Raw genomic sequence first — 54904 nt, 5'->3', positions numbered from 1 at the left:
GGCGTACCCCGGCGGAGAAGACGACGAGATCGGTGTCGACGGTGGAGCCGTCGGAGAGCCGCATCCCGCTGACGCGGCCGTCCTCCCCGGTGACGACCTCCTGGGTGCCGACGCCGGTGTGGACCGTCAGACCCATCGACTCGATGGTGCGCAGCAGGGCCGCGCCGCCGCCCTCGTCGACCTGTACGGGCATCAGGCGCGGGGCGAACTCCACGATGCGGGTGGCGAGGCCGAGGCCCTGGAGGGCGCCGGCGGCTTCGAGCCCGAGGAGGCCGCCGCCGACGACGGCGCCGCTGGTCCGGGTCTTCGCGTACTTCTCGATCGCGAGCAGGTCCTCGATGGTGCGGTAGACGAAGCAGCCCGGGGCGTCCTTGCCGGGCACGGGCGGCACGAAGGGGTAGCTGCCGGTCGCCAGGACGAGCACGTCGTACGGGAACACCCGCCCGGAGCGGGAGGTGACGGTGCGGGCCTCGCGGTCGACGGACTCGGCCGGGTCGCCGAGGTGCAGCTCGATCCCGTGCTGCACCATGAAGCCGGCGGGGGTGAGGGAGAGGTCCTCGGGGGTGCTTCCGGAGAAGTACGAGGTGAGGTGCACGCGGTCGTAGGCGGGCCGGGGCTCCTCGCAGAGCACGGTGATCCGGTGCGTGGCGGTGGCCCCGCGCTCGGCGAGTGCCTCGAGGTAGCGCTGGCCGACCATGCCGTGGCCGATGAGCACGATGGCGGGGGTGGGCGTGGATGCGGCCATGATCAGGAGCCTCCGTCGTCGGTGAGCAGGTGGAACAGGTCGGTCAGGGTCTCGGCGTCCTCCCAGCTGCGGGCGAGGGCGCCCACGCTGGAGAGTTCGCCCAGCAGGACCCCGCCGACGAGGCGGTCGCCGCGGACGACGACCTTCCGGTAGGTCCGGCGGGTGGCGTCGGCGAGGCGGACCACGTCGTCGCCGGGCAGCGGGGTGGTCTCGCCGAACGCGGCGAGGTCGAGCGGGCCGGCCCCGCCGGGGGTGGTGAGGGTGAGGCGGGTGAGGGCGCGGGTCCCGTTGTATTCGGGAGCGCCGCCGCCGGCGGTCGTGGCGGTGCCGGTCAGCTGGGCGGCGAGGGCGTCGGCCTGCTCCAGCGCGGGGCCCGCGAGGCCGTACACCCGGCCGTCGTGCTCGGCGCAGTCGCCGACGGCGTGGATGCGGGGGGCGCTGGTCCGGAGCCGGTCGTCCACGACGATCCCGGTGCGCACGTCGAGCCCGGCGGCGAGCGCGAGCCCGGTACGGGGCCGCACGCCGCAGGCGAGCACGACGACATCGGCATCGAGCCGGTACCCGTCGGCGAGCTCGACCCCGCTGACCCGCCGCCCCGGGGACGGCGTCGTCGTCAGGCCGCGGACCCGGCATTCCGTGTGGATCTCGATGCCGAGGGCGGTCAGGTGGGCGTGCAGCAGCGCCGAGGCGTCCGCGTCCAGCTGGCGTTCCATCAGCCGTTCGCCCTGCTGGGCCAGGACCACCTGGGCGCCGCGTTCGGCCAGGGCGCGGGCCGCGGACACGCCGAGGAGACCGCCGCCGATCACCACCGCGCGCACGCCCGCCCCTGCGCCCACCGCGGCCGACAGGGCCAGGCAGTCGTCCATGGTGCGGAACGCGTGGACCCCGTCGGGCAGTTCCCGCCCCTCCGGTTCGAACAGTCCGCGCAGGGGCGGGAGGACCGCGTTGGAGCCGGTGGCCAGGACGAGCGTGTCGTACGGCTCCGTGCTGCCGTCGTCGCAGTGGACCGTCCTGTCGGCGCGGTCGATGCGGACCGCCCGGACACCCCGGCGCAGGGCCGGCCCGGGGGCCGGGAGGGCGGTCACTTCCGGGGCGTACCGGCCCGCCAGGACATCCGCGAGCAGGACCCGGTTGTACGGGACGTGCGACTCCTCGCCGAGGACCGTCACTTGAGTACCTGTATGCGTACCCGTACCCGTACCCGTACCCGTACCCGCGCCCGCGCCTGCTCCCGCTTCCGCGCCCGTGACGAGCCGCGCAGCGAGCCGCAGGCCCGCCAGGCCGCCGCCGATCACCACCACACGCTGCTGCTGCTCCGAGGTCATGGCACGAGCCTGCGCGTCCGCTGTTTCCCCTCGGCATCGCCGCTGTTACCCGGACGGAACGCGCACCTCAGCACTCGGGTTAAGGGTCGGTGAGGCGTCCCTCAAGGCCGGCTTAAGGATCGGTTCGGGCAGCTCAGCGGCCCTCGGACCGCCCTTAGCGTGATCCGTATGCGAGATGCGGCGGTGCGGGTCAGGGGCGGGATGCCCGGCGGGGCGGGGGCGGTGGCGCTGCTGTGGGCGGCCCAGGTGCGCCCCTCCGCCCGGCTCGATGCGCTGTTCGCGACCGCCGCCCACCTGACCGGCCTGCTCGCCGGGTACGGGGTGCTGGTGCTGCTCTTCCTGATGGCCCGGGTGCCCGCCGTCGAGCACGGGGTCGGCGCCGACCGGCTCGCCCGCTGGCATGCCGCGGGCGGCCGGCACGTGCTGCTGCTCTGCTTCGGGCACGCGCTCTTCGCGCTGTGCGGATACGCCGTCCACGAGGGAGTCGACGTGGTCTCCGCGGTCCGGGAGCTGTTCGGCTACCCCGCGGTGGCCGCCGCCTTTGCCGCGACGGCCCTGTTCGCCGCCGTCGGGGCGACCTCCGTCCGGGCCGTACGCCGCCGGGTCGGCCACGAAACCTGGCGCGGGGTCCACCTCCTCGTCTATCTCGCCGCCTCCCTGGCCTTCGGCCACCAGCTGGCCGGGCCCGATCTCGCTCTGGCCGGCTGGTTCTGGGCACTCGCCCACACCACCGTCGCCGTCCTGCTGGTCTGGTACCGGGCCGTGGTCCCGGTACGGCAGGCCCTGCGGCATGCGCTGCGGGTGGCCGAGGTGCGGGTCGAGGGGCCCGGGGTGGTCTCCGTCGTCGTGTACGGGGAGCACTTGGCGGAACTGCGCGCGGAGCCGGGCCAGTTCCTGCGCTGGCGGTTTCTGCAACGCCGCCTGTGGCACACCGCCCTGCCGTTCTCGCTGTCCGCGCCGGTCCGCGGCCACGCCCTGCGGATCACCGTGAAGGCGCTCGGCGGCCACTCCCGCCGGATCCGCCGGCTGCGCCCCGGGACCAGGGTGATCGCCACCGGGCCGTTCGGGGCGCTGACCGCCGCCCGGCGGACCCGGCCCAAGGTGCTGCTGATCGCGGGCGGGGTCGGGATCACCCCGATGCGGGCGCTGTTCGAGACGCTGCCCGGCGGGCCCGGGGACCTCACCCTGCTCTACCGGGCCGGGGCCGAGGAGCACCTGGTGCTGCGGTCCGAGCTGGAGGCCATCGCCGCCGAGCGGCAGGCCGGGCTGCACTACCTGCTCGGGTCCTCCGACGCCGCGTACCAGCCGCTGGCCCCGCAGGCGCTGCTCGCGCTGGTGCCGGACCTGACCGAGCACGACGTGTACCTGTGCGGGCCGCCGGGGATGGCCGAGGCGACGCAGAGCGCGCTGCTGCGGGCCGGGGTGCCGGCCGGACGCATCCATTCCGAGTGCTTCAGCTTCTGACCCCGACCTGTTTCCGAGAGGCCGCCGCGCCATGCGTCATCCGCTGCACGTTCCCCTGTCCGTACCGGTCGGGGCCGCCACACCCGCCGCACCCGCCGCCCCGGCCGACCCGGTCCCGGCCCGGCACCGCAAGCCCCGCCGAGCCCCGGCACTGCGGGCGGGGGTGGCCGCGCTGGCCGCCGTACCGCCCGCGCGGCGGCTCGCGGCCGGGCTCGGGCTGGCCAGTGTGCTGGCCGCGACCGCGCTCACGGCGACGGTGAACCCGGCGGCTCCGGTGGCCCCGGACCGGGTGCCGGCCCGGCAAAGCTCAACCTTTGCGCAAGTTTCCGGGGATTGATGGGTCCTGCACCCATCGGCTCCATAGGGTCGTGACCGTGCCTGACATATCAACGACCATGATCATTGTGCTGTGCCTGGCCGCCGCCGCGGCCGGCTGGATCGACGCGGTGGTGGGCGGCGGCGGGCTGCTGCTCCTGCCCGCCCTGCTCCTCGGCCTGCCGAACGCCCACCCCGCCGCCGTGCTCGGCACCAACAAAGCCGTGGCCATCGTCGGCACCACGGGCGCGGCGGTGACGTACGTACGCAGGGCGCCGGTGGACGTGAAGCTCGCGGTCCGGATCGGCCTGGCCGCGCTCGTCGGATCCATGGGCGGCGCCGCGCTGGCGGGCGGGATCAGCAAGGACGCCCTCCGCCCGCTGATCATGGGCGTGCTCGTGATCGTCGGGGCCGTCGTGATCTTCAAGCCCGGCTTCGGCACCGCCGCCTCGACCGCGCCCGTCAGCCGGCAGCGCGTGCTGCTCGCCATCGGGCTCGCCGGCCTCGGCATCGGCTTCTACGACGGGCTCATCGGGCCCGGAACCGGCACCTTCCTGGTGCTCGCCCTCACGGCGCTGCTCCACCTCGACCTGGTCACCGCCTCCGCCACTGCCAAGATCGTCAACTGCTGCACGAACGCCGGGGCGCTCGCGATGTTCGCGTACCAGGGCATGGTGCTGTGGCAGCTGGCCGCTCTGATGGCGGCGTTCAACCTGGCCGGGGGCATGCTCGGGGCCCGCATGGCGCTGAAGAAGGGCAGCGGGTTCGTGCGCGGCGTGCTGCTGACGGTGGTCGGCGCACTGGTGATCAAGCTCGGTCTGGAGCAGTGGGGCTGACCGGTCCCGCCGGGCGGGTGGCGGTGAGGTGGGCGAAGACGACCACGTTGCCCTGGTAGCCGGTACGGGGCGAGAAGCGCCCGCCGCAGGTGATCACCCGGAGCTCGGCGCGCGGCGAGGGCCCGTACACGCGGGAGTCGGGGAAGTGGTCGGCGTCGTGGACCTCGACCGCGTGGACGGTGAACACGGCCGTACGTCCGTCCGCGCGCGGCACCTCGATCACGGCCCCGCGGTGCAGCGCGCCCAGGTGGTAGAAGACCGCCGGGCCGGTGGCGTGGTCGACGTGGCCGACGACGACGGCGGTGCCGACGGCGCCGGGGGTGGTGCCGTCGCGGTACCAGCCCGCCAGGTCGCGGCGGGCGGGCGGCGGGACTTCGATGCCGCCGTCGGGCCCCAGGCCCAGCCCGGTCAGCGGGGCGTCCACCCGGATGGACGGGATCCGGATCCGGGTCGGCGGGGATCCGGGCAGCGGTTCGATGCTGCCGGGGTAGCGCGCCCGCCCGCTCAGCGCCTCGGCGGGGGAGGGCAGCGGCGGCCCGACGGACCGGCCGTCGGATCCGCTGGCGACGAGCCAGATGCCGACGCAGGCGGTCAGCGCCACGAGCCCGCCGCGGCCGGCCCGGCCTCTGCCCATGGGTGCCCCCTGGCGGTGTGCTCGACGTGCTCGACGTGCTCTCCGTGTTTCGTGTGGCTGGCCGTCGCCCGACCCGTGAACGGGGGGACCTCGCGGGTCGGGCGACGGGGGACGGTACCGGTCGGACCGCGGCCGCAGCCGCGGTGGGCGCCCGTCAGCTCCGCGTGCCGCTCGCCCGGCGACGCAGGAGCCAGGTACCGCCGACGGCGGCCGCGGCCAGCAAGACCGCTCCCGCCGTGATCTTGGTGGGGTCTACGGTGGCGGTCGTTCCGCCGCCCGCCCCGGTGCGGACGTGGCCCTGCGGGCCGCGTTCGGTGACGATCAGGGCGCCGGTGGCGAACTTGCCGTCGGCGCAGGTGGCCCCGATGTCGTACGTGCCGGGGCGGATGTTGCGGGCGATCCGGAACTGCCCGACGACCACTTCCTCATGGGTGCCCGGCACCAGCTTGAAGCGGCCGCCGCCGACCGTGGTGGCATCGCCGTCGGCGTGGCTGCCCGCGCCGCAGGCGGTGGTGTTCACGGTGATCCCGGTGCCGGGGGCGGCGGTTTTCGGCCACACCTCCAGCTGCGCGAAGTCGCCGGGCTCGAAGCCCGCCATGCCGAGGTCCGCGGCGGCGACCGCCCCGGCGACCGGGCCGGTGAACGCGGCGGCGGTCAGCGCGGTGGCAATGAGCACGTGGGCGGTGCGTCGGCGCATGGGGGCTCCTGGAGACACGGGTTCGTGCTCCCGAGGTAACCCGGCCTGTCCGCGGCCCGCCTGCTGATGTTCCGTCAGATCTGTCCGCCCGGTGGCCGTTGCCGCAGGTCACGGTCCCGGCTTCGGCCATCCGGGCTCCCGGCCCGTCCGGGTGAGGCCGGGGCGGACCGGGCCGGGCCGGGATCACGCGGGATCGCGCCGGGACCGGGTACGGCGGTGCGTACGGTGGAGGGGCGCAGGCAGAATCGGGACCTTGAGCCCCGGGCCGTGTGCCGTCCGCCGCAACCGAGAGAGGGCCCCGTGACATCAGCCGACCGGCCGCAGCCGCAGCCACAGCCACCACAGGATCCGGCGCCCGGGGCATCCGCCGTGCTCGCCGTGCTGACCACCGTCGACTCGGCGGAGGCGGCCGCCGCCCTCGCCCGCGGGGCCGTGGAGGCACGGCTGGCCGCCTGTGCGCAGATCTCCGGGCCGGTGACCTCCGTCTACCGCTGGAAGGACGCGCTGGAGACCTCCCCGGAATGGCAGGTGCTGTTCAAGACCACCACGGCCGCCTACCCGGCCCTGGAGGCCCGGCTGACCGCCGGGCACCCGTACGACACACCGGAGGTCATCGCCATGCCGGTGGTGCGGGGCAGCGCGGACTACCTGGCGTGGGTCGCGGCGGAGGTGACGGCCGGATGACCGCCGAGTTCCCCTTCTTCGTGTACGGGACCCTGCGCCCGGGGGAGGTCAACCACACCCTGTTCCTGCGGGGCCGCACGGCCGCCGAGGAGCCCGCCCGGCTCCCGGACGCCCTCCTGTACGACGGTCCCGGCTACCCGTACGCCGTACAGCACCCGGGATCGGAGATCGTCGGCGAGCTGGTCACCCCGGCGCCCGGCGCGTACGGGAGGCTGCTGGCCGAACTGGACCGGCTGGAGGAGTACCACGGCCCCCACCGGCCGCTGAACGTCTACGACCGGGTCCGCCGGGACGCGGTCCGCGCCGACGGCACCCGGACCCCCGCCTGGGTCTACCTGGCGGCCCCGCTCCTGGCCCGCCGGCTGCGCGAGTCCGGCACCGAGATACCGGGCGGCGACTGGCTCGGCCGACGCCGGCGCACGTAGTCGGCCGGCTACAGGCCCTCGGCGCCGCGGTTGCGCAGGCGCTGGCCGTACTGCTGGAGGACCCAGAGCTCCTCCTGGACCGCCGCCAGCTGCTCCGGCGGGGCCTGGTGGCCCAGGCGCGACATCGTGCCCTGGACCTCGTGGACCCGGCGGTCGACCGCGCGCAGCCGGACCTGGACCAGCTGGACCCCCGCGTAGACCTCGTCCACCGTCTTGGCGTGGATGGCCTCGACCGCGAGCTCGGTGACGAGCGCGCGGACCGTGTCGTTCGGCGCGGCGTCGCGGACCCGGGCCAGGTAGTCGTCGGTGCCCAGGGAGGCGCCGCCCGCGGCCTGGATGGCCTCGCGCACCGCCGCGTACGGCGGGGCCGTGAACTCGTCCGCCCCGTACGCGTCGAAGGCGGGGGAGACCAAGGCCGGCCGTTGGAGCGCCAGCTTGAGCAGCTCCCGCTCGGTACGGTGCGCCGGGCTGCGCAGGTTCAGCGCCGGACCACCCGCGGGCGCGGCCGGCGCCGGCGCAGCCTCGTACGCGGGCCGGCCGCGGCCCTGCTGCTGCCCGCCGGGCTGGTTGCCCCGCTCCCGGGCCCAGCGCGCCAGCTGCGCGACCCGCTTGACCACGAACTGCTCGTCCCGGATGCCCAGCATCCCCGCCAGCTGGACCGCCGACTCGTGCTGGATCGCGATGTTCTTGATGTTGGCGACGACCGGGGCCGCCTCGTCCAGCGCGGCCGCCCGGCCCGCCGGGTTCTCCAGGTTGTGCCGGGCCACGATGTGCCGCAGCGCGAACTCGAACAGCGGGGTCCGGGCCTCCACCAGTCCGGCCACCGCCGCGTCCCCCTGCGCCAGGCGCAGGTCGCACGGGTCCATGCCGCCGGGGGCGATGGTGATGGAGGTTTCTGCGGCGAACTTCTGGTCGTCCTCGAAGGCGCGCAGCGCCGCCTTCTGGCCGGCCGCGTCACCGTCGAAAGTGAAGATCACCTCGGCCGTCGCGTTGTCCATCAGCAGGCGGCGCAGGATCTTGATGTGGTCGCCGCCGAAGGCGGTGCCGCACGTCGCGATGGCGGTCGTGACCCCGGCCATGTGGCAGGCCATCACGTCCGTGTAGCCCTCGACCACCACGGCCCGCGAGGTCTTCGCGATCTCCTTCTTGGCCAGGTCGATGCCGTACAGCACCTGGGACTTCTTGTAGATCGCCGTCTCGGGCGTGTTCAGGTACTTCGGCCCGTTGTCGTCGTCGCGCAGCTTGCGCGCGCCGAAGCCGACCACCTCGCCGCTGATGTCGCGGATCGGCCACATCAGCCGGCCGCGGAAGCGGTCGATGGGCTTGCCGCTGCGGCTGTCCTGGGCCAGGCCGGAGGTGATCAGTTCCTTGTCGCTGAAGCCCTTGCCGCGCAGGAACCGGGTCAGGTGGTCCCAGCCGGCCGGGCTGTACCCGACGCCGAAGTGCTCGGCCGCGGCCTGGTCGAAGCCGCGCTCGGCCAGGAACCTGCGGCCGATCTCCGCCTCGGCTCCGCCCAGCTGCTCGACGTAGAACTGGGCGGCCGCCTTGTGCGCTTCGACGAGCCGGATGCGCTCGCCGCGGCCGCTGGTGCCGGCGGTGTAGCCGCCCTCCTCGTACCGGAGGGTGATGCCGGCCTGCCCGGCGAGGCGCTCGACGGCCTCCGAGAACGACAGGTGGTCGATCTTCATGATGAAGTCGAGGGTGTCCCCGCCCGCCTGGCAGCCGAAGCAGTGGTAGAGACCCTTGCTGGGGCTGACCTGGAAGGACGGGGACTTCTCGTCGTGGAAGGGGCACAGGCCCTTGAGGTTGCCGCCGCCCGCGTTGCGCAGCTGGAGGTAGTCGGAGACCACGGCGTCGATCGGGACCGCGTCCCGTACCGCCTTCACGTCGTCGTCGTTGATCCGTCCTGCCACCAGAGAAGTCTACGGCCGGGCGCCGGCAAACCGGTCAGGCCCCCTCGGCCCGCACCAGGGAGTCCAGCGGAACCGCCGGGTCCGCCAGTGCCTCGCGGTTGACCTGCGCTTTCGACCGGATCAGGGCCTGGATGTGCTCGTTGACGTCCCACACGTTCACGTTCATCCCGGCCAGCACCCGCCCGTCCGACAGCCAGAACGCGATGAACTCCCGCTTGGCCACGTCGCCTCGGATCAGCACCTGGTCGTAGCCGCCCGCCGGGGCGTACCCCGAGTACTCCAGACCCACGTCGTACTGGTCGGAGAAGAAGTACGGCACCCGGTCGTACGAGACCTCCTGCCCCAGCATCGCCCGCGCCGCGGCCGGGCCGCCGTTGAGCGCGTTCGCCCAGTGCTCGACCCGCAGCCGGGTCCCGAGCAGCGGGTGGTGCGCGGCGGCCACGTCCCCGACCGCGAACACGTGCGGGTCGCTGGTCCGCAGGGAGGCGTCCACGGCGATGCCGCCGCCGTGCTGCCGGTCGACCAGGGCCAGCCCCGAGGTCTCGGCGAGCGCGGTCCGCGGCGCGGCCCCGATCGCCGCGAGCACGGCGTGCACGGGATGCTCCTCCCCGTCGTCCGTCCGGGCCGCGAGCACCATGCCGTCCTGGCCGACGATCTCGGTGAGCCGCGCACCGAAGTGGAAGCGGACCCCGTGATCGGCGTGCAGGTCCCCGAACAGCCTGCCGATCTCCGGGCCGAGCACCGCGTGCAGCGGGGTGGCCAGCGGCTCGACCACGGTGACCTCGGCCCCGTACCCGCGGGCCGCGGCGGCGACCTCCAGGCCGATCCACCCGGCGCCCGCGATCAGCAGGTGGCCGTTGTCCCGGCCGAGGGTGGCCAGGACGCCCTTCAGCCGCTCGGCGTGGGCGAGCCGGCGCAGGTGGTGCACCCCGGCCAGGCCCGTGCCCGGGATGTCGAGGCGGCGCGGCTCGGCCCCGGTGGCCAGCAGCAGCTTGTCGTAGTGCAACACCGTGCCGTCCCCGAGGAGCACCTTCCTGGCGTCCCGGTCCAGGTGGACCGCGGGCTGGCCGAGGTGCAGCTCGATGTCGGCCCGGGCGTACCAGGACGGCTCGTGGACGAAGACGCTGTCGCGCTCCTCCTTGCCCTGGAGGTATCCCTTGGACAGCGGGGGCCGCTCGTACGGATGGTCGCGCTCGTCGCCGATGAGGATCACCCGCCCCGTGAACCCCTCGGACCTCAGCGTCTCGGCCGCCTTAGCCCCGGCAAGCCCTGCGCCGACGATGACGAATGTCCGGTGTGCGTCGACCACCTGATGCCTCCTCATAACCTCTCCGCCACATGCGACCACATGCGAGCGTCCCGCACTGAGCCTGCCGCGTGAAGGGGGAGTGGCCCGATCGGCTCACCCTTCGAACCGGCGCGTGCGCCGTGTGAGCCGGGCGTGCAGGGAGCGCGCGGAGGCGTCCGTGAGCGCCGCGATCTGGTCGATGACCGCGCGTTTGCGGGCCTTGTCGTCGGGCGCGGCGTCGAAGATCGCCCGGAACTGCGGGTCCAGGCCCTCGGGTGCGCGGGCGCTGAGCGCCTCGGCGAGTTCGGCCAGGACGATGCGCTGGTCGGCGCGGAGCCGCTCCTGCTCGTCGCGCTGCATCACGTACAGGTCGGCGACCGCCTTGAGGACCGCGCACTCGTTGCGCGCCTCGCGCGGGACGACCAGCTCGGCGGCGTACCGGGTCAGGCGGCCGGAGCCGTACGCCTCGCGCGTGGCGCCCTCGGCGGCCAGGCAGAAGCGGCCGATCAGCTGGCTGGTGGCGTCCTTGAGGCGGGCCTGGGCCACGGCCGATCCGTCGTACCCGTGCGGCCACCACTCCTGCTCCAGCAGCCGGTCGAGAGCCTCGCGGAGCTCCTCCGGCTCGGTGCCGGCCGGCACGTACCGCCCGATCGCGACCCGCCAGATCGCGGTCCGCTCGGGCTCGGAGAAGAGGAGGTTGGGGTCGATGTGCCCGGCGTGCAGGCCGTCCTCGAAGTCGTGGACGGAGTACGCCACGTCGTCCGACCAGTCCATCACCTGGGCCTCGAAGCACTTGCGGTCCGCGGGCGCGCCGCGCCGCAGCCACTCGAAGACCGGCAGGTCGTCGTCGTACGCGCCGAACTTGACCGAGTCGGGGTCGGTGGGGTGGCCGCCGCGGGCCCAGGGGTACTTGGTGGCGGCGTCCAGGCAGGCCCGGGTGAGGTTGAGCCCGACGCTGACGAGCGAACCGCTCGCCGGGTCGGGTACGAAACGCTTCGGCTCCAGGCGCGTCAGCAGGCGCAGCGACTGGGCGTTGCCCTCGAATCCGCCGCAGTCCTTGGCGAACTCGTTAAGCGCCTCCTCGCCGTTGTGCCCGAAGGGCGGGTGGCCCATGTCGTGCGAGAGGCACGCGGCCTCGACGAGGTCGGGGTCGCAGCCGAGGGCCGCGCCGAGCTCGCGGCCGACCTGGGCGCACTCCAGGGAGTGCGTCAGGCGGGTGCGGGGGCTGGCGTCCCAGTCGTACGAGCGGCTGCCGGGGGTGACGACCTGGGTCTTCCCGGCGAGGCGGCGCAGCGCGGCGGAGTGCAGCACGCGCGCCCGGTCGCGCTGGAAGGCGGTCCGGCCGGGCCGTTTGTCGGGTTCGACGGCCCAGCGTTCGGTGTCGGACGGTTCGTAGGGGGCGTCCGGGTCGGAGTGACGGACGGGTGCGGTGGCGGTGCCTTCCATGCCTTCCATGCTCAGAAGGTAACCGGAAGCACCGACAAGAGGACCAATCTGAGCAATCCGAACCAACGGGGTCTTTATGCGGTGGCCAGTTCCAGGGGGGTCCGCTGCCGGGTGACGGCCTCGTCGTAGCGCTGGAGCACGAGGCGGGCCAGGGCCGGGTGGTCGCCGAGCGGGGCGGCCGCCGGGCCGGGCGCGGCGGCGGCGCTCTGCGTGGCGAAGCGGCCGGGGGCGGTGAAGTACGAGGCCACCGCGATCCGGTGGTGGCCGCGGGCGGCGAGGGCGTGGACGGCGTCGGGGACGGTCGGGGCGGCGGCGGAGGCATAGGCCGGTACGACGGGCACGCCGTCGAGGCGGTCGGAGAGCAGGGCGGCCGTGCGGCGGGTGTCGGCCGCCGAGTCGGGGTCGCGGGAGCCGGCGGCGGCGAGGACGACGGCCGTACCCGCCCCGGGGGCCCAGCCGGTCTCCAGGAGGCGCTCGTACAGGGCCTCGACCAGGAGCGGGTGCGGGCCGAGCGGGGCGGCGACACGGGTGTCGAGGTGGGCGGCGCGGGCGGCGGCCGCCGGGAGGTCCCGCTTGACGTGGTGGCCGCGGCCGAGGAGCAGCGGGACGAGCACGGCCGCGCCGGTGGTGCTCCCGAGGGTCTCGCCGAGCAGCGGCCGGTTCAGCTCGACGTGTCCGAGCCGGACGTCGAGGCGGGGGCGCAGTTCGTGGATCCGGTCGAGGAGGGCCAGGACGGCGGGGAGGGCGCGGGGGTCGCGGCTGCCGTGGGCGACGGCGACGAGGGTGGGCTGCATGCGGGGGCTCCGTCGGACCGGCCCCCCGCCGCCTGCCACGGACGCAGTCCGCTGAGCTGCATGCCGAGTTGGGCGGTGATCCGGGTCAGCAGCTCCGTGGCCGTGGCGGGGGGAAAGGGGAGGGACAGGGACTCGGGAGGGTGCACCAGCTCCGTCATGAACCGATCCTGCAGGCCGGAGGTTGCGTGGGCGTTGCGCGGGGGTGACGGGTGTTTTCCGGGAGCTCACCCGGTCATTCGTCCGAGTGAAAGGCGGGGAGGGGGGAACTGGGGGCCGGGCGCTGATCGTCAATGTGTGCGAACGGCGTGTGGGGCAAGGGGGGGATCGACCATGAAGCTGACACCGGGCTGGGCGAGGACGGTGGCGGGGCGGCGCCGGGCCGTCCAGGCGGTGGTGGCCGCGTGCGTGCTGGCGCTGCTCCCGTCGGCGTGGACGCACGCGGCGGCCGCGGACCGGCTGCGGAGCACGGCCGACGCACCGGCCTCCGAGGTGGCGGTGGTGTTCGGGGCGGGACTGTGGAACGGGCGGCCGACCCCTTATCTGGCCAGACGGCTCGACGCGGCGGCCGAGCTGTACCGCACGGGCAAGGCCAAGGTCGTTCTCGTCACCGGGGACAACAGCCGCACCGAGTACGACGAGCCCGACGCGATGCGGACGTACCTGACCGCCCACGGTGTGCCGGGCGACCGCATCGTCAGCGACTACGCGGGCTTCGACACGTGGGACTCCTGCGTGCGGGCCAAGGAGATCTTCGGGGTGAAGCGGGCGGTGCTGATCAGCCAGGGCTTCCACATACGCCGGGCCGTCGCCCTGTGCGGTGCGGCGGGCGTGGACGCGTACGGGGTCGGGGTGGACGACGCGCACGACGCGACCTGGTACTACGGCGGCACGCGCGAGGTGTTCGCGGCCGGCAAGGCGGCGCTGGACGCGACGTTCAAGCCGGAGCCGCGGTTCATGGGGCCGAAGGAGCAGGGGGTGTCGCGGGCGCTGGGGGCACCGGCAGACTGACGCGCCGTCGGCCTGTGCCGATTGGCGGACGGCCGCCGCGGTCGCCTTCCTCCTGTCCGGCGCCGCCGGTTACATGACGGGCGCCGAACCCGCGGTGGACGGCGGCTGGACCGCCGGGCCGACGGTGAAGCACCTGACGGGAGGGCGACCCCGGCCGCCGACCGGTCCCGCCGGGCGGGAAGGCCGGCGCCGATGTGTGCCGCTGCCGGCCGACGACGGGTACCTCGTCCTCGACGTCGTACGAGGCCGGATCGTGTACGTGGAGATCCTCTGCCGGCCCGAGTACCGCCGGGCCTCACCGGGCGTCGACGGGCGTGCTGAGGTGACCGTACGGGAGGCGTAACCGGGAGCGGCGGCCCGCGTAACACCGCCGTCGCAGGCTGGGCGGTATGCACACCCCGGATCCTGCCACCGCCACGCACTGCCCGTACTGCGCACTGCAGTGCGGGATGAACCTCCGCCCTGAACCGGGCGGCGCGAGCGTGGTGGTGGAGGAGCGGCCGGACTTCCCGGTGAACCAGGGTGCGCTGTGCGGCAAGGGGCGGACCGCCCCCGCCGTGCTCTCCTCCCGGGTGCGCCTGACCGGGCCGCTCGTCCGCACCCACGCCGGACGGCTGGAGCCGGCCACCTGGGAGGAGGCCCTCGACGCCGTCGCCGAGGGCCTCGCCCGCACCGGGCGTGCGCACGGGCCCGACGCGGTCGGGGTGTTCGGGGGCGGCGGACTGACCAACGAGAAGGCCTACGCGCTCGGCAAGTTCGCCCGTATCGCGCTGCGGACCTCGCAGATCGACTACAACGGCCGCTTCTGCATGTCCTCGGCGGCCGCCGCCCACCAGCGGGCCTTCGGACTGGACCGCGGACTCCCCTTCCCCCTGGAGGACATCCCGCGGACCGGCTGCGTGATCCTGGTCGGCTCGAACCCGGCCGAGACCATGCCGCCCGCCCTGCGCTACCTCACCGAGCTCAAGGCGAACGGCGGCACGCTGATCGTCGTCGACCCGCGTCGGACCCGGACCGCCGAGCAGGCCGACCTGCACCTCGCCCCCCGCCCCGGGACGGACCTCGCCCTCGCCTTGGGCCTGCTGCACCTGGTCGTCGCCGAAGGGCGCACCGACGAGGAGTTCATCGCCGGGCGCACCACCGGCTGGGAGGAGGCCCGGGCCGCGGCGATGGCGCACTGGCCGGAGCTGGTGGAGCGGATCACCGGTGTGCCCGTCCCCAAACTCCGCGAGGCGGTCGCCCTGTTCTGCGCGCCGTCCTCCGCGATGGTCCTGACGGCCCGCGGGCCCGAGCAGCAGTCCAAGGGAACCGACACCGTCGGCGCGTGGATCAACCTGTGCCTGGCCACCGGCCGCGCCGGACGCCCGCTTTCCGGGTACGGCTGCCTCACCGGCCAGGGCAACGGCCAGGGCGGCCGCGAGCACGGCCAGAAGGCCGACCAGCTCCCCGGCTACCGCAAGCTCGCCGATCCGGCGGCGCGGGCCCACGTCGCCGGGGTCTGGGGCGTCGACCCCGACAGCCTGCCCGCCCCCGGCCGCAGCGCGTACGAACTCCTCGACGCGCTCGGCACGGAGGTGAAGGCCCTCCTCCTCATGGGCTCCAACCCGGTGGTCTCGGCCCCCCGCGCCGCCCACATCGAGGACCGCATCCGCTCCCTGGACTTCCTCGCGGTGGCGGACGTGGTGCTCTCCGAGACGGCGGCCCTCGCGGACGTGGTCCTCCCCGTCACCCAGTGGGCGGAGGAAACCGGCACCACCACCAATCTGGAGGGCCGCGTCCTGCTGCGCCGCCGGGCCCTGACCCCGCCGCCGGGGGTGCGCACCGACCTGGAGGTCCTGCACGGGCTGGCCGCCCGCCTCGGCATCGAGAAGGGCTTCCCCACCGCCCCCGAGGAGGTCTTCGAGGAGCTCCGCCGTGCCTCGGCCGGCGGCCCGGCGGACTACTCGGGCATCTCCTACGCCCGCATCGAGGCCGAACAGGGCGTCTTCTGGCCCTGCCCGCAGGACTCCCACCCCGGAACCCCGCGCCTCTTCCTGGACCGCTTCGCCACCGACGACGGGCGGGCCCGCTTCGTCCCCGTCTCCCACCGCGACGCGGCCGAGGTCCCGGACGCCGAGTACCCCCTCCTCCTCACCACCGGCCGCGTGGTCGCCCAGTACCAGTCGGGCGCCCAGACCCGCCGCGTGGACGAGCTCAATGCGGCAGCCCCCGGCCCCTTCGTGGAACTCCACCCGCGCCTCGCGGCCCGCATCGGGGCGGTCGAGGGCGCCCCGCTGGCGGTCGTCTCCCGCCGCGGCCGCGCCGTGGCCCCGGCCCGCATCACGGACACCATCCGCGCGGACACGGTCTTCATGCCGTTCCACTGGCCGGGCGAGGGCCGCGCCAACTCCCTGACCAACCCGGCCCTGGACCCCACCTCCCGGATGCCGGAGTTCAAGGTCTGCGCGGTCCGCGTCGAGCCGGCCTGATCCGGCTCCGGGCGAGGGCGCCCGCCGCCGTCCGCACCGCGTCGTACAGGACCCGTGCCGGCCCCCGTCCGCCTGGCGGATCCGGCGGGCGTTCCAGCGTCCCGGCGCCCCGGCAGCGCACCGTCACGTGGGTTTCGTACGCGGACATGGAGCCGTTCTTGTCGGACATGCGTCCGGTCCGCATCGGGATTCCCGGCGGGGGGTAACCATCCGGTCACGCACCGGACTCAGAAAGTGCTCGCACGCCCCTCGTGGCAGTGATGTGTCGTACCCCACACTGAGGTGCGGTGCCCCCGTCCTCGGAGCCCTGGAGGTCGCCCCCGTGCAGACCCGGATCCTGACCGTCAACGCGAGCCCGCCCGTCCATGACACCGAGGCCACTGCGGGTGAAGAGCCCGAGGCCGACGCCGTGGACGAGGAGCCCGACGAGCCCGTGGTGCTGGAGCTGATCGAGCAGGTGCCCGAGCCGCGCCGGCGCCCCGAAAGCGGCGGATCGGGCCCTTCCGCCGACCTGTTCCGGCAGTACCTGCGCGAGATAGGCAGGATCCCGCTGCTCTCCGCCGCCGAGGAGGTCGAGCTCGCACGCCGCGTCGAAGCCGGACTGTTCGCCGAAGAGAAACTGGGCAACACCCCCGACCTCGACCTGCGGCTCGCCCTCGACCTCGACAAGCTCGTCGTCATGGGGCGGATGGCCAAGAGGCGCCTCATCGAATCGAACCTGCGGCTCGTCGTCTCCGTCGCCAAGCGCTACGTGGGCCGCGGGCTCACCATGCTCGACCTCGTCCAGGAAGGGAACCTCGGGCTCATCCGGGCCGTCGAGAAGTTCGACTACGCCCGCGGGTACAAGTTCTCCACCTACGCCACCTGGTGGATCCGGCAGGCCATGTCGCGGGCCCTCGCCGACCAGGCCCGCACCATCCGCGTGCCCGTCCACGTCGTCGAGCTGATCAACCGCGTCGTGCGCGTACAGCGCCGCATGCTCCAGGAACGCGGATACGAGCCCACCGCCGAAGAGGTCGCCGTCCACCTCGAACTGACCCCCGAACGGGTCCTGGAGGTACTGCGCCTCGCCCAGGAGCCGGTATCGCTCCACGCGCCGGTCGGCGAGGAGGACGACGTCGCCCTCGGTGATCTGATCGAGGACGGGGACGCCGCCTCGCCCATGGAGTCCGCCGCGTTCTTCCTGCTCCGCGAGCACCTGGAAGCCGTGCTGTCGACCCTCGGCGAGCGCGAGCGCAAGGTCGTGCAGCTGCGCTACGGCCTGGCCGACGGCCGGCCCCGCACCCTGGAGGAGATCGGGCGGATCTTCGGCGTGACGCGCGAGCGGATCCGGCAGATCGAGTCCAAGACGCTCAACAAGCTGCGCGACCACGCCTTCGCCGACCAGCTCCGCGGCTACCTGGACTGAGCAACACGGACCGCAGACCGGTACGGAGAAGGGGTGCCCCCGAACGAGAGGGCACCCCTGGCACGACCGCCGACCGATGACGGCCGGCCGGCGTCAGTCGACCTCGGCCACCGCCTGCGCGAACTGCGCCGCGTACAGCCGCGCGTACGCGCCCTCCGCCGCCAGCAGTTCCCCGTGCGTGCCCTGCTCCACGATCGAACCGTTCTCCATCACCAGGATCACGTCCGCATCGCGGATCGTGGACAGCCGGTGCGCGATCACGAAGGACGTACGGCCGTGCGCGAGGCGCGCCATCGCCTTCTGGATCAGCACCTCGGTGCGGGTGTCCACCGAGCTCGTCGCCTCGTCGAGCACCAGGATCACCGGGTCCGACAGGAACGCCCGGGCGATGGTGATCAGCTGCTTCTCGCCCGCGCTGACACCCGCACCCTCGTCGTCCAGCACGGTGTCGTAGCCGTCCGGCAGGGTGCGGATGAACCGGTCCGCATGCGCGGCCCGCGCCGCCTCCTCGATCTCGGCGCGCGTGACCTCGCGGGCCGCACCGTAGGCGATGTTCTCCGCGATGGTGCCGCCGAACAGCCACGTGTCCTGGAGCACCATGCCGATGCCGCCACGCAGTTCCTCGCGCGTCATCTTCGCGATGTCCACCCCGTCCAGGGCGATCTCGCCGCCCGTGACCTCGTAGAACCGCATCAGCAGGTTGACCAGGGTGGTCTTGCCAGCGCCCGTCGGACCGACGATCGCGACCGTCTGGCCCGGCTCGACGGTCAGCGACAGGTTCTCGATCAGCGGCTTGTCCGGCTCGTAGCGGAAGGCCACCTTGTCGAGCGTGACCCGGCCGCGGAGCTGCTCCGGACGCTCCGGGACCGCAGCGTCCGGCTCCTGCTCCTGCGCGTCCAGCAGCTCGTAGACCCGCTCTGCCGAGGCGACGCCGGACTGCACCAGGTTCGCCATCGACGCGACCTGCGTCAGCGGCATCGAGAACTGGCGCGAGTACTGGATGAAGGCCTGCACGTCACCGATCGACAGGCTGCCCGAGGCCACCCGCAGACCGCCGACGACCGCCACCAGCACGTAGTTGATGTTCGAGACGAAGAACATCACCGGCTGCATGATCCCGCTGACCAGCTGCGCCTTGAACGAGGCCCGGTACAGCGCCTCGTTCTGCTCGGCGAAGACGGCCGCGGACTCCTTCTGCCGGCCGAACACCTTGACCAGGGCGTGGCCCGAGTACATCTCCTCGATGTGCGCGTTGAGCGCACCCGTGGACTTCCACTGCGCCACGAACTGCGGCTGCGACTTCTTGCCGATCTTCGCCGCGACGAAGACCGACACCGGGATGGTCACCAGCGCGACCAGCGCCAGCAGCGGGGAGATCCAGAACATCATCGCCAGCACGCCGACTATCGTCAGCAGCGAGTTGAGCAGCTGGCCCATCGTCTGCTGGAGCGTCTGCCCGATGTTGTCGATGTCGTTGGTGGCCCGGCTGAGCACCTCGCCGCGCTTCTGCCGGTCGAAGTACGACAGCGGCAGCCGCGACAGCTTCCCCTGGAGCTCCTCGCGCATCCGGTACACGGTGCCGTTCATGATGTGGTTCGACAGCCGCGTCGCGACCAGCATCAGCAGGCCGGCGAGGGTGAAGACCACCAGCGCCCAGATCGCCACGACCCCGATCGCACCGAAGTCGATGCCCTCGCCGGGGGTGAAGTCGGTGCCGGACAGCATGTCCGCCATCCCGCCCTGACCCTTGGCGCGCAGTCCGTCGAGCGCCTGCTCCTTGGTGATCCCGGCCGGCATCTCCCGGCCGACTATCCCCGCGAACACCAGGTCGGTCGCCTTGCCGAGGATCTTCGGACCGACGACCGAGCAGCCGACGCTGCCGACGACGGCGACGACCATGCCCCACAGCTTGACCCGGTCCTGCGCGATCTGGCCCAGCAGTCGCTTGCCCGAGCCCTTGAAGTCCAGGGACCGCTCGGCCGGCCCCATCATCATCCGTCCTCCGGGCCCGCTCATGCGGCCTCCGCCTCCGTCAGCTGGGAGAGCACGATCTCCCGGTAGGTCTCGTTGTCGGCCATCAGCTCGTGGTGGCGCCCCTCGCCCACGACTTGGCCCTCGTCCAGCACGATGATCCGGTCGGCCTCGCGGATCGTGGAGACCCGCTGGGCGACGATGACCACCGTCGCGTCCTCCGTCTCGCGCGCGAGCGCCGCGCGCAGCGCCGCGTCCGTCGCGTAGTCGAGGGCGGAGAAGGAGTCGTCGAAGAGGTAGATCTCCGGGCGCTGCACCAGCGTGCGCGCGATGGCCAGACGCTGGCGCTGGCCGCCGGAGACGTTCGTTCCGCCCTGGGTGATCGGTGCGTCCAGGCCGCCGTCCAGCTCGGACACGAAGTCCTTGGCCTGCGCCACGTCCAACGCGTGCCAGAGTTCCTCGTCGGTGGCGTCGGGACGCCCGTACCGCAGGTTGGAGGCGACGGTTCCGGAGAAGAGGTACGGCTTCTGCGGGACCATGCCGACCGTTCTGGCCAGCAGCTCCGGCTCCAGGCGGCGCACGTCCTCCCCGTCGACCAGCACATCGCCGCCGGTCGCGTCGAACAGCCGCGGGACCAGGCCCAGCAGGGTGGACTTGCCGCTGCCGGTGGAGCCGATGACCGCGGTGGTCTCGCCGGGGCGGGCCACCAGGTCCACCCCGCGCAGCACCGGGGCCTCGGCGCCCGGGTAGCGGAAATCGGCGCCGCGCAGCTCCAGCTGCCCGCGCCGGGCGAGCTCGCGCACCGGCTCGGCCGGCGGGACCACGCTGGACTCGGTGTCCAGGACCTCCTGGACGCGCTCGGCGCAGACCTCGGCGCGCGGCACCATCATGAACATGAAGGTGGCCATCATCACGGACATGACGATCTGCATCAGGTAGGCGAGGAAGGCCGTCAGCTGGCCGATCTCCATGCCCTCGCCGTCGATGCGCATCGCGCCGAACCAGATGACGGCGACGCTGGATATGTTCACGACCAGGATCACCGTCGGGAACATCAGCGCAAGCAGCCGGCCCGCCGCGAGGGAGACTCCGGTCAGGTCGGCGTTGGCCTCCCGGAACCGGTCCTTCTCGTACTCGTCGCGGACGAAGGCGCGGATCACGCGGTTGCCGGTGATCTGCTCGCGCAGCACCCGGTTCACCGTGTCCAGGCGGACCTGCATCTTCCGGAACAGCGGCCGCGTCCGCAGGACGATCGCGCCGACCGAGAGGCCGAGGACGGGGACCACGGCCAGCAGTACGCCCGACAGCTTCACATCGAGCGAGAGCGCCATGCCGATGCCGCCGATGCACATGATCGGAGCCGACACCATCAGGGTGAAGGTCATCAGCACCAGCATCTGGATCTGCTGCACGTCGTTCGTCGTACGGGTGATCAGCGAGGGTGCGCCGAAGTGGCCGAGCTCCCGCGCGGAGAAGCTCTGCACCCGGTCGAAGACGGAGGCGCGGATGTCGCGTCCGACGGCCGCCGCGGTACGGGCGCCGAAGTAGACGGCGCCGATGTTGCAGGCGAGCTGGAAGAGGGAGACACCGAGCATCAGTGCGCCGAAGCGGAGGATGTAGCCGGTGTCCCCGCTGACGACACCGTTGTCGATGATGTCCGCGTTCAGCGTGGGGAGGTAGAGGCTTGCGCTGGTCTGCAGCAGTTGCAGCAGGACCAGGAGGGCGATCGGTTTCCGGTACGGACTCAGATGGGTCCGCAGAAGTCGTATGAGCACGCGCAGGCTCCGGTCGGCAAGATCGAGGGGGGTTCGGTCCATCTTCGGCCACCCCGCGTCCGAACCCCACTGATTTTCGCAAAGCCCGGTCAAAAGGAGGAGACCGGCCGCCGCACTACTGCGATGGCAGTAGTCCCCGCGCCCGAGGCGGTCCCCGCCCCGGCAGGACCCGTCAGCAGCCGGCGAACGCCCCGGGGTGGATCTGCTCCCGCGTCGCGATGTACTGCTGGCGCACCGCCTGCCAGGCCGGGTACTCCTCGCCCGGCTCGAAGACCTGCGCCGCGGGGCCCGGCCACACCGGCGGCGTGTGCGGGGCCAGCGTGCCCTGCTGTACGCCGAGCGCCCAGGCGGCCTGGCGCGCCGCGCCCAGCGCCGCGTAGTCGGCGGGCGCGGGCACGACGACCTGCGTGCCGAACAGCCCCGGAGCGGCGGCCTGTACGGCGGGCAGCTCCGCCGCCGCGCCCAGCAGGAACACCCGGCGGATCTCGACCCCGCGCGAACGCAGCACGTCGAGCGCGTCGACCAGCCCGCACAGCATGCCCTCGAACGCGGCCCGCGCCAGGTGCTCCGGCTTCATCGAGTCCCGGCGCAGCCCGGACAGGGTCCCTGCGGTGTGCGGCAGGTTCGGCGTCCGCTCACCCTCCAGGTACGGCAGGAGTACGAGCCCGTGCGCACCCGGCGTCGACTTCAGCGCGAGCTCGGACAGCCCGTCGAGGTCGGTGCCCAGCAGCTCGGCGGTGCCGCGCAGCGCCCGTACGGCGTTGGAGGTGTTCACCACCGGCAGGTGCATGCCGGCCGCGTCGGCCAGGGAGGTGATCAGACCGCCCGGCTCCGACAGTGCCTCGTGGTGCACGGCCATCACCGAGCCGGACGCGCCCAGCGAGACCACCGCGTCGCCGGGGCCGAGGCCCAGCCCGAGCGCGGCGGCCATGGTCTCCCCGGTGCCGGCGGAGATCAGCAGCCCCTCCGGCGTCATCCCGGCGGCCTCGGCCGGCCCGAGCACCTCGGGCAGCAGCGCCATGTGCCCGAGCGCCAGCTCGACCAGGTCGGGGCGGTAGGAACCGGTGGCCGGCGACCAGTACCCGGTGGCCGAGGCGCCGCCCCGGTCCGTGGTCCGCCGGGCGGGCCGGCCGAGCAGCTGCCAGACCAGCCAGTCGTGTGCGGACATCAGCACGGCCACCCGCCGGGCCGCGTCCGGCTCGGCGCGGGCCAGCCAGGCCAGCTTCGTCACCGGCTGCGCGGACTGCGGGACGGATCCGACGGCCTGGGCCCAGGCCTGTCGGCCGCCGAGCGCCTCGATGAGGTCGGCGGCGGCGACCTGGCCGCGCTTGTCGTTGCCGATCAGGGCCGGACGTACGAGGGCGCCCTGCTGGTCCAGGGGCAGCAGCCCGTGCTGCTGTGCGGAGACTCCTATGGCCTGGACGCCTTCGAGGAGCCCGCCGCCGGCGGCCTCGCCGAGGGAGAGCAGCCAGGCCTGCGGGTCGGTCTCGTGGGGGTGGACGCTCTTGGGATCGCCGGCGGGCTGCGGGTGGGGCGCGTACCCCTGACGCAGCACAGCACCCGTTTCGGTGTCACAGACGACGATGCGAGTGAAGGCGGAAGAGCTGTCCAGCCCGGCGACTATCCCCATACGGAGAATTCTGCCGCACGCCGGGGCGGGATCCGCCGCCCCGAATGCGCCGGATCCCAGGGGAACCTGCCGGCTCAGGTGTTGCTCGTGCCCCAGTCGTCCTCGGAGCCGCCACCGGTGCGGTCACGCAGTCCCCGCACCCGCCCGGCCACGGAGGCGGGCACCGCGTCGGCGACCTTGTGGCTCACGGCGGCGAAAGCCTTCCCGGCGTACTCGCGCCCCGTCTGCCCGGCGGTCTCGGCGGCATTGCGCACCGCGGGGTTCTGCGCGAGCCCGCGGGCGGACTTCTTCAGCTGCTCGTAACGCTCGCGCCCGGCACGGGTCCCGAGCACGTATCCGAGGGCCAGTCCGACCATGAACGTGACCTTGTACCGCATGCCTGTCACCCTTCGTCGTGTGGTGCCCGGCCCGCTGGCGATACCGATTGGCGGAGCACCCCCCTGCTTGCGCTAATCTATGACTCGCAACGGGCGCTCGCCCCCCGGCAAGGCCGGAGGTGGGCTGTTCGATGCACCGCAGCAATCCCCTGTAGCTCAATTGGCAGAGCAGCCGGCTGTTAACCGGCAGGTTACTGGTTCGAGTCCAGTCGGGGGAGCGCAGTCCCCTGTAGCTCAATTGGCAGAGCATTCGGCTGTTAACCGGAGGGTTGCTGGTTCGAGTCCAGCCGGGGGAGCGTGAGGGAAGAGGACCCCGTGTGGGTCCTCTTCTTTTTTTGCCCTGGCCCTGGAACCGGGCAGCCCTCAGAACGGTCTCCCTCAGCAGGCGAAGCCGATCATGCGAGGCATCCGAGGCAGGAGATCGTATGAGCGGCTATGCTGCGGCAGACGGCGCGCACACATGTACGCGCCACGCCGTGAAGGGGCGGTAGCTCAGCCGGTTAGAGCAGCGGACTCATAATCCGTCGGCCGTGGGTTCGAGTCCCACCCGCCCCACGGCGCCCCAGGTCAGAAGAAACGTTCTGACCTGGGGCTATTTACTTCTCATCGCCAGGTCTCGAAGGGCGTATGGCCCCACGGTCGCCGCCGGCCTTCTGCTGACGCTGATTCCCGGCGTGGTGGCCGTACACGGCACCCTCGGCGCGGGCCTGGCCGTACGGAACGTCATCGGCGTCGAAGCCGGGGTCGGCGCGCTGGAGGCGATGCTGGCGGCTCCGTACACCGCGGCCGGCATCGCCGGCGGGCTGCTCGGTTACGCCCTCGTCGTCACCACCAGCCAGTGGGCGGTGATGACCGTGCTCGGAGCACTGGCCCTGGCCATCTCCGACTGGCTCCACCACGACAGCCTTTCGCCGGACGGTGGATACCTGGCATTGGCCCTTGGCCTGCCCCTGCTGGCGGCCTGGGCAGGTGCCGCCCTCGCCCTTATGCTCAGCCTGCTCTTCCCGCGTCTGGCCCAACCGGGGCAGGCAGGCCTTGCGGGCCATGGCGGTGCGCTCGTCAGCATGGTCGCCATGGCGCCCGGCTTCGGAGCCCTGCTGGCGCTGGCGCTCGGCCTGACCGAACTCGGACCGATCAGGCTGCTGATCGGCGCAGGCGGCATCACCGCCCTGATCACGGTGTGCGCCCTGGTCGGTGCCGCACGTGGATTCCGTCCGGAATCGGTACTCGGTTCCTCCTGATCGATCCAAGGATCTGCTGATGACGAAACTGATGGTCGACATCCGGCCTTCCCTGGTCGCGCTGCCGTTCCACCGAGCCTTCACCAGGCCGCTGGTGGAGATCGACGGCGTCGAGCGGGAAGCGGCGTGGGGAACGACGGAGGTCGCCGTCGAGGCCGGGGCGCACCGCTTGGCGGTGTACTTCCGCTATCGCGGACAACGGACGGCCCGGCTGGGCGTGGGGCACGAGGAGTTCACGGTGGACGGTTCGATGTCCGAACTCCGAGTGACCGCACGGCTCGGCGCGCGCAACGGGAGCAGCTTCCGCGTGGCCATCGGCTGACGGTGCGATTCGGCGGCGCGTCGTCGCCCCTCCGGCGGTCGGCGCCGAGCCCGGGACAGCCGCAGGCGAAGAGACGTTCCCGCCTGCGGCTTCGGCGTATCGGGTGCTAGAAGTTCTCCGTTTCGTCCGCCAGGTGGCGCAGTACGTCGTCCAGGTCCTGGCGGCGGGCGTAGGCCGCGCGTTGGCGGTGGGCGCCCGAGCCGTCGCGGAGGAGGCCTGCCAGGGTCTTGGCCGCGTGGTCGAGCTCGCCCGACGCCGCCAGTTCCGGGGCGACCAGGTCCAGCAGGGCCTCCGCCAGGTCCGCCGCCGGGAGTTCTGCGCCCGTGTACGGGTCGAGGCCGAAGCCCTCCAGGCCGTCGTGGGCCGCCCGCCAGCGCGCGAGGCGCAGTACGTCGTCCCGCAGCGCCGGTTCGGGACGCTGCTCCGCGATGTCCCGCAGGGTGGTCGCCACCAGGGCGCGGACCAGCTCGGCCTGGAGGATCGCCGTGTCGATGTCCGCGGACATGTCGGGCGCCCGGATCTCGAGCGTCGGCCAGTGCCCGGACGGGCGCAGGTCCCAGTAGACCATCTTGGTGTCCAGGGCCGCCCCGGAGCCGAGCAGGGTCTCCACCGAGCGACGGAAGTGGGCCGTGGACGTGAAGTGCGGGGGCAGCCCGGCAGAGGGCCAGCCCGACCAGGCCATCGCCCGCCAGCTGGCGTGACCGGTGTCACGGCCGCCCCAGAACGGCGAGTTGGCGGCCAGCGCGATCAGCGTGGGCAGCCATGGTCTGACCCGGTTCGACACCGCCACCGCCGTGTCCACGTCGAAGGTGCCGACGTGGATGTGGCGGCCGCAGCTGACCAGGGTGTCGGTGAGCGCGCCGAAGCGGCGGTGCTGCTCGCGCTGGCGCGGCTCGTCGTCGGTCAGGTGCAGCGGTCCCGCCACGGCCACGACCGGCGAGGGCGCGGCCAGCAGTCGGCAGCCGTGCGCGCGGGCCGCCCGCGCGAGGGTGCGCCGCAGGGTGGCGAGCTCCTCGCGCAGCGCGGGCGCCGAGTCGGCGACCGGGGTGGAGATCTCCACCTGGTAGCGGGTGCCCTCGGGGTGCACTTCGTGGGGCAGGCCCGCGGCGGTGGCCAGGACGAGCGGGGCGGCCGGGACCACCCGGAAGGTACGGGTGTCGACGAGGAGGAACTCCTCCTCGACACCCACGGTCAGCGGGGCTGTGAGGGGGGACGCGTGGACTCCGTTGTCCGCGCCGCCGGTGCTCGTGGTGCTGTTGCCAGGTTCGATCACTACGCCTCCCTGGACATACGAGTCTTTCATCATGAGCGGAACACGAGGGGAGGAGCGCACGTCGATTCAGTCAAATGTCCTGCGGCAGTGGCGAGTTACCGGTAGGGGCGGGCCCGGCCTGAGGCCCCGGGTCCGGGTGGGGCGACTGTTGCGGGTGCGTGAACAGGCCGGATAATGCCCACGGCTGCCGACCGGCCGCCGGTTATCATCCGCTGTGACCGGCACGAGCACCCCCACCCGACGCCCGACGCGGATATTCGCGGACCTGACCCCGTTGCGTACGTCCCCGGACTACCGGCGGCTGTGGGTCGGCAGCACCATCTCCTGGATGGGCCAGGCGATGACCGCCCTCGCGATCTCGCTCCAGGTCTACGACATCACCCGGTCCAGCTTCTCCGTCGGGCTCGTCGGACTCTTCGCCCTCGTCCCGCTCGTCGTCTTCGGGCTCTACGGCGGAGCCATCGCCGACACCGTGGACCGGCGCAAGCTCGGCCTGTACAGCTCCCTCGGCCTGACGGGCCTGTCGATCGCGCTGGCCGGCGCCGCGCTGCTCGACTACCACCGGGTCTGGCTCCTGTACACGGTCGTCGCGCTCCAGGCGGTCTGCGGCGCCCTCAACGGACCCGCCCGGTCCGCCATGATCCCGCGGCTCCTGCCGACCGAGCAGCTGCCCGCCGCCAACGCGCTGAACTCGGTGACGATGACCTCCGGGACGATGATCGGCCCGGTGCTCGGCGGGCTCACCGTCGGCTGGTGGGGCTACCAGGCCGCGTACCTGATCGACGCCGTCACCTTCTGCGCCGCGCTCTACGCGGTGTGGCGGCTGCCGGCGATGCTGCCCGAGCGGGAGAGCGGCAGGCGCGGGCGGGCCTCCGTACTGGACGGGCTGCGCTTCCTCGGCACCCGGCCGAACATCCGGATGACCTTCTTCTCCGACATGGCCGCCATGGTGCTGGCCCAGCCGAAGGCGCTGTTCCCGGCCATCGCCGTGCTCTGGTACGGCGGCGACGCCAAGACCGTCGGCCTCCTGGTGGCCGCGCCCGCCGTCGGGGCGCTGCTGGGCGGGCTGTTCTCCGGCTGGCAGGGCCGGATCCGCCGGCACGGGCTGGCGATCCTGATCTCCGTGGCCGCCTGGGGCCTGGCCATCGCCGTCTTCGGGCTCACCCGGAACCTGTGGCTGGGGCTGTTCTTCCTGGCGCTGGCCGGCTGGGCCGACACCATCTCGATGGTGTTCCGCTCCACGATGATGCAGGCCGCGACCCCGGACGAGATGCGCGGCCGCCTCCAGGGCGTGTTCATCGTGGTCGTCGCGGGCGGGCCCCGGCTCGGCGACTTCCTCGCCGGGACCGTCGCCGACCTGACCTCCCCGGCCGTGGCCATCACGGGCGGCGGGCTCGGGTGCGTGCTGGTGCTGGTCCTGCTGGCCCTGCGCTGGCGCGGGTTCGCCCGGTACGACGCGAGGTCGCCGCAGGCGTGACGCGGTACCCGGACCGGGCAGCGCTCAGGCGAGCCAGAGCGCACCGTGCCGGTGACGTGCGGGCAGGACGTCCGCGTCCTCGGCGCGGCCGAGGAGCAGCACCGCGCGGACGTCGGCGCGCAGGCGTTGCCGAGCGCGGCGCTCCTCCTGCGCGGCCATGACGGCCACGGAGGAGTCACGCAGCAGGCGCGGCAGCCGGCGGATCGTGACGCGGTGCCGGAGGGCTTGCGGCCGGGCGCGGCGGCCGGCACGCGAGGCCTCGGCGAGGCAGCGGGCGCTGAACCGCAGGTCGTGGACGAGCACGGCGTGGACGAGCACGGCGTGGACGCGCTCGTCGCGGAGCGCGGCGCCGGGCTCCGGCCGGTGGCGGGAGCGGACGTGGTGGGCGGTGCGTGACATGGACGGCTCCGGGAACGGGGCCGCCGGGCGGGTCCCGGCGGTACCTACCGGAAGCCGCGCGGGCCGTCTCCGCGAGGGCGGCGGCTCACCCGGCCGGTCCGGGGCGATGGGGGTCCACCACGCCGCGGGCGACGCCCAGGGAGACCAGGTCCTGGGGACGGATGCGGAGTTGGTCCGCCGTGGCCGGGGCCTCGGAGGGGGCGCGCTTGAGGATGGCCGCCGCCAGTTCGGGGGCGATCACCGAGAAGTAGCTGTCCGGGGTGACCCACGTGTTCCCCGGCGAGGCCAGGGCGAGGGCTCCGCCCGAGCCCCCCTCGCCGATCAGGAGGGTGGTCACCGGGACCCCGGCCGCCGCGACCGCCGCGAAGGTGTCCGCGATGGCCGCCCCGGCGCCCGCGCGTTCCGCAGCGGCGTCGTTGGCCGCGCCGGGGGTGTCCACCAGGGTGAGCACGGGGATGCCGAGGCGGTCTGCGAGGCGGATCGCGCGAGCCGCCGTACGGTACCCCGCGGGGCGGGTCGCGGTGCCGCACTGGGCGGTGTACGCGACGGCCCGGCCCTCCCGCAGCCCGAATCCGCACAGCATCCCCGGGTCCGTGCCGCCCGCCCGGTCCCCGGAGAGGGGGAGACGGAGCGTGAAGTACGCGTCCAGGTACGCCTCGGCGCGCGGCCGGTCCGGGTGGCGGGCCTGCTGTACGGCGTCCCAGCCGGTTGCCGGGGGCGGGCAGTCGGGTACGCGGCACAGCGCCGCCGGCGGCTCGACCGGCCCGGCGGAGCGGGGCGCGGCCAGGACGCGGAGCCAGTCGCCCAGTGTCGCGGCCAGCTCGGCGGCCGGGACCACGGCGTCCACGTGCCCGGCGGCGTACTGCCCCTCGGCGGTGTACGCCGCCGGGTCCGCGTCCGCCGGACGCACCCGGGAGCCCGCGAAGCCGACCTGTGCACCCGGCAGCGCGAGCACGACGTCCGCCCCGGCGCCGAGCGTGGCCCAGCCGCCGCCGGTGGTGGGATCGCGAAGCACGGCGATCTGCGGCAGGCCGGCGGCCCGGGTCAGGACGGACTGGCGGGCCACGCGCTGGAGTTGGGTCAGCGCGAGCATGCCCTCCTGCATCCGGGAGCCGCCGGTGGCGATCAGGGACACGAGGGGGAGGCGGTGTTCGCGAGCGTACGTGTACGCGGCTTCGAGCCGGTCTCCGGTGCGTTCGCCGAGGGAGCCGCCGAGGAAGCCGAACTCGAAGGAGATCACGGCCGTTTGGCGGCCGCCGATGAGGGCGGTTCCGGTGACGACGGACTCCTGTTCGCCGGTCCGCGTGGCGGCGTGGGCGCGGGAGTCGTCGTAGCCGGCCCAGGTGAGAGGGCCGTCGGCGGCCGATTCCCAGTGCGGAACCGGTAGTTCGGCGAAGCTGCCGGGGTCGGTCACGGAGGCGATGGCCGCGCGGGCCGAGAGGCGGGTCGTCGTCACGGGATCACCCTATGGGGTTAAGCCAGGTCCGGCAGGGGGACGGCGATCTTCACGGCGTAGGCCGCGACGAGGCCGTAGCCGAGGCGGAAGGTCCAGGCGCGGGCGGCGGGGGAGATCCTGCGGCCGGCGAGGGCGCCGACGGCGACGAGGGCCTGCTGCCAGAGGAGGGACGCGGCGGCGACACCGGTGAGGAAGGCGGCGGCGGGGGCGGGAGCGGTGAGGGCGGTGGCCTGGGCGGTGGTGAGGGCGGCGAAGTAGAGGGCGGTGGTGGGGTTCACCGCGGTGAGGCCGACGTACCGTCCGTACGCCCTGGCGGCCCCCGCCGCCGAGCCGGCCGGCGGGGCCGAGGGGTCGGGGCCGGGCCCCGGGGCGCGGGTGGAGCGGTGAAGGCCGTGGGCGGCCAGGGACAGCAGGATCGCCGCGGACGCCAGGCGGATCCAGGCCTCGACCGGGGAGACGTGGGAGGCGACCCAGGGGCCCAGTGCGGTGGCGAGGGCCGCGTAGCCGAGGTCGGCCGTGGCGATGCCCGCCGCCGCGGCCACCGCCGTGCGGCGGTGGCGCACCGCCTCCTGGAGCAGCAGCACGCTCATCGCACCCATCGGCATCGCCACGCCCAGGCCCGCGGCCGCGCCCGACAGGGCGGGGGAGAGAAGTCCGTTCATGGAGGGGAGGGTGGGGTGCGGGCGCATGCGTCGTGCGGCGCATATCGGCTCTGACTGCGAGAATCGCGGTATGGACCGCCTCGACAGGGAAATCCTCGGCATCCTGCAGCAGGATGCGCGGATCTCTTACCGCGATCTCGGCGTCCGCGTCGGACTCAGTGCCAACGCCACCGCCGACCGGGTGCGCCGGATGCGGCGGGACGGGGTGATCCGCGGGTTCACCGTGATCGTGGATCCGGCCGCCGACACCCGGGGCGGGCTCGTGGTCTTCATCGACCTCACCCTGCGCCAGGACACCACCAACGAGGAGTTCGAGCAGCAGGTGACCCGGCTCCCCGGGATCACCGAGGTGGTGCACGTGACGGGGGAGTACGACTACCTCGTGCGGGCCCGCGCCGCCGACCCAGCCGCGCTCGACGCGCTGCTGCGCCGGCTCAAGCTGGAGGCCGGGGTGGCCCAGTCCAGTACGCGGATCGCGCTGAGGGCCGCGCACCGGCCCGCGGCCTCGACCCCGTAGGGCGACAGGGCGGGGGCGCAGTATGCCTAGAGCGCCGACTCCCACCGCAGTGTCGTCCCCCGGGTCCCCGCCTCCGTGAGGCCGTCGTCCGTGACCGTCAGGCGGACCCGGTCCGGGGTCGCGTCCACCCTGGCCTCGATGGAGGTGACCCCCGAGCGCCGGTGGGCCGCGGCCAGGGCGCCGCGCAGGGCGGCGAGGAGGTCCCCCGCCACCGGCTCCGTGAGCAGGGCGTCCACCGCGCCCGCGAAGTGCACCGAGGGATGGAAGCCCAGCAGGACGGCCGCGCCGGCCGTCTCCCGCAGGACCCGGCCCCGGAAGGTCGTTGGAGCGTCGGTCGGCGGCTGCTGGAGGGCGAAGATGGCGGTGCGGACATCCTGGATGGTGGAGTCGAGTTCGTCCACCGCCCGGCCGAGTTCCTCGCCGACCGTGTCCCCGGACGGCGCGGTCGCCGACCGCTTCTTCGTGCTCTCCAGCATCATCTCGGTCGCGAACAGCCGCTGGACCACCAGATCGTGCAGGTCCCGCGCGATCCGGTCGCGGTCCTCGTAGACGGCGAGCTGCTCGCGGTCGTGCTGCGCGTCGGCCAGTACGAGGGCCAGCGCTGCCTGGGAGGCGAACTGCGAGGCCAGCAGCCGGTCCACGGCGTCGTACGGGCGCCCGCCCCGGGCGCGGGGCAGGGCGAGGGTGCCGATCAGCCGGCCGCCGCTCTGGAGCGGGAGCATCATGCTCGGGCCGAATCGTTCCCGCACGTGCGTCGTCATCCGCGGGTCCGTCGCCGAGTCCTCGATGAACACCGGCTCGCCGCCCAAGAGCTGTTCCAGGACCGCCGAACCGGGCGCGATGGCGGTGCCGACCAGGTCCCCGGCGTCCCCGTGCGTGGAGGCGGCCACGATCTCCATGCCGCCCTCCGGGGTCGGCTGGAGGACCACCCCGGCCGCCGCGTCCGCGAGCAGCCGGGCTCGTTCGGCCACGCACATCAGCGCGTCGGCGGCCGGGCGGCCGGTCAGCAGGGTGGTGGTGACCGCGGCGGCGCCCTCGATCCAGCGCTCCCGGCGGCGCACCGTCTCGTACAGCCGGGCGTTGCCGATCGCCATCCCCGCCTGGGAGGCCAGAACCCGCACCAGTGCGAGGTCCTCGTCCGTGAACGGGCCGCCGCCCTGCTTCTCGGTGAGGTAGAGGTTGCCGAAGACCTCCGTGTGGACCCGGATCGGGACGCCGAGGAAGGTGTGCATGGGGGGATGGCCCGGCGGGATCCCCTCCGAACGCGGGTCCTTCGTCAGGTCCTCCAGCAGCAGCGGGCGGGGATCGCTGATCAGCGCGCCGGTCAGGCCCGAATGCCCGTCGGGCAGGCGGGGGATCGCGTCGCGCTCCGCGTCGCTCAGCCCGGCCGTGTACAGCTCGGTCAGCCGGAGGCGCTCGGGGTCGACGACCCCGAGCGCTCCGTACCGGGCCGCGCACAGCCCGGTTGCCGAGTCCACGATGTGCTGGAGGGTGGCCCGGAGTTCCAGTTCGGAGCTGACGCAGAGCACCGCTTCCAGGAGGGCGGGCAGACCGGGCCGTTCCCCGGGAGCGGTCGGCTCGGGCGCCGCGTCCGTCATCCGGCCAGCGGGTTGAGGACCATCGGGGCGATCTTCCCTTCGAGCATCATGCCGAGTCCGAGCACGGCGCACACGTCCGGCCGTTCCGCGATGGCGACGGGCATGCCGGTGGCGTCGCGCAGCATCTGGTCCAGGCCCGGCAGCAGGGCGCTGCCTCCGACCATCATGATCCCCCGGTCCGTCAGGTCGGCGACCAGGTCCGGCGGGCAGGCGCGCAGCACCTTGCCGATGCCGTCGAGGACGGCGGTCAGCGGGGTGTGGATGGCGTCCCGTACGGCGGCGGTGTCCACGTGGACCGAGCGGGCCAGCCCGGTGGCCACGTCCCGGCCGTGGATGAGGGTGGAGGCGGGACCCTCGTCGGTGATGCCGTTGCCGTGCAGGGCCAGCTGGAGCGGCCGGACGGCCTGGCTGGGCAGCATCAGCTCGTGGGCGTGGCGCAGGTGCTGGACGACGGCGTGGTCGATGGCCTCGCCGCCGACCGGGATCCGCTGGGCGGTGACGATCGAGCCGAGGGAGAGGACGGCGACCTGGGTGGCTGCGGCCCCGCACACCATGATCATCGTCGCGGTCGGCTGCTCCACGGGCAGGCCGCAGCCGACGGCCGCCGCGATCAGGGTGTCGACGAGTTCGACGCGCCGGGCCCCGAGCCCGACCAACGTCTCCACGGCGGCCCGCTGGGCGAGCGGGTCGGCGTCGTGCGGGGTGCAGGCGGCGGCCCGCAGCCGGGGCTTGCGGCGCAGGGCGCGGCGCAGCTTCTCGCCGAGCAGGTGGCGCAGCATCCGCTGGGCCATCTCGATGTCGACGACGGTCCCGCCGGAGACGGGGCGCATGACGCGGATGTAGTCGGGCGTGCGGCCCGTCATCCGCTCGGCGAAGGCCCCGACCGCGATGAGTGCGCCGGTGCGGGTGTTCACGGCGGCGGCGCTGGGCTCGTCGACGACCAGGCCGGCGCCCTTGACGTACACGCGGGTCCTGGCCGCTCCCAGGTCGACGGCGACGTGGCAGCGGCGCAACTGCTCAAGACTGACGGTCACGGCAGATCCTCCCGAGAGCGCTGACGCAAGAAGACCGGCGACTGCCGGTTGCATTTCATATCTTCTCGGGTGAATGGGGCGTATCGCCCGCTGGGCTGCTCCGGTCGGGTGTGGCGCACGGGGTGGGAAGTGCTGCACGGGGGTGGATTTCTGTACCGACAGGCAACACGGTGCCCGCATCGTCCGCGCTACTCGTGCGTAACAAGGTAAAGGGGACACGATGCTGACGCCCCGCCAGAAGCCGGTCGCGCTCTTGGCGTTCTGCCGGCATTGCTCGCACCCTTCCCGGCCCGTGACGCCACGTCTGTGCAGCCGCACAACCCGGTCGTCTTCGTGCACGGCTACAACGCCGACCCGGGCGTCTGGGGCGGCATGCGCGAGGATCTGCGCGCCGCCGGGTACACGGACGCGGAGCTCTTCTCGTGGGGTTACGACACGCACCGCTCGGTCAACGAGGTCCTGGCCGGGCAGCTCGGCGCGTACGTCGACCTGGTCCGCCGGCAGACCGGGGCCGCCAGGGTCGACATCGTGGCGCACTCCCTGGGCTCGCTCGCAGGCCGCCTCGTGACCCCGCCTCCCGGACCCGCCTCCCGGACCCGCCTCCTAGACCTCGACTCCGTCGACCGAGACGCGCTGGAGCAGGCCGTACGTGAACTCCGCCACGCACGGACGCCTCTGTGCGGTGAACGCCAGCCGCCACCGGGTCGGCGCGGTGCCCTCCATCGGGCGCACCGGGGCGAAGGCCCGCGCCACCTCGTCCACCGTGGCCGACCAGGGCCGCAGGTCCTGCGGCGTTTCCAGTACGGGCCCCCGCGCGCCCGGGGCCCGCACCAGCCACTCGTTCCACACCGCCCCGTCCGGCGCGGCCAGCACCTCGAAGCGCAGGTCGGGCCAGAGCGGCACCGGCCACAGCAGGGCCTCGCATTCCAGGTCGCCGATGGTGCGGGCGGCCGTCGACTCCGGGGGTCCGAGCACCGAGCGGTAGCGGGCCAGCGCCCCGCGTGAACGGGGCGAGCGCACCATCGCCTGCCAGCGCTTGTTCGCCTCGCGCTGCTCGGCGAGAGAGGCGCCCAGCCGCTGCCGCGCCTCGTCGGCGAGGTCCGGCCGGAAGTCCGCCATACGGCGCAGCAGAACGAGTTGGAAGGCGGCCGGACCGAAGGGTCCGGGAGGTGCGGACGGAGTCATGTGAGCCACGATTCCACACAGGACCTTTACGAACCCGCGATATGGATGTTGCGCGGAACCACGTAGCGTGCGGACGTCATGGACTACTGCCACGCATGCCGGAGGCACCTCAACGGCGCTCTGGCGTGCGCCGGGTGCGGAACCCCGCTCGAATACCTGCCGCCCCCCGCGCCCGGAGTGCCTGCCGCGCCCGCCTCCCCGTACGAGCCCGCACGGCCGGAGCCCGCCAACCCGTTCGCGGACTCCGTGGTCGTGCTGTCCGGCGGGCACCAGGGCCGCGCCGGGTCGCGGCGCCGCTCCGCGGACCGACGGCGCCGGCGGACTGTGCTGACCATCGGGCTCGGACTGGCCCTCGCCGTCGGGGGCACGCTCGCGCTGGCCCGGATCGTCACCGAGGGGCAGAAGACCGACCGGGCCGCCGAGGTGGTGCTCACCGACGGGAACGGCCCGCAGGACCCGGCTCCGCTGCCGAGCGGCAAGAGCGCTCCCGCCGCACCTTCGGCGCTGAAGCCGGTGAAGGCCTCGGGGACCGCGAAGACCACCGCGGGCGCGACGAAGACGGCCGGGGCCGGGGCGTCCGCCGCGGGGACACCGCAGCCGGGTCCGTCGGCGTCGGCCTCCGCCTCGGGCAAGACAGGGCCGACGCAGGGTGCCACCGGGCCGGGGCCGTCCGTAAAGCCCGGTCGTTCGGGGAAGCCGACGCCGAGCGGATCCGGGACGGCGCCGCCGCCTCCGGTGCCGAGCCCGACGCCGACCACCGGCGGCTGCTGGTTCATCTTCTTCTGCTGAGCGGCCGGGCGGCGGGACGGCCGGGCGGCCGCCCGCTCAGCCCAGCATCCGCTTGAGCAGGTCCCGCAGGACCGCCCGCTCGGCCGTGGACAGCCCGGCCAGCGGTTCGCGCGCGAAGTCCAGCGACTCGCGCAGCCGGTCCGCGGTCTGCAGGCCCTCCTCCGTCGGGGCGGCCAGCTTGACCCGGCGGTCCGCCGGGTCCGGCCTGCGCTCGACCAGGCCGCGGGACTCCAGCCGGTCGACGATGCCGGTGATGTTCGAGGGCTCGCACTTGAGCTGCTGCGCGATCCGGCGCATCGGCATCGGCTCCAGGGACAGCAGGTTCAGCACCCGGGCCTGGGCGCCGGTGAGCTGGTGGCTGGCTGCCGCGTGCTCGTACTCCTCGTGGTAGCGGGCCACGACGGTGCCGATGAGCTCGACAACCTCGACGGTCAGGGGATCTGCGCGACGACTGGGCATGGGTCCAGCGTACCCACTTGCTTGACAACATGAAATATCAAGGCGCATGGTTGTTTCACTTGCTGAAGCATTCGTCGATTCCTCGATTCGGGAGCACCCATGTCTGAGATCCCCGCCGTCAGCCGCGAGTGGCACCTCGTCCGCCGCCCGCAGGGCTGGCCCGTAGCCGAGGACTTCGCTCTGCGCGAGGTCGAGGTTGCGGCTCCGGCCCCCGGCCGGATCCTGGTCCGCAACCTGCACATGTCCGTGGACCCCTACATGCGCGGCCGGATGAACGACGTGAAGTCCTACGTCCCGCCCTTCCAGCTGGACAAGCCGATGGACGGCGGCGCGGTCGGCGAGATCGTGGCCTCCGCCGCCGAGGGCTTCGAGGTCGGCGACCACGTGCTGCACGGCCTGGGCTGGCGCGAGTACGCCGACGTGGACGCCAGGCACGCCACCAAGGTCGACGCCTCGCTCGCCCCGCTCTCCGCCTACCTCGGCGTGCTCGGCATGCCGGGCCTGACCGCCTACGCCGGCCTCTTCGAGGTGGCCTCCTTCAAGGAGGGCGACTCCGTCTTCGTCTCCGGCGCGGCCGGTGCGGTCGGCAGCCTCGTCGGCCAGTTCGCGAAGATCAAGGGCGCCTCCCGGGTGATCGGCTCGGCCGGCTCGGACGAGAAGGTGACGCTCCTCACGGAGAAGTACGGCTTCGACGCCGCCTTCAACTACAAGAACGGCCCCGTCGCCGAGCAGCTGAAGGAGGCCGCCCCCGAGGGCATCGACGTCTATTTCGACAACGTCGGCGGGGACCACCTCGAAGCCGCCATCTCCTCCCTGAACGTGCACGGCCGCGCCACCCTGTGCGGGGCGATCGCCCAGTACAACGCCACGGAGCCGACCCCGGGCCCGCGCAACCTGGCCCTCGTCATCGGCAAGCGGCTGCGCCTGCAGGGCGTGCTGGTCGGCGACCACGCCGGGCTCCAGCCGCAGTTCGTCCAGGACGTCGCCGGCTGGCTGCGCTCCGGTGAGCTCGTGGCCGACGAGACCGTGGTCGAGGGCGTGGAGAACGCGACCGAGGCCTTCCTCGGAATGCTGCGCGGTGACAACACCGGAAAGATGATCGTTTCCTTCACCGGTTAGGCTCACTGCACACCGTTGTGATCGTGGGCGCGAGTCACGGCGATTACCAGGAGGATCCTTTCTCATGTCCATCCAGCAGTCCGACGTCGTCTACACCGCTGTCGCCACCGCCGAGAACGGCCGTGACGGCCGCGTGGCCACCAACGACGGGCAGCTCGACGTCGTCGTGAACCCGCCGAAGGAACTGGGCGGCAGCGGCGCCGGCACCAACCCGGAGCAGCTCTTCGCCGCCGGTTACAGCGCCTGCTTCCAGGGCGCCCTCGGCGTCGTCGCCCGCAACGAGAACGCCGACATCTCCGGCTCGACCGTCACCGCCGAGGTCGGCATCGGCAAGAACGACGACGGCTTCGGCATCATCGTCAAGATCTCCGCCGTGATCCCGAACGTGGACGCCGCCACCGCCAAGGACCTGATCGAGAAGGCCCACCAGGTCTGCCCGTACTCCAAGGCGACCCGCGGCAACATCACGGTCGAGCTCGCCGTCTGATCCGGCTCGCGCTCACCGGAGGCCGCCCCCCGATGCGGAGGGCGGCCTTCGCCGTAAGCTGTGCCCATGCGTGATCTTGCGGGGGGATTCGGCCATCTGCTGGCCGGACAGAGATGGGTGTTCCGTAACGGCCGGTGGCTGGGCTTCGGCCTGCTGCCCGGGCTGCTCGCGCTGGTGGTGTACGCCGGCGCACTCGTAGGGCTCGGCTACGGCGCCGACGACCTGACGGCATGGGCGACACCCTTCGCCGACGACTGGGGCTCTCCCTGGCTCGGCCTCTTCCGGGGCTTCCTGACCGCCCTGGTCTTCTGCCTCGGCCTCTTCACCGCCGTGATCACCTTCACCGCGGTGACCCTGCTCATCGGCCAGCCGTTCTACGAGTCCCTCTCGGAGCAGGTCGACCGCAGCGTCGGCGGCGACGCTCCCGAGTCCGGGCTGCCGCTGGCCCGCGAGCTGTGGATCTCGGCCCGGGACAGCATCAAGGTGCTCGTCCGGGTCACGCTGTACGGGATCCTGCTCTTCGCACTGGGCTTCATCCCCGTGGCCGGCCAGACCGTGATCCCGGTGATCGGGTTCTGCGTGTCCGGGTTTTTCCTCGCCGAGGAGCTCACCGCGGTCGCGCTCCAGCGCCGCGAGGTGGAGCTGAAGGACCGGCTCGCCCTGCTGCGCGGACGCCGCGCGATGGCACTCGGCTTCGGCGTCCCCCTGGTCCTCGCGTTCCTGGTGCCGCTGGTGGCGGTGTTCCTGATGCCGGGCGCCGTGGCCGGGGCCACGCTCATGGTCCGGGAACTGCGCGGCGAGGACGAGGAGCAGGCCGCCGGGGACGGAGCCGAGGGCTCCGACGGGGCGGCGCACCCGGGACAGCCGGCGCAGCAGGGGTATCCGGGGCAGCCCGGGTATCCGGCGCACCCGCTCCCTCAGCAGCAGGCTCCGTACGCGGCGCCCCAGTACCCGGCCCAGTCCCCCGCGCCGCAGCAGAACCCGTACGCGCAGCAGCCCCCGCAGTACCCGGGAGGCGGCGGAGCGGGCGGCGCGGCCGGGGGCCACGCGCCCTCGCCGAACCCGTACCGCTGACCCCGCGGCCAGGGCCTATGCCCGGGCGCGGGGCTCCACCCACAGGGCCTCGCCGACCGCGCACAGATCGCCGTCGGCGGTGGCCAGCGCCGTGCCCACGCGGTACTTGCGGCCCTCGGTGCCGAGCAGCCAGGCGTACGAAACGAGGCCCGCGCCCACCGGCACCGGCCGCAGCAGCCGCGCGGTCAGTGCGGCCGTGACCGCACCGGCCCGCCGGTCGTCGAGCAGCCGGCCGGCCGCGTTGCCCGGGCAGTCCAGCGCGCCCCACACCAGCTCGGGCGGCAGGAGTCCGTCCGCGTCGCCCAGTGCGGGCCCCGGGGTCCAGGCAGCGGCGACCAGGGAGCTTCCGGGCACCCGGCCGCAGTGCAGGCGCAGGCCCGTGTCGGGAGTGCGGTGCAGACCGCAGCCGAAGCAGTCGACCATCCCGTCCGGGGGAGCCACCCGGTACGCGTCGGCCGCCCCGGACGCCTGCTCCCACGACGGCGGCCCGGGTGCCTCCACGGCGGGCTCGGCGGGGCTCGCCGCCGCCAGCAGGAGCTCACCGTCCGTCAGCTCGACGCCGCCGTCGGCGGCCTGCACGAGCCGGACCGGAGTGTCCGTGGGCACCGGCCGGCGGAAGTCCACCCGTACGGTCTGCGTGGCCGCCCGCGCGGCCATCACCCCTGCCACGTAGCCGCCGAAGGCCACCCCCGGATATCCGCAGAGGCGGGCGGGAACCGTGATCGTCTCGAAGTCGGTCATACCCGCCACCTCATCACAGCCGTCGCCCTCGTCACAGGCGTCCGGCCCGGAAGATCCGCAACTATCGCTGCCGCCCGTTCGTCCTCCATCCTGGAGACGCGCACCAGGCGCAGGGGCTTCGGAGGTGGCCGGATGGCCGAACAGCCGTGGGGGCAGCCGTACCCGGTCCGCCCGCAGCAGCCGTACGGACAGCCGTGGCAGCCCGCGCACACCCCGCAGTCCACGATGCGCGCCTCGCACACCGACCGCGACCGGACGGTGGACGTGCTCAAGGCCGCCTACGCGGAGGGCCGGCTGTCCCGCGAGGAGTACGGGCAGCGCTTCGACGCGGTGCACAAGGCGCAGACGTACGGCCAGCTCGCGCAGCTGGTCGCGGACCTGCCGGCCGGGCCGATGGTGGCCCCGTTCGGCGCCGCGGTGCCCGTGCTGCCGCCCGCGTTCGGACCGGTGCCGATGCCTCTGCCGATGCCCGTGCCGCCCCGGCCTGTCAACGGGATGGCGATCGCCTCGCTCGCGCTGGGAGTGCTGAGCCTGCCGACGCTCGGCGCCGCGGGCCTGGGCGCCGTGATCACGGGCCACATCGCGAAGGCGCAGATCCGCGCGCGCGGCGACGAGGGCGGCGCGCCCGCGACCATCGGACTGGTGCTCGGCTGGCTCTCGCTGGGCGGCTGGGTGCTGCTCTTCGTGCTCGCCGCGTTCGGGGCCCTCGACTGACCTGCGCCTTCGTGCCGGGGACCGCGGACCCGTCCCGGGCGGCGCGGGGGCGGCCCGGGACGCCTTCCCGGGGCCCGCGCCCGTCAGAGGCGGCCCGATAGTATGCGTGGCGGCAAGAGCCGAGGCTGTCCCACACCGTCCTTGAGCACGCGCCCGCGGTCCGGAGCTCCGGACCGCGGGCCCGGAGCCGGGCAGTGGCTTGCCGAGAACGACGACCGGCCGTCGCGCCGGCCCCGACCAGCAGTAGGGACACCGTCAGTGACAGTCAGTACCGAGGGGGCGGCCGCCGTGCGCCCGGTTCCCCCGAGCGGACCGGCCGCACACGCCTCCGGCACCTCGGAGTCCTCGGCTCCCGCCGGGCGGGGCGCGCTGCGCTCCCGCGGCGGGCTCCTGCTGCTGGAAGCCGCCGTGGCGTTCGCCGCGGCACTGGTCCTCCCGCTCCTGGCCCGCGGTTTCAAGCTCGACCCGCTCAACCGGATCGCGCAGGTCAGCGGTCTGGCCGCGATCCAGCTGCGGTTCGCGCTGATCGGGCTGCTGTTCGTCGGCGCCGTGCTGCTGGCGATGCGGCTGCGCGGCGGGCGCCACTTCGACCTGGCCACCCGGCTGGCCGCCGCGGCCCTCGCGGGCCTGGCCAGCGGCTTCGTCGCGGCGGGCGCGGTCGTCGCACTGCTGGGCACGCCGTGGCCGATGTTCGGACTCAACGGCGACAGCGGCCGGATCGTCGAATGGGCCCACGCCGTCGCGAACGGGCAGCCCTCGGGCTCGCCGGTCTACCCGCCGATGCCGCTCTACACCCTCGGCTACTACGCCGAGTGGTTCCACGGCGGCAACACCGCGTACGCCTTCAAGGACCTCCAGATCCTCGGCGCCGCCGCCTTCGGGCCGCTCGTCTACCTCGCCTGGCGCATGCTGCTGAGCCCGGTCCGGGCGCTGGCCTTCGGCGTCGTGCCCGCCTTCGCGCTGATCGACTCGTACAAGCCGTACAGCCAGACTGTGCTGGCGCTGCTGATCCCCGTGCTGGTGGCGATGGTGGTGGCGCTGCGCCGCAGCGGCACGGAGGGCTGGCGTCCGCTGCTGCTCAAGGGCGCCGGCTTCGGCGTGCTGCTCGGCGTTCTGTTCCTCACCTACTCGGGCTGGTTCCTGTGGAGCGCCGCCGGCGTCCTGTTCGCCGCCCTGCTCTACTTCCCCTGGCGGACCGGCCGGCTCAAGGGCGCGGCCTTCATGGGCGCCGCCCTGGCGGGGTTCCTCGTCGTGGCCGGGCGCTACCTGACGGTCATGCTGAAAGAGGGGCAGACCACCAAGGACTACAACTTCCGCTTCGACAACTTCACCGACCCGGCCTACTACCTGATGTGGCGCACCGACATGCCCGGCAAGGTGGGCGACTGGCCGCCGCCCGGGGAGTTCGGCGGAGTCGGGCTGTTCGCCCTGGTGACCTTCGTGTGCCTGGGCGCCGCGATCTGGCTGGGCCTGCGCAAGCCGCTGGTCGTCACCATCGCCGCGATGTTCATCAGCGCATGGGTGATGCGCATGTACATCGCCTCGCACATGTACGAGACGCAGACGGTCCAGCTGTACACGCGCACCAACAACCAGCTGCTCTACTGCGGTCTGATCCTGTGCGCGCTGGTGGCGCACCTGGTCTCGCTCAGACTGGCCGAGCGGCGGACCGCGTCCGCGGAATCCGCACCCGGATCGGCCTCCCCTTCCGAAGAAGCGGAGGGTACGGTTCGAGTCTTGGGCCGTACCGGCTTCCCCGGCCGCGAAGGCGCGGTGATCGGAACCCTCTGCGCCCTCCTGCTCCTGCTGGGCACCGTCTCCTCGTCGATGTCCGACCGCTACATGCCGGCCCAGGACGGCACCTACCGGGTCCTGACCTGGGTGTCGCACACCATCCGGAAGCAGGACGGGACGTGCCCGAAGTCCGCGCCCAAGGGCGAGTGCTCCAAGGACGGCGACCAGAGCTGGCTGAGCTACATCCGATGAGCAGAAGGAAGCGATGATCTCCGCACTGACGCGCCTGGCCGACTGGTCGGCCAGGACCCCGAAGCGGCTCTGGGCCATCGCCTTCGCGCTGTTCTTCACGCTCGCGGCCTCCTGGTCCGCGGCCACCCCGCTCGGCGGCTCCCCCGACGAGCACGCCCACTTCATCCGCGCGGCCGCCGTCGCCCGGGGCCAGATCGGCGGCCCCGAGGTGATGGTTCCGCACATGGTGGCGGGCATCGAGGGCAAGTTCGCCGAGACCGGGGTGCAGCTCCCCGAGTGGTACAAGCCGCTGTCCAAGCAGCACGAGTGCTACGCCTGGCACGAGGACAAGCCCGCCTCCTGCGCGCCCGAGATCGGGCACTCCGAGAAGACCGTCCAGGTCACCACGGCCGCCGGCCGCTACCACCCGGCCTACTACCTCGTCACCGGCTGGCCGAGCCTGCTGGTCAAGGGGCCGCACGGGCTGTACCTGATGCGGCTGATGTCGGCCGCGCTCTGCTCGGCGCTGCTGGCCGGCGCCGTGGTCACGGCCGCCGAGTGGCGGCGCAGGCGCTCGCTCGCCGTGCTCGGCGTGTTCACCGCGGCCACCCCGATGGCCCTGTACATGGCCGGCATGGTCAACCCCAGCGGCGGTGAGATCGCCGCCGGCGTCCTCGTGTGGACCGCCCTGCTCTCGATCATGCTGTCGCCCGATCCCCGGCTGCTGAACCGGCGCCTCGCCCGGGTCGGCATCGGCGGGCTGGTGCTGATCAACATCCGGCCGCTCGGACTGATCTGGTTCTCCGGCGCGGTCTTCTTCAGCCTGCTGCTCGCGCACCGCGGCGTAGTGGGCCCGGTACTGCGCCGCAAAGCCCTGTGGGTCTGGACGGCGCTGCTCGGCGCGGCCACGGCCGGAGCGCTGCTCTGGGCCCGGCAGCATCCCGACCACTCGGTGATCAACACCCCCAAGACGCTCACCGCCAAGGAAGCCGCCCGGCAGACCTTCGGCAACACCGAGACGTACGTCCACCAGATGCTGGGCTACTTCGGCTGGCTGGACACCCCGGCGCCCGCCTTCACCTGGCTGGTCTGGCTGGGCGTGATCGCGGTGGTCACCGCACTGGGGCTGGCGTACGGCCGGTGGCGCGAGGCGGTGGCGCTGATCGGCATGCTGGTGGCGATCGTGGTGGTGCCGGTGGCCGCCCAGGCCTCGCAGGCGGAGCAGCTCGGCATGGTCTGGCAGGGCCGCTACCTGCTGCCGTTCGCCGTCGGCCTGCCGCTGATGGCCGTGCTGATCTGCGCGAGCCGGGCCCCCGAGCAGGGGTTCCCGTGGCACAGGCTGGTCGGGTTCGGCGCGGTCGGGCTGGCGCTGGCGAACGCGGCGGCGTTCTTCTGGGCGCTGCGGCGCTTCGCGGTCGGCACCAGCGGCCCCTGGGTGCCCTTCTCGGCGCACTGGGCCCCGCCCGCCGGCTGGGTGCTGTGGACCGGCGTGTACACGGCGGCGGCGTTCGCCCTGGTGCTTCCCGCCCTGATGCGGGACCGCGAACCCGATGCGGCGCAGTATCCCGCGGAGCGGGCCGCCGGCACCCGCTCCGGACGGCATTCGAAGGTGCCGGCCATCGGCTGACCGGTCCGCCCCGGGTGACGGCCGGGCCGCCGGGGAGCCGGGCCGCCAAGCCGTCAGGCGCCGATATCGGCCGTCACCACGGAGGGCGTACGGTCGTCGGCCTCGGCCAGCAGCGCGCCGCCCGGGGCCCAGAGCGCCGCGCGGCCGCAGCCGGTCCACGGGCCCGCCGGACCCACGTGGTTGCCGAGGACGACGTACAGGCCGTGCTCCTCGGCGATCCCCGGGTACACGGTTGCCCGCTCCCGGATCCCGTCGCCCGTCCCGTACAGGGAGCTCGCCAGGTGGACCCGGCAGCCGTCCGCCGCCGCCCGGGCGGTGAGCTGCGGGAAATGGTTGTCGTAGCAGACGCCGAGGGAGAAGCGGATGCCGCCGAGTTCGAAACGGCCCGGGCTCCCGCCGGCCGCGAAGGCGCCCTGCTCGTGCCGGTACAGGTGCTGCTTCGCGTACGTCGTCAGGTGCCTGCCGTCCGCCCCGTAGACCAGCGTCGCGATGGCGGGCAGCGGGCCGGCCGTGCGCAGTGCGGCATTGACCGCGACGGCGATGCCGGCGGACCGCAGCGGATCCAGCCGGGGGTCGTCGGCGTCCGCCATCCACAGCCCGGGCTCGGCGGCCAGGGCCTCCAGCTCGTAGCCGGTGAGCGTGAACTCGGGGAACACGACGAGCTCGGCGCCCTGCTCCCGGGCCTCGGCGGCGAGCGCGACGCTCCGTGCTGTGTTGGCGGGTACGTCGGCCGGGATGCAGGTGAGCTGGGCTGCTGCGATCTTCACGGGGTCAGCATGCCAGCCGCGCCGCGGACCCCGAACGGGGGGTCGACGCGGAGGGGCGGCCGGGCGATGCTGTAACGGCCACTGTGTTCACCGGAGTTGACGGAGGACCGGCTGATGCCCGACTGGATCCGCCCGGTCCTCGCCGGCGCCTTCCTGATCGTCTCGTACCGCGTGGTCCGCACGAGCGGCGCCGGGCTTCGCCTGGCGGTGCTGCTCATGGCCGTCCTGAACTCGGGCGTCCTGTGGCTGCTCGCGGCCACCGGGCCGCCCGGGGCCGCGGTCGCGGTTGCCCTCGTGTCCCTGGCGGCCGCGGTCCACAGCCTGTTCGCGGCGATGCGGACCCTGGCGGCCCGGATCCAACGGGTCGACACCGACGCCTTCCGGGGCCTGGTCCGGCAGGCGGCGAGCGCCGCCGGGCCCCAGGTCGTGGGGGTGTGCGTGATGTTCAGCGGCTCGCTCGCCCTCACCGCCTTCGCCGACGAGGCCCACCCGGAGGGCCGGCAGTTCCACGTCCTGCCCGGACCGCACTGCCCGTTCTGCCTGGTGGAGGATCAGATCCGGGATTTCCTAGGCCCCGCGGACCCGCTGCTCGCCACGTACCGGACCCACCTGTCGGAGGGCAGCAGCCGCCACCTCCTGGTCAAGCGGCGCTCGGAGCGGGAGCCCTGGACGGGACGCCTGCGCGACCGGGTCTTCTACCGGGTCCCCGCCCCGGACCGGCGCCCGCCCTGCGCCGTCCACGACCCGCTGCTGGGGAGGGCTTAGGGCGCTTCGGGCCCCCGCAGCAGGGCGTTGAGATCCAGGGCGCACCCATGGCCGGAAATCACCCATGAACCGGACCCGGGGGCGGGTCCTGACGCTCTCCCGGCTGCCGCTGGGAGGTGCCCCCGGCCCCCGGCTCCCGGTCCTCGACCGATCCGTCAGCGCGGCGGCTCGGCGGCCGTCACCTGGCGGTGCGCCAGCTCCGCGAGCCGGGCCTGCCCGTCCTTGCCCGGATGGAACCAGTCCCACCGGCTCAACTGGTCCGCGGCGAAGGGGTACTGGAACACCGCACCGCCGTCGTAGCGGCACAGCGCGTCCTTCGCACAGACTTCGCGGAGCACCTCGTTGTACTCGACCACCCGCGCCCGCACCTGCTCGCGCCGGGCCGTCGACCCGGTCGCCGCCGACAGCGGGTCCGCCAGCATCGACTGGCAGATCCCCAGCTTCCAGATCTGCCGCACCATCGGACTGTCCTTGCCCTGCTCCCACAGCCGCTGGAGGTCCGGCACGCTGGAGACGTACACCTGCGACGCGGGGGAGGCCGCCCGCAGACCGGCGAGGGCCTTCTCGAACCCGGCCCGGAACTCCGCCACCGGCGTCATCGACGAGACCGACGGGCGGCAGGCGTCGTTCGAGCCCACCATCACCGTGACCAGGCCGGGCTTGTGCTCCGCGGCCGAGGCCAGCTGCCCCGCCAGGTCCGCCATCCGCGAGCCCGTCACCGCGTAGTTCCAACTGCGCGCCGGCGCCCCGGCCTCCCCCAGCAGCCGGGTGGCGAGGGAGCGGACGGCGGGGTCGGTGCCCGTGGCCCAGGAGACCTCGGGGCAGTCCGCCAGCACCGAACAGGCGTCGAAACCCCGCGTGATGGAATCGCCGACGGCGGCGATCGACGCGGGCGCGGTGTTCCAGCGCGGCCCGGCCTGCGCTCCCCGTTCACCCTCGGTGGCCGACCCGCCCGAGTCGCATCCGGTCAGCAATCCGGCCAGGAGAGCCGTCGCCGCGCCCGCGCCCGCAAGAGTCCGACGCGCGCGGCGTCGCATGGCGGTGGTGCGCATCGGGTGGTTCCCCTCCTTGTCGCCCCACGTCCTGCGGGGGCGTCCTGCTGAGTGAATGCTGTGTGATTGGCGGCCTCGGACCGACCGTACGTCACACCATGACCCCTGGCGCACGGTAGCTTTTTCCCGTGGCGTTTCGGCCGCAGGTCCCGTAGCGCAATGTCAAATAATTTCCGTTACATTACATCACGTCACATACTGTCCGTTTTCTGGAGTTTATTCCCGACCTCGTCCCACACTGGAGGTCCCGGTGACGACACGTGGAGTTCTGTACGTGCATTCCGCACCGCGCGCGCTCTGCCCGCACGTGGAATGGGCTGTTGCGGGGGTGCTCGGGGTGCGGGTGAACCTCGACTGGATCAGGCAGCCCGCCTCCCCCGGCACCTGGAGAGCCGAGTTCTCCTGGCAGGCCGAAGGGGGCACCGCGTCGAAGCTCGCCTCCGCGCTGCGCGGCTGGCACCTGCTGCGCTTCGAGGTGACCGCCGAGCCCTGCCCGACCGCCGAGGGCGAGCGCTACAGCTCCACCCCGGAGCTCGGCATCTTCCACGCCGTCACCGGCATGCACGGCGACATCCTGATCCCCGAGGACCGGCTGCGCGCCGCCCTCGCCCGGTCCTCGCGCGGCGAGACGGACCTGGAGGCGGAGATCGCCAAACTCCTCGGCAAGCCCTGGGACGACGAACTGGAGCCCTTCCGCTACGCGGGCGAGGGCGCCCCGGTCCGCTGGCTCCACCAGGTGGTCTGAGCGCGCGGACACGCAGAAGGCCCACCCGGGAAACCGGGTGGGCCTTCTGCCTGTGACTGCGCGTCAGACAGTACGGAACGCCAGGGTGACGTTGTGTCCGCCGAAGCCGAACGAGTTGTTGATCGCGGAGATCGGGCCGTCGGCCGGCAGCTTGCGCGGCTCGCCGACGACGATGTCCGCGTCGATGTCCTCGTCGAGGTCGTCGACGTTGATGGTCGCCGGGGCGATCCGGTGGTACAGCGCGAGCACGGTCGCGACGGTCTCGATACCGCCGGCGCCGCCCAGCAGGTGACCGGTCATCGACTTCGTCGCGGAGATCGCGATGTGGTCGAGGTCGTCGCCCAGGACCTTGCGCAGAGCCTTCAGCTCGGCCGTGTCACCCTGCGGGGTCGACGTGGCGTGCGCGTTCAGGTGGACCAGCTCGGCAGGGTCGAGACCCGTGTTGTCCAGCAGGTTCTGCACCGCGGCCGCGACACCGCGGCCGGTCGGCTCCGGCTGCGCGATGTGGTGGCTGTCCGCGGACAGGCCCTGGCCCAGCACCTCGCAGTAGACCCGGGCGCCGCGCGCGGCGGCGTGCTCGGCGGACTCCAGGACCACGACGCCCGCGCCCTCGCCGAGGACGAAGCCGTCACGAGCCTTGTCGTACGGGCGGGAGGCCTGCTGGGGGTTCTCGTTGTTCTTGGACATCGCCATCATGTTGGCGAACGCGGCGATCGGCAGCGGGTGGATCGCCGCCTCGGTGCCGCCCGCGACGACCACGTCGGCACGGCCGGTACGGATCATCTCGACGGCGTAGCCGATGGCCTCGGCGCCCGAGGCGCACGCGCTGACCGGGGTGTGCACGCCTGCCTGGGCGTTGACCTCCAGGCCGACGTTGGCCGACGGGCCGTTCGGCATGAGCATGGGGACGGTGTGCGGGGAGACCCGGCGCACACCCTTTTCCTTCAGTACGTCGTACTGGTCGAGCAGGGTGGTGACGCCGCCGATACCGGAGGCGATCACGGTGCCCAGGCGCTCGGGCGCGATGGCCGCGTCCTCGCCCGCCGGGGCGGTGTAACCGGCATCGGCCCAGGCCTCACGGGCGGCGATGACGGCGAACTGGGCCGAACGGTCCAGCTTGCGGGCCAGCGGGCGAGGCAGGACCTCGCTCGGGTCCACGGCGACCGGGGCGGCGATACGGACCGGGAGTTCGGCGAAGCGCTCACCCTCAAGGGGCTTGACGCCGGAACGACCGGCGAGCAGACCTTCCCAGGTCGAAGCGCTGTCGCCACCCAGCGGAGTGGTTGCGCCGATACCGGTGACGACCACGGTGCGATTGGTCGGGCTCACAGGAATTCTTTCTCCACGTCTCAGGGGGTGCTGAATTGTCACGGCGCCACCGCCGGGTGGCGACAAACGCTCGTCAGGCTCAGGCCTGGTGCTTCAGGATGTAGTCAGCGGCGTCGCCGACCGTCTTGAGGTTCTTGACGTCCTCGTCCGGGATCTTGACGTCGAAGCGCTCTTCGGCGGCGACGACGACCTCGACCATGGACAGCGAGTCGACGTCCAGGTCGTCGGTGAAGGACTTCTCGATCGCGACGTCCTCGGTCGGGATACCGGCGATCTCGTTGACGATCTCCGCGAGACCCTCGACGATCTCTTCCTGCGTGGCGGCCATGTGGCGCTCCTTCTTTAGCTAAACGGGGTGAAACAGGGCGGGATGTGGTTCCCGTGCCCTAGGGGAGGGTAACGACCGTCGCGGCGTAGACGAGTCCAGCCCCGAAGCCGATGACGAGCGCGGTGTCGCCGCTCTTCGCCGCTCCGGTCGCCAGGAGCCGCTCCATAGCGAGCGGGATCGAGGCGGCCGACGTGTTGCCGGTGGTCTCCACGTCACGGGCGACCGTGACGTGCTCCGGCAGCTTCAGAGTCTTCACCATCGAGTCGATGATCCGCATGTTTGCCTGGTGCGGGATGAAGACGTCCAGGTCCTCCGCGGTGATCCCGGCCGCGTCGAGCGCCTGCTGGGCCACCTTGGCCATCTCGAAGACGGCCCAGCGGAAGACCGCCTGACCCTCCTGCGTGATGGCCGGGAACTTCTCGCCGCCGTCCTTGCCGAGGTACTCGTCCCACGGCACGGTCTGCTTGATCGTCTCGGACTTGTCGCCTTCGGAACCCCAGACGGTGGGGCCTATGGCCGGCTCGTCCGAGGGGCCGACGACCACGGCGCCGGCGCCGTCGCCGAACAGGAAGGCCGTCGCGCGGTCCTCCAGGTCGGTCAGGTCCGACAGCCGCTCCACGCCGATGACGAGGACGTACTGGGCCGAGCCCTCGATGACCAGGCCCTTGGCCAGCGTCAGTCCGTAGCCGAAGCCGGCGCAGCCGGCGGAGATGTCGAACGCGGCGGGCTTGACCGCGCCGATCCGGTGCGCGATCTCGGTCGCGACGGCCGGCGTCTGCTTGAAGTGCGAGACCGTCGAGACGATCACGGCACCGATCTGCTCGGGCGAGATGCCGGCATCGGCCAGCGCCCTGCCGGAGGCCTCCACCGACATCGCGGCGACAGTCTCCTGGGGCGAGGCCCAGTGCCGGGTCGCGATACCGGAGCGGGAGCGGATCCACTCGTCGGACGAGTCGATCGTCTCCAGGATGACCTCGTTGGAGACCACGCGGGTCGGGCGGTAGCCGCCGACGCCGAGAATACGGGCGTACGGGGAGCCCTTGGCAGGCTTGATCTTCGACATGCTGAGTGGGCTCCTTCTCTCAGACCGCGTGCTCGGCAAGCAGCGCCGCGGCCTTTTCGAGATCGTCCGGCGTCTTCAGGGCCACACTCGGCACGCCCTTGAGCGCGCGCTTGGCCAGACCCGTCAGGGTGCCACCCGGGCTGAGCTCGACGATCCCGGTGACACCCAGCTCGCCGAACGTCTCCATGCACAGGTCCCAGCGGACCGGGTTGGCGACCTGGCCGACCAGGCGGGCGACGACGTCGGCACCCGTGGCGACGACGTGGCCGTCCTTGTTCGAGACGTACTTCAGCGCCGGGTCGGCCGGGGCGAGAGCCTGCGCGGCCTTCTCCAACGTGGTGACCGCGGGAGCCATGTGGTGCGTGTGGAAGGCGCCCGCGACCTTGAGGGCGACGACCTTCGTGGAGCCCTCGGGCTTCTCGGCCACCAGGGCCTCGATCTGCTCCATCGTGCCTGCGGCCACGATCTGGCCCGCACCGTTGATGTTGGCCGCGGTCAGACCCAGCTTCTCCAGGTGTGCGACGACCACGTCCCGGTCGCCCCCGAGCACCGCGGCCATGCCCGTCTCGGCGACGCCGGCGGCCTCGGCCATGGCCAGCCCGCGGGTCCGTACGAACGACAGCGCGTCCTCGTCGGACAGCACGCCGGCGTACGCGGCGGCGGTGATCTCACCGACACTGTGGCCCGCGACGGCACCGAAGGCCGTACGTGAGCCCAGAGCGGAAGCGGACAGCAGGCCGGCGGCCACCAGCAGCGGCTGGGCCACCGCCGTGTCGCGGATCTCGTCCGCGTCAGCCTTCGTGCCGTAGTGGGCAAGGTCGAGCCCGATGGCGTCCGACCACGCGGCGACGCGGTCGGCGGCGCCGGGCAGTTCGAGCCAGGGAGTCAGGAAGCCGGGCGTCTGTGCGCCTTGGCCGGGAGCGACGAGTACGAGCACCCTCACACTCTCTCTTGTGGACGGTCCCCGCCGCCCGTGGGGACAGGGACGAAGAACCGTCAGGGTAATTGTTGATGTCCGACAAAAGTCTAGGACTGCTGATCGCCGTCGGCCAGACGCCCGAGGATCAAGGCGATCCGCAGCGTGAACGCCGAGCGGACATCGGACGGTGACCAGCCGGTGACGTCGGTCACACGTCGGAGCCGGTAGCGCACCGTGTTGGGGTGCACGAACAGCATCCGCGCCGCGCCCTCCAGGCTGCTCGCCTGCTCCAGATATACGCTCAGCGTCTCCAGCAACGCCGAACCCGCCTCTTCCAGCGGTCTGTAGATCTCCTCCACCAGCTGTTCCCGGGCGGAGGGATCCGAGGCGATCGCGCGCTCGGGCAGGAGATCGTCCGCCAGCACCGGCCGCGGAGCGTCCTGCCAGGCCGTGCACGCCTTCAGCCCGGCCGCCGCGGCCTGCGCGGACTTGGTGGCGTTCAGCAGATCCGGAACCACCGGACCGGCCACCACCGGACCCGCCGCGAACGGCCCGATCAGCGACTTCGCCACCTGGATCGGGTTGTCGCTGCCGCCCGCGATCACGACCAGGCGGTCGCCGAGCACACCCGTCAGGACCTGGAGCTTGTGGTGGCGGGCCGCGCGCCGGATCGCCTCGACCGTCAGCTCGCTGTCGCCCTCCGGCGCGGTGCCGAGCACCACGCACACGTGCTCCGGCGAGTTCCAGCCGAGCGCCGCGGCCCGCGACAGCGCGCCCTCGTCGGCCTCGCCGGACAGCACCGCGTTCACGACGAGGGACTCCAGCCGGGCGTCCCACGCCCCGCGCGCCTCGGCTGCCTGCGCGTACACCTGGGCCGTCGCGAACGCGATCTCCCGGGCGTACACCAGCAGCGCCTCGCGCAGGATCGACTCGTCGCCCGGGGCGGCGACCTCCTCGATCGCGGCCTCCATGACCTCGATCGTCGTCCGGACCATCTCCACGGTCTGGCGCAGGGTGATCGCCCGGGTCAGCTCCCGCGGAGCCGTCCCGAACACGTCCGTCGAAATCGCCTGCGGTGTCTCCGGGTGCCGGAACCACTCCGTGAACGCGGCGATACCGGCCTGTGCGACCAGGCCGATCCAGGACCGGTTCTCCGGGGGCATCGCCCGGTACCACGGCAGGGTCTCGTCCATGCGGGCGATCGCGTTGGCGGCGAGCCGGCCGGAGGACTTCTCCAGCCGGCGCAGCGTCGCGGCGTGCTGATGGGCGGGAGCGGGATGCGCGGGGGAATGCTCACGTTCGGGTTGGGGCACGGGACAAGACTGCCTTATCGGGACGGCGGCGCGGAGTCCGGTCCCGCAGCGGCCTGCCGCCGGGGGCTACCGTGACGACCATGATTGACGTACGCCGCGGGGCCGACCGGTACGAGGGCGGGGATCCGGACGCCGGGATCGCCACCTTGCACGCCTTCTCCTTCGGCGGGTTCTACGATCCGGACAACCTGCGCTTCGGCCCGCTCCTGGCCTGCAACGAGGAGACCCTCGTGCCGGGCGCCGGCTTCGACGAGCACCCGCACAGCCACACCGAGATCGTGACCTGGGTCGTCGAGGGCGAGCTCACGCACAAGGGCAGCACCGGCGAGAGCACCCTGGTGCGGCCCGGCGACGTGCAGCACCTCGGCGCCGGATCCGGCGCCCGGCACGTCGAACGCAACGACGGCGCGGCGCCGCTGCGCTTCGTCCAGACGTGGCTCGCACCGCTGGCCGCCGGCGGGGAGCCCTCGTACACGCTCGTCCCCCGGATCGCCGACGACACCCCGTACGAGGTTCCCGCGGCCGGCGCCGTCCTGCACGTGCGCAGGCCGGGCGCGGGCGAGCGGGTCGCCGTACCGGCCGCGGAGCGGGTCTACATGCACGTGGTACGCGGGGACCTGCGCCTGGACGGGGAGGAGCTCGGCCCCGGGGACGCCGCGCGGATCACCGGCGAACGGGACCTGGAGATCCTCGCCGGGTCCCCGGGGGAGCTGCTGATCTGGGAGCTTCCCTAGGCCGTGCCGCCGCTCAGCGGGCGGCGAGCTCGGCGAGGACTGCGTCGGTGAACGCGGGCCAGGCCTCCACGGCCCACGGTCCGAAGGCGCGGTCGGCCAGCGCCACACACGCGGCGCGTGCGTCCGGGTCCACCCACAGGAAGGTGCCGGCCTGCCCGAAGTGGCCGAACGTGCGCGCCGAGGACGAGGCGCCCGTCCAGTGCGGGGACTTGCCGTCGCGGATCTCCAGGCCGAGCCCCCAGTCGTTGGGGGACTGGATCCCGTACCCGGGGAGCACGCCCTTGAGGCCCGGGTGGACGACGGAGGTGGCCTCCGCGACCGTGCGCACGTCGAGCAGCCGGGGCGCCTGGAGCTCGGCGGCGAACCGGACGAGGTCGGACACGGTCGAGACGCCGTCCTTCGCGGGCGAGCCCTCCAGCGTGCTCGACGCCATGCCGAGGGGCTCGAACACGGCCTGGCGCAGATACTCCGCGAAGGGGATGCCGGTGGCCTTGGCGATGTGGTCGCCGAGCACCTCGAAACCGGCGTTCGAGTACAGCCGGCGCGTGCCCGCCGGGGCCATCGCGCGGTGCTCGTCGAAGGCCAGCCCGCTGGTGTGCGCCAGCAGGTGACGGACCGTCGACCCTTCGGGCCCGGCCGGCTCGTCCAGCTCGATCGCCCCCTCCTCGTACGCGACGAGCGCGGCGTACGCGGCGAGCGGCTTGGTCACCGAGGCCAGCGCGAAACGGTGGTCGACGGGCCCGTGGGAACCGGCCAGGCTCCCGTCGGCGCGCACCACGGCCGCCGCGGCGGTCGGTACCGGCCAGTTCTCGATGTTCCGCAGGCTCTGCAGGGTCTCCACGCTCTCCATGCGGCCGAGCCTACTTGCTTGGAGTGCACTCCAGGGTTTTAGCGTGGTCGCCATGAGCCTGACGGAGACGCGGTACACGATCAGCGAGGTCGAGGCCCGGACCGGTCTGACCCAGCACACCCTGCGCTGGTACGAGCGGATCGGCCTGATGCCGCACGTGGACCGCTCACACTCGGGACAGCGCCGGTTCAGCGACAAGGACCTCCACTGGCTGGCCTTCGTGGGCAAGCTGCGCACCACCGGAATGTCGGTGGCTGACATGGTCCGTTACGCCGAACTCGTGCGCGAGGGCGAGCACACCGTCGGCCAGCGCCGCGAACTGCTGGAGCAGACGAGGCGCGAGGTACGGGCGCGGATCACGGAGCTGACCGACGCGCTCGCCGTACTGGACTTCAAGATCGACATGTATGCCATGGGCACGACCGCGGGGAAGGCGACACGACAATGACGCAGAACACCACCATCGAGAAGGTCGAACTCGGCAAGGGAGGCCCGCTGGTGGGCATCCAGGGCCTCGGCTGCATGGGCATGAGCGAGTTCTACGGGGAGACCGACGAGGCGACGGCCCGCGACACCCTGGAAGCGGCCCTGGTCGCCGGGGTCACCCTCTTCGACACCGCGGACGTCTACGGGCGAGGCCGCAACGAGGAGTTCGTCGCCCCGTTCGTGGCCGAGCACCGGGACGAGATCACCCTCGCCACCAAGTTCGGCATCGAGCGCACCGACGACCCGCAGTACCGGGGCATCCGCAACGAGCGCGCGTACATCCGCCAGGCGGTGGAGGACAGCCTGCGCCGCCTCGGCACCGATGTCATCGACCTCTACTACATGCACCGCCGCGACCCGGCCGTGCCGTTCGCCGAGTCGGTGGGCACGATGGCCGAGCTGGTGAAGGAAGGGAAGGTGCGCCACCTGGGGCTCAGCGAGGTCACCGGTGCAGAGCTGCGCGAGGCGTACGCGGTGCACCCGATCGCGGCGCTCCAGTCGGAGTGGTCGCTGTTCAGCCGGGACGTGGAGCGCAGCGCGGTGGGCGCGGCGGCGGAGCTGGGCGTGGCCTTCGTGCCGTACTCCCCGCTCGGGCGCGGTTTCCTGACCGGCGCGTTCGCGGACGCGGCGGAGCTGTCGGCCGGCGACTTCCGGGCCTTCCAGCCCCGGTTCACCGGCGACAACGCCAAGGCCAACGCGGCTCTGCTGGCGCCGGTGCGGGAGATCGCACAGGCACACGGGGCGAGCCCGGCGCAGATCGCGCTGGCCTGGGTGCACCAGCAGGCGCAGGTGCACGGCCTGACGGTGGTCCCGATCCCGGGCACCCGCAAGCCCCGCCGCCTCGCCGAGAACACCGCGGCGACCCGGATCACCCTGACGCAGGCGGAGCTGGCCCTGCTGGAGCCGATCGCCGCCCAGGTCGCGGGCGACCGCTACCCGGACATGAACTGGACGTCCGCGGCCCGCGAGGCCTGAGCCTTCGCCCCGGCGGCCGCCGGGAGGGATCCTGGCCGGGCCGCCGTGGCCGATTCCACGACCGTCCACGACCGTCCGCGCCCGCCCGGCCGCCGTACCCGTCGGGCCGGTGAGCCCGGCAGCGGGGCCGGCGGCCGGGCGGGTCAGACACCCCATGTCGTTCGGTGTCAAGCGGCATGGGGTTAAGCGTGGTGGGACCAGGCGGTCGCTTCGTCGTAGCGGGTGCGGGTTTTGAG

The 54904-nt window shown here is 73.0% G+C and carries 52 protein-coding genes, 3 tRNA genes and 3 pseudogenes (1 of these 58 cut by a window edge); 29 read left to right on the top strand and 29 right to left on the bottom strand.

Going from position 1 to position 54904, the window contains the following annotated elements; translation table 11 throughout:
* Both nirB and ABTY04_RS19760 read right to left on the bottom strand, forming a co-directional pair.
* A protein-coding gene (gene nirB, locus ABTY04_RS19765) for a nitrite reductase large subunit NirB (protein ID WP_352214631.1) crosses the window boundary here: on the bottom strand, positions 1–745 show its beginning. Its footprint begins 1802 nt before the window's first position; the window shows 745 of its 2547 coding nt (coding positions 1–745); it begins with the start codon at positions 743–745; its stop codon lies off the left edge, out of view.
* 2 nt (positions 746–747) lie between these two features.
* The gene (locus tag ABTY04_RS19760; RefSeq protein ID WP_352214630.1) at positions 748–2070 is read right to left on the bottom strand and encodes an NAD(P)/FAD-dependent oxidoreductase; all 1323 of its coding nucleotides are present in this window, start codon (positions 2068–2070) and stop codon (positions 748–750) included.
* 168 nt (positions 2071–2238) lie between these two features.
* Here ABTY04_RS19760 and ABTY04_RS19755 point away from each other — a divergent pair, with 168 nt between their 5' ends.
* The 3 genes from ABTY04_RS19755 to ABTY04_RS19745 are packed head-to-tail and all read left to right on the top strand — an operon-like array spanning position 2239 to position 4685.
* Positions 2239–3534, top strand: coding sequence for a ferredoxin reductase family protein (locus ABTY04_RS19755; RefSeq protein WP_352214629.1), 1296 nt, complete (start codon positions 2239–2241; stop codon positions 3532–3534).
* Positions 3535–3565: 31 nt separating this feature from the next.
* A complete protein-coding gene (locus ABTY04_RS19750; RefSeq protein ID WP_352214628.1) occupies positions 3566–3871 on the top strand; it encodes a hypothetical protein in 306 nt (101 codons plus the stop codon).
* 37 nt (positions 3872–3908) lie between these two features.
* Positions 3909–4685, top strand: a complete 777-nt coding sequence (locus ABTY04_RS19745; RefSeq protein WP_352214627.1) for a sulfite exporter TauE/SafE family protein — start codon at positions 3909–3911, stop codon at positions 4683–4685.
* Here ABTY04_RS19745 and ABTY04_RS19740 read toward each other — a convergent pair.
* Together ABTY04_RS19740 and ABTY04_RS19735 are read right to left on the bottom strand one after the other, a co-directional pair.
* On the bottom strand, positions 4657–5319 hold the full coding sequence (locus tag ABTY04_RS19740) for a class F sortase (RefSeq protein WP_352214626.1): 663 nt from the start codon (positions 5317–5319) through the stop codon (positions 4657–4659). The two genes, ABTY04_RS19745 and ABTY04_RS19740, sit on opposite strands and share 29 nt — an antisense overlap.
* A 154-nt stretch (positions 5320–5473) precedes the next feature.
* The gene (locus tag ABTY04_RS19735; RefSeq protein ID WP_352214625.1) at positions 5474–6016 is read right to left on the bottom strand and encodes a GVDTG sorting domain-containing protein; all 543 of its coding nucleotides are present in this window, start codon (positions 6014–6016) and stop codon (positions 5474–5476) included.
* Between the two features lie 369 nt (positions 6017–6385).
* Between ABTY04_RS19735 and cutA the strand changes: the two genes are divergently transcribed.
* Complete coding sequence (cutA, locus tag ABTY04_RS19730) at positions 6386–6700, top strand: divalent-cation tolerance protein CutA (protein ID WP_352214706.1); 315 nt, start codon at positions 6386–6388, stop codon at positions 6698–6700.
* Entirely contained in the window at positions 6697–7125 is a 429-nt protein-coding gene (locus ABTY04_RS19725; protein WP_352214624.1) for a gamma-glutamylcyclotransferase family protein, read from the top strand. Before cutA ends, ABTY04_RS19725 begins: the two co-directional genes overlap by 4 nt.
* 8 nt (positions 7126–7133) lie before the next feature.
* On the opposite strand, the gene dnaG is transcribed toward ABTY04_RS19725, so the two are convergent.
* The 4 genes and pseudogenes from dnaG to ABTY04_RS19705 form a co-directional block, all read right to left on the bottom strand.
* Positions 7134–9038, bottom strand: a complete 1905-nt coding sequence (gene dnaG, locus ABTY04_RS19720; protein WP_352214623.1) for a DNA primase — start codon at positions 9036–9038, stop codon at positions 7134–7136.
* A 34-nt stretch (positions 9039–9072) separates the two neighbouring features.
* A complete protein-coding gene (locus tag ABTY04_RS19715) occupies positions 9073–10347 on the bottom strand; it encodes an NAD(P)/FAD-dependent oxidoreductase (RefSeq protein WP_352214622.1) in 1275 nt (424 codons plus the stop codon).
* A 93-nt stretch (positions 10348–10440) separates the two neighbouring features.
* Positions 10441–11781 (bottom strand): deoxyguanosinetriphosphate triphosphohydrolase, encoded by a 1341-nt coding sequence (locus tag ABTY04_RS19710; protein WP_352214621.1) that lies wholly within the window; start codon positions 11779–11781, stop codon positions 10441–10443.
* A 65-nt stretch (positions 11782–11846) separates the two neighbouring features.
* Positions 11847–12724, bottom strand: a pseudogene (locus ABTY04_RS19705) (sirohydrochlorin chelatase).
* Between the two features lie 172 nt (positions 12725–12896).
* Between ABTY04_RS19705 and ABTY04_RS19700 the strand changes: the two are divergent.
* The 4 genes and pseudogenes from ABTY04_RS19700 to ABTY04_RS19680 all read left to right on the top strand — a co-directional run bounded on the left by ABTY04_RS19700 (position 12897) and on the right by ABTY04_RS19680 (position 17450).
* Positions 12897–13574, top strand: a complete 678-nt coding sequence (locus ABTY04_RS19700) for a SanA/YdcF family protein (protein ID WP_352214619.1) — start codon at positions 12897–12899, stop codon at positions 13572–13574.
* A 31-nt stretch (positions 13575–13605) separates the two neighbouring features.
* Positions 13606–13716: pseudogene (locus ABTY04_RS19695) on the top strand (3-alpha-hydroxysteroid dehydrogenase); the annotation flags it as partial.
* Between the two features lie 247 nt (positions 13717–13963).
* On the top strand, positions 13964–16042 hold the full coding sequence (locus ABTY04_RS19685; protein ID WP_352214618.1) for a molybdopterin oxidoreductase family protein: 2079 nt from the start codon (positions 13964–13966) through the stop codon (positions 16040–16042).
* A 262-nt stretch (positions 16043–16304) separates the two neighbouring features.
* Positions 16305–17450 carry an RNA polymerase sigma factor gene (locus ABTY04_RS19680; RefSeq protein WP_502996675.1) on the top strand — a complete coding sequence of 382 codons (1146 nt, stop codon included), beginning with the start codon at positions 16305–16307 and terminating at the stop codon, positions 17448–17450.
* Positions 17451–17543: 93 nt separating this feature from the next.
* Here ABTY04_RS19680 and ABTY04_RS19675 read toward each other — a convergent pair whose 3' ends face one another.
* The 4 genes from ABTY04_RS19675 to ABTY04_RS19660 all read right to left on the bottom strand — a co-directional run bounded on the left by ABTY04_RS19675 (position 17544) and on the right by ABTY04_RS19660 (position 23203).
* A complete protein-coding gene (locus tag ABTY04_RS19675) occupies positions 17544–19466 on the bottom strand; it encodes an ABC transporter ATP-binding protein (RefSeq protein WP_352214617.1) in 1923 nt (640 codons plus the stop codon).
* Complete coding sequence (locus tag ABTY04_RS19670) at positions 19463–21196, bottom strand: ABC transporter ATP-binding protein (protein WP_352214703.1); 1734 nt, start codon at positions 21194–21196, stop codon at positions 19463–19465. Before ABTY04_RS19670 ends, ABTY04_RS19675 begins: the two co-directional genes overlap by 4 nt.
* 172 nt (positions 21197–21368) lie before the next feature.
* On the bottom strand, positions 21369–22826 hold the full coding sequence (locus ABTY04_RS19665) for an FGGY family carbohydrate kinase (protein ID WP_352214616.1): 1458 nt from the start codon (positions 22824–22826) through the stop codon (positions 21369–21371).
* A gap of 74 nt (positions 22827–22900) precedes the next feature.
* Positions 22901–23203: a YtxH domain-containing protein gene (locus ABTY04_RS19660; RefSeq protein ID WP_352214615.1), complete on the bottom strand. Its 303-nt coding sequence runs from the start codon at positions 23201–23203 to the stop codon at positions 22901–22903.
* 145 nt (positions 23204–23348) lie between these two features.
* Here ABTY04_RS19660 and ABTY04_RS19655 point away from each other — a divergent pair.
* The 5 genes from ABTY04_RS19655 to ABTY04_RS19635 all read left to right on the top strand — a co-directional run bounded on the left by ABTY04_RS19655 (position 23349) and on the right by ABTY04_RS19635 (position 24766).
* Positions 23349–23421 (top strand) — tRNA-Asn (locus ABTY04_RS19655).
* Between the two features lie 5 nt (positions 23422–23426).
* Positions 23427–23499: transfer RNA gene (locus tag ABTY04_RS19650), tRNA-Asn, on the top strand.
* Positions 23500–23684: 185 nt separating this feature from the next.
* Positions 23685–23758, top strand: a tRNA-Ile gene (locus tag ABTY04_RS19645).
* Positions 23759–23877: 119 nt separating this feature from the next.
* Complete coding sequence (locus tag ABTY04_RS19640; protein ID WP_352214614.1) at positions 23878–24444, top strand: hypothetical protein; 567 nt, start codon at positions 23878–23880, stop codon at positions 24442–24444.
* Between the two features lie 19 nt (positions 24445–24463).
* Positions 24464–24766, top strand: coding sequence for a hypothetical protein (locus tag ABTY04_RS19635; protein WP_352214613.1), 303 nt, complete (start codon positions 24464–24466; stop codon positions 24764–24766).
* A gap of 106 nt (positions 24767–24872) precedes the next feature.
* Here the strand turns inward: ABTY04_RS19635 and ABTY04_RS19630 are convergent, their stop codons facing one another.
* Complete coding sequence (locus ABTY04_RS19630; protein WP_352214612.1) at positions 24873–26039, bottom strand: carboxylate-amine ligase; 1167 nt, start codon at positions 26037–26039, stop codon at positions 24873–24875.
* 214 nt (positions 26040–26253) lie between these two features.
* Here ABTY04_RS19630 and ABTY04_RS19625 point away from each other — a divergent pair, with 214 nt between their 5' ends.
* Positions 26254–27516: an MFS transporter gene (locus ABTY04_RS19625; RefSeq protein WP_352214611.1), complete on the top strand. Its 1263-nt coding sequence runs from the start codon at positions 26254–26256 to the stop codon at positions 27514–27516.
* 24 nt (positions 27517–27540) lie between these two features.
* Here ABTY04_RS19625 and ABTY04_RS19620 read toward each other — a convergent pair whose 3' ends face one another.
* The 3 genes from ABTY04_RS19620 to ABTY04_RS19610 form a co-directional block, all read right to left on the bottom strand.
* Positions 27541–27915 (bottom strand): hypothetical protein, encoded by a 375-nt coding sequence (locus ABTY04_RS19620; protein ID WP_352214610.1) that lies wholly within the window; start codon positions 27913–27915, stop codon positions 27541–27543.
* 85 nt (positions 27916–28000) lie between these two features.
* Positions 28001–29371, bottom strand: a complete 1371-nt coding sequence (locus ABTY04_RS19615) for a carboxyl transferase domain-containing protein (protein WP_352214609.1) — start codon at positions 29369–29371, stop codon at positions 28001–28003.
* 17 nt (positions 29372–29388) lie between these two features.
* On the bottom strand, positions 29389–30033 hold the full coding sequence (locus ABTY04_RS19610) for a LysE family transporter (RefSeq protein ID WP_352214608.1): 645 nt from the start codon (positions 30031–30033) through the stop codon (positions 29389–29391).
* A 70-nt stretch (positions 30034–30103) separates the two neighbouring features.
* On the opposite strand from ABTY04_RS19610, the gene ABTY04_RS19605 reads away from it, so the two are divergent.
* On the top strand, positions 30104–30550 hold the full coding sequence (locus tag ABTY04_RS19605; protein WP_352214607.1) for an Lrp/AsnC family transcriptional regulator: 447 nt from the start codon (positions 30104–30106) through the stop codon (positions 30548–30550).
* A 26-nt stretch (positions 30551–30576) separates the two neighbouring features.
* Here the strand turns inward: ABTY04_RS19605 and ABTY04_RS19600 are convergent, their stop codons facing one another.
* Positions 30577–32148: a GAF domain-containing protein gene (locus tag ABTY04_RS19600; RefSeq protein ID WP_352214606.1), complete on the bottom strand. Its 1572-nt coding sequence runs from the start codon at positions 32146–32148 to the stop codon at positions 30577–30579.
* Entirely contained in the window at positions 32145–33182 is a 1038-nt protein-coding gene (locus ABTY04_RS19595) for a rod shape-determining protein (protein WP_352214605.1), read from the bottom strand. Before ABTY04_RS19595 ends, ABTY04_RS19600 begins: the two co-directional genes overlap by 4 nt.
* Positions 33183–33554: 372 nt before the next feature.
* On the opposite strand from ABTY04_RS19595, the pseudogene ABTY04_RS19590 reads away from it, so the two are divergent.
* Positions 33555–33683 (top strand): annotated as a pseudogene (locus ABTY04_RS19590) (esterase/lipase family protein); the annotation flags it as partial.
* 102 nt (positions 33684–33785) lie between these two features.
* Here ABTY04_RS19590 and ABTY04_RS19585 read toward each other — a convergent pair.
* On the bottom strand, positions 33786–34367 hold the full coding sequence (locus ABTY04_RS19585) for a hypothetical protein (protein ID WP_352214604.1): 582 nt from the start codon (positions 34365–34367) through the stop codon (positions 33786–33788).
* Between the two features lie 78 nt (positions 34368–34445).
* Here ABTY04_RS19585 and ABTY04_RS19580 point away from each other — a divergent pair, with 78 nt between their 5' ends.
* The gene (locus tag ABTY04_RS19580) at positions 34446–35156 is read left to right on the top strand and encodes an SCO2400 family protein (protein WP_352214603.1); all 711 of its coding nucleotides are present in this window, start codon (positions 34446–34448) and stop codon (positions 35154–35156) included.
* 36 nt (positions 35157–35192) lie between these two features.
* Here the strand turns inward: ABTY04_RS19580 and ABTY04_RS19575 are convergent, their stop codons facing one another.
* On the bottom strand, positions 35193–35615 hold the full coding sequence (locus tag ABTY04_RS19575) for a MarR family winged helix-turn-helix transcriptional regulator (RefSeq protein ID WP_266994296.1): 423 nt from the start codon (positions 35613–35615) through the stop codon (positions 35193–35195).
* A gap of 99 nt (positions 35616–35714) precedes the next feature.
* On the opposite strand from ABTY04_RS19575, the gene ABTY04_RS19570 reads away from it, so the two are divergent.
* From ABTY04_RS19570 to ABTY04_RS19560, 3 genes are all read left to right on the top strand, one after another.
* Positions 35715–36734 (top strand): NADP-dependent oxidoreductase, encoded by a 1020-nt coding sequence (locus ABTY04_RS19570; protein ID WP_352214602.1) that lies wholly within the window; start codon positions 35715–35717, stop codon positions 36732–36734.
* 64 nt (positions 36735–36798) lie between these two features.
* Positions 36799–37221: an organic hydroperoxide resistance protein gene (locus ABTY04_RS19565; RefSeq protein WP_352214601.1), complete on the top strand. Its 423-nt coding sequence runs from the start codon at positions 36799–36801 to the stop codon at positions 37219–37221.
* Positions 37222–37287: 66 nt separating this feature from the next.
* A complete protein-coding gene (locus ABTY04_RS19560; protein WP_352214600.1) occupies positions 37288–38295 on the top strand; it encodes an EI24 domain-containing protein in 1008 nt (335 codons plus the stop codon).
* Positions 38296–38310: 15 nt separating this feature from the next.
* Here the strand turns inward: ABTY04_RS19560 and ABTY04_RS19555 are convergent, their stop codons facing one another.
* On the bottom strand, positions 38311–39036 hold the full coding sequence (locus ABTY04_RS19555; RefSeq protein WP_352214599.1) for a hotdog fold domain-containing protein: 726 nt from the start codon (positions 39034–39036) through the stop codon (positions 38311–38313).
* A 132-nt stretch (positions 39037–39168) separates the two neighbouring features.
* On the opposite strand from ABTY04_RS19555, the gene ABTY04_RS19550 reads away from it, so the two are divergent.
* From ABTY04_RS19550 to ABTY04_RS19540, 3 genes are all read left to right on the top strand, one after another.
* Positions 39169–39750 carry a DUF1707 domain-containing protein gene (locus ABTY04_RS19550; protein WP_352214598.1) on the top strand — a complete coding sequence of 194 codons (582 nt, stop codon included), beginning with the start codon at positions 39169–39171 and terminating at the stop codon, positions 39748–39750.
* Positions 39751–40008: 258 nt separating this feature from the next.
* On the top strand, positions 40009–41736 hold the full coding sequence (locus ABTY04_RS19545; RefSeq protein ID WP_352214597.1) for a hypothetical protein: 1728 nt from the start codon (positions 40009–40011) through the stop codon (positions 41734–41736).
* Positions 41737–41749: 13 nt separating this feature from the next.
* On the top strand, positions 41750–43342 hold the full coding sequence (locus ABTY04_RS19540) for a DUF2142 domain-containing protein (RefSeq protein WP_352214596.1): 1593 nt from the start codon (positions 41750–41752) through the stop codon (positions 43340–43342).
* A 53-nt stretch (positions 43343–43395) separates the two neighbouring features.
* Here the strand turns inward: ABTY04_RS19540 and ABTY04_RS19535 are convergent, their stop codons facing one another.
* On the bottom strand, positions 43396–44109 hold the full coding sequence (locus ABTY04_RS19535) for a carbon-nitrogen hydrolase family protein (RefSeq protein WP_352214595.1): 714 nt from the start codon (positions 44107–44109) through the stop codon (positions 43396–43398).
* A gap of 114 nt (positions 44110–44223) precedes the next feature.
* Here ABTY04_RS19535 and ABTY04_RS19530 point away from each other — a divergent pair, with 114 nt between their 5' ends.
* Positions 44224–44874: a hypothetical protein gene (locus ABTY04_RS19530; protein WP_352214594.1), complete on the top strand. Its 651-nt coding sequence runs from the start codon at positions 44224–44226 to the stop codon at positions 44872–44874.
* Positions 44875–45029: 155 nt separating this feature from the next.
* Here the strand turns inward: ABTY04_RS19530 and ABTY04_RS19525 are convergent, their stop codons facing one another.
* Positions 45030–45926, bottom strand: a complete 897-nt coding sequence (locus ABTY04_RS19525; RefSeq protein WP_352214593.1) for an SGNH/GDSL hydrolase family protein — start codon at positions 45924–45926, stop codon at positions 45030–45032.
* A gap of 250 nt (positions 45927–46176) precedes the next feature.
* On the opposite strand from ABTY04_RS19525, the gene ABTY04_RS19520 reads away from it, so the two are divergent.
* On the top strand, positions 46177–46671 hold the full coding sequence (locus ABTY04_RS19520; protein WP_352214592.1) for a DUF3145 domain-containing protein: 495 nt from the start codon (positions 46177–46179) through the stop codon (positions 46669–46671).
* Between the two features lie 63 nt (positions 46672–46734).
* Here ABTY04_RS19520 and fabF read toward each other — a convergent pair whose 3' ends face one another.
* The 5 genes from fabF to ABTY04_RS19495 form a co-directional block, all read right to left on the bottom strand.
* Entirely contained in the window at positions 46735–48000 is a 1266-nt protein-coding gene (gene fabF / locus ABTY04_RS19515; protein WP_352214591.1) for a beta-ketoacyl-ACP synthase II, read from the bottom strand.
* Between the two features lie 79 nt (positions 48001–48079).
* Positions 48080–48328 (bottom strand): acyl carrier protein, encoded by a 249-nt coding sequence (locus ABTY04_RS19510; RefSeq protein ID WP_030009997.1) that lies wholly within the window; start codon positions 48326–48328, stop codon positions 48080–48082.
* Between the two features lie 58 nt (positions 48329–48386).
* Positions 48387–49391 (bottom strand): ketoacyl-ACP synthase III, encoded by a 1005-nt coding sequence (locus tag ABTY04_RS19505; RefSeq protein WP_352214590.1) that lies wholly within the window; start codon positions 49389–49391, stop codon positions 48387–48389.
* 19 nt (positions 49392–49410) lie between these two features.
* The gene (locus tag ABTY04_RS19500) at positions 49411–50328 is read right to left on the bottom strand and encodes an ACP S-malonyltransferase (protein WP_352214589.1); all 918 of its coding nucleotides are present in this window, start codon (positions 50326–50328) and stop codon (positions 49411–49413) included.
* A gap of 89 nt (positions 50329–50417) precedes the next feature.
* On the bottom strand, positions 50418–51623 hold the full coding sequence (locus ABTY04_RS19495; protein WP_352214588.1) for a PucR family transcriptional regulator: 1206 nt from the start codon (positions 51621–51623) through the stop codon (positions 50418–50420).
* 80 nt (positions 51624–51703) lie between these two features.
* Between ABTY04_RS19495 and ABTY04_RS19490 the strand changes: the two genes are divergently transcribed.
* A complete protein-coding gene (locus ABTY04_RS19490; protein ID WP_352214587.1) occupies positions 51704–52357 on the top strand; it encodes a pirin family protein in 654 nt (217 codons plus the stop codon).
* A 13-nt stretch (positions 52358–52370) separates the two neighbouring features.
* On the opposite strand, the gene ABTY04_RS19485 is transcribed toward ABTY04_RS19490, so the two are convergent.
* Complete coding sequence (locus tag ABTY04_RS19485) at positions 52371–53189, bottom strand: serine hydrolase domain-containing protein (RefSeq protein WP_352214702.1); 819 nt, start codon at positions 53187–53189, stop codon at positions 52371–52373.
* 70 nt (positions 53190–53259) lie between these two features.
* Here ABTY04_RS19485 and ABTY04_RS19480 point away from each other — a divergent pair, with 70 nt between their 5' ends.
* Positions 53260–53655 (top strand): MerR family transcriptional regulator, encoded by a 396-nt coding sequence (locus ABTY04_RS19480; protein WP_352214586.1) that lies wholly within the window; start codon positions 53260–53262, stop codon positions 53653–53655.
* A complete protein-coding gene (locus ABTY04_RS19475) occupies positions 53652–54668 on the top strand; it encodes an aldo/keto reductase (protein ID WP_352214585.1) in 1017 nt (338 codons plus the stop codon). The genes ABTY04_RS19480 and ABTY04_RS19475 overlap by 4 nt, the downstream gene beginning before the upstream one ends.
* The last annotated feature ends 236 nt before the right edge of the window (positions 54669–54904 follow it).

This window comes from Streptomyces sp. NPDC097981 (assembly GCF_040302565.1).
GTDB lineage: Bacteria > Actinomycetota > Actinomycetes > Streptomycetales > Streptomycetaceae > Streptomyces.
This window is presented reverse-complemented; position numbering and strand designations above follow the sequence as displayed.

Excerpts from the sequence above, each read along its gene's own strand:
- ABTY04_RS19760 (WP_352214630.1), bottom strand. The coding sequence starts at position 2,070 with ATGACCTCGGAGCAGCAGCAGCGTGTGGTGGTGATCGGCGGCGGCCTG.
- ABTY04_RS19755 (WP_352214629.1), top strand. The coding sequence starts at position 2,239 with ATGCGAGATGCGGCGGTGCGGGTCAGGGGCGGGATGCCCGGCGGGGCG.
- ABTY04_RS19750 (WP_352214628.1), top strand. The coding sequence starts at position 3,566 with ATGCGTCATCCGCTGCACGTTCCCCTGTCCGTACCGGTCGGGGCCGCC.
- ABTY04_RS19740 (WP_352214626.1), bottom strand. The coding sequence starts at position 5,319 with ATGGGCAGAGGCCGGGCCGGCCGCGGCGGGCTCGTGGCGCTGACCGCC.
- ABTY04_RS19735 (WP_352214625.1), bottom strand. The coding sequence starts at position 6,016 with ATGCGCCGACGCACCGCCCACGTGCTCATTGCCACCGCGCTGACCGCC.
- ABTY04_RS19725 (WP_352214624.1), top strand. The coding sequence starts at position 6,697 with ATGACCGCCGAGTTCCCCTTCTTCGTGTACGGGACCCTGCGCCCGGGG.
- ABTY04_RS19710 (WP_352214621.1), bottom strand. The coding sequence starts at position 11,781 with ATGGAAGGCATGGAAGGCACCGCCACCGCACCCGTCCGTCACTCCGAC.
- ABTY04_RS19700 (WP_352214619.1), top strand. The coding sequence starts at position 12,897 with ATGAAGCTGACACCGGGCTGGGCGAGGACGGTGGCGGGGCGGCGCCGG.
- ABTY04_RS19685 (WP_352214618.1), top strand. The coding sequence starts at position 13,964 with ATGCACACCCCGGATCCTGCCACCGCCACGCACTGCCCGTACTGCGCA.
- ABTY04_RS19675 (WP_352214617.1), bottom strand. The coding sequence starts at position 19,466 with ATGAGCGGGCCCGGAGGACGGATGATGATGGGGCCGGCCGAGCGGTCC.
- ABTY04_RS19665 (WP_352214616.1), bottom strand. The coding sequence starts at position 22,826 with ATGGGGATAGTCGCCGGGCTGGACAGCTCTTCCGCCTTCACTCGCATC.
- ABTY04_RS19660 (WP_352214615.1), bottom strand. The coding sequence starts at position 23,203 with ATGCGGTACAAGGTCACGTTCATGGTCGGACTGGCCCTCGGATACGTG.
- ABTY04_RS19635 (WP_352214613.1), top strand. The coding sequence starts at position 24,464 with ATGACGAAACTGATGGTCGACATCCGGCCTTCCCTGGTCGCGCTGCCG.
- ABTY04_RS19620 (WP_352214610.1), bottom strand. The coding sequence starts at position 27,915 with ATGTCACGCACCGCCCACCACGTCCGCTCCCGCCACCGGCCGGAGCCC.
- ABTY04_RS19610 (WP_352214608.1), bottom strand. The coding sequence starts at position 30,033 with ATGAACGGACTTCTCTCCCCCGCCCTGTCGGGCGCGGCCGCGGGCCTG.
- ABTY04_RS19605 (WP_352214607.1), top strand. The coding sequence starts at position 30,104 with ATGGACCGCCTCGACAGGGAAATCCTCGGCATCCTGCAGCAGGATGCG.
- ABTY04_RS19600 (WP_352214606.1), bottom strand. The coding sequence starts at position 32,148 with ATGACGGACGCGGCGCCCGAGCCGACCGCTCCCGGGGAACGGCCCGGT.
- ABTY04_RS19585 (WP_352214604.1), bottom strand. The coding sequence starts at position 34,367 with ATGACTCCGTCCGCACCTCCCGGACCCTTCGGTCCGGCCGCCTTCCAA.
- ABTY04_RS19580 (WP_352214603.1), top strand. The coding sequence starts at position 34,446 with ATGGACTACTGCCACGCATGCCGGAGGCACCTCAACGGCGCTCTGGCG.
- ABTY04_RS19575 (WP_266994296.1), bottom strand. The coding sequence starts at position 35,615 with ATGCCCAGTCGTCGCGCAGATCCCCTGACCGTCGAGGTTGTCGAGCTC.
- ABTY04_RS19570 (WP_352214602.1), top strand. The coding sequence starts at position 35,715 with ATGTCTGAGATCCCCGCCGTCAGCCGCGAGTGGCACCTCGTCCGCCGC.
- ABTY04_RS19565 (WP_352214601.1), top strand. The coding sequence starts at position 36,799 with ATGTCCATCCAGCAGTCCGACGTCGTCTACACCGCTGTCGCCACCGCC.
- ABTY04_RS19560 (WP_352214600.1), top strand. The coding sequence starts at position 37,288 with ATGCGTGATCTTGCGGGGGGATTCGGCCATCTGCTGGCCGGACAGAGA.
- ABTY04_RS19555 (WP_352214599.1), bottom strand. The coding sequence starts at position 39,036 with ATGACCGACTTCGAGACGATCACGGTTCCCGCCCGCCTCTGCGGATAT.
- ABTY04_RS19550 (WP_352214598.1), top strand. The coding sequence starts at position 39,169 with ATGGCCGAACAGCCGTGGGGGCAGCCGTACCCGGTCCGCCCGCAGCAG.
- ABTY04_RS19540 (WP_352214596.1), top strand. The coding sequence starts at position 41,750 with ATGATCTCCGCACTGACGCGCCTGGCCGACTGGTCGGCCAGGACCCCG.
- ABTY04_RS19530 (WP_352214594.1), top strand. The coding sequence starts at position 44,224 with ATGCCCGACTGGATCCGCCCGGTCCTCGCCGGCGCCTTCCTGATCGTC.
- ABTY04_RS19525 (WP_352214593.1), bottom strand. The coding sequence starts at position 45,926 with ATGCGCACCACCGCCATGCGACGCCGCGCGCGTCGGACTCTTGCGGGC.
- ABTY04_RS19510 (WP_030009997.1), bottom strand. The coding sequence starts at position 48,328 with ATGGCCGCCACGCAGGAAGAGATCGTCGAGGGTCTCGCGGAGATCGTC.
- ABTY04_RS19505 (WP_352214590.1), bottom strand. The coding sequence starts at position 49,391 with ATGTCGAAGATCAAGCCTGCCAAGGGCTCCCCGTACGCCCGTATTCTC.
- ABTY04_RS19490 (WP_352214587.1), top strand. The coding sequence starts at position 51,704 with ATGATTGACGTACGCCGCGGGGCCGACCGGTACGAGGGCGGGGATCCG.
- ABTY04_RS19480 (WP_352214586.1), top strand. The coding sequence starts at position 53,260 with ATGAGCCTGACGGAGACGCGGTACACGATCAGCGAGGTCGAGGCCCGG.
- ABTY04_RS19475 (WP_352214585.1), top strand. The coding sequence starts at position 53,652 with ATGACGCAGAACACCACCATCGAGAAGGTCGAACTCGGCAAGGGAGGC.